Origin of the sequence: Streptomyces sp. NPDC102402 (assembly GCF_044765765.1) — a bacterium.
In the GTDB taxonomy this organism is placed as follows: Bacteria; Actinomycetota; Actinomycetes; order Streptomycetales; family Streptomycetaceae; genus Streptomyces.
This window is the reverse complement of sequence record NZ_JBIWKR010000002.1, coordinates 112206-165821: the sequence shown is the minus strand read 5'-3', so window position 1 is coordinate 165821 and position 53616 is coordinate 112206. Positions and strand designations below refer to the sequence as shown.

General features: G+C 72.1%; 57 protein-coding genes, 1 tRNA gene and 3 pseudogenes (2 of these 61 running past the window's edge). 25 read left to right on the top strand and 36 right to left on the bottom strand.

What is annotated here, in order from left to right; translation table 11 throughout:
* Window positions 1–275, top strand: the final stretch of a protein-coding gene (locus ACIRJR_RS05580; RefSeq protein ID WP_403774278.1) for a TetR/AcrR family transcriptional regulator. It extends 499 nt beyond the left edge of the window; the window shows 275 of its 774 coding nt (coding positions 500–774); its start codon lies off the left edge, out of view; the stop codon is at window positions 273–275.
* Between the two features lie 44 nt (window positions 276–319).
* Window positions 320–721 carry a PPOX class F420-dependent oxidoreductase gene (locus tag ACIRJR_RS05575; protein WP_403774275.1) on the top strand — a complete coding sequence of 134 codons (402 nt, stop codon included), beginning with the start codon at window positions 320–322 and terminating at the stop codon, window positions 719–721.
* Between the two features lie 194 nt (window positions 722–915).
* Here ACIRJR_RS05575 and ACIRJR_RS05570 read toward each other — a convergent pair whose 3' ends face one another.
* The 6 genes from ACIRJR_RS05570 to ACIRJR_RS05545 form a co-directional block, all read right to left on the bottom strand.
* The gene (locus tag ACIRJR_RS05570) at window positions 916–1707 is read right to left on the bottom strand and encodes an ABC transporter permease (RefSeq protein WP_403774272.1); all 792 of its coding nucleotides are present in this window, start codon (window positions 1705–1707) and stop codon (window positions 916–918) included.
* Window positions 1704–2711 carry an ATP-binding cassette domain-containing protein gene (locus ACIRJR_RS05565; protein WP_403774269.1) on the bottom strand — a complete coding sequence of 336 codons (1008 nt, stop codon included), beginning with the start codon at window positions 2709–2711 and terminating at the stop codon, window positions 1704–1706. The genes ACIRJR_RS05570 and ACIRJR_RS05565 overlap by 4 nt, the downstream gene beginning before the upstream one ends.
* A gap of 211 nt (window positions 2712–2922) precedes the next feature.
* Complete coding sequence (locus tag ACIRJR_RS05560; protein WP_403774267.1) at window positions 2923–3768, bottom strand: DUF4097 family beta strand repeat-containing protein; 846 nt, start codon at window positions 3766–3768, stop codon at window positions 2923–2925.
* A gap of 83 nt (window positions 3769–3851) precedes the next feature.
* Window positions 3852–4382 (bottom strand): toxin-antitoxin system HicB family antitoxin, encoded by a 531-nt coding sequence (locus ACIRJR_RS05555; protein ID WP_403774264.1) that lies wholly within the window; start codon window positions 4380–4382, stop codon window positions 3852–3854.
* Window positions 4383–4600: 218 nt separating this feature from the next.
* Window positions 4601–5326 carry a histidine phosphatase family protein gene (locus tag ACIRJR_RS05550; RefSeq protein ID WP_403774261.1) on the bottom strand — a complete coding sequence of 242 codons (726 nt, stop codon included), beginning with the start codon at window positions 5324–5326 and terminating at the stop codon, window positions 4601–4603.
* 154 nt (window positions 5327–5480) lie between these two features.
* On the bottom strand, window positions 5481–5903 hold the full coding sequence (locus ACIRJR_RS05545; protein ID WP_403774258.1) for a MarR family winged helix-turn-helix transcriptional regulator: 423 nt from the start codon (window positions 5901–5903) through the stop codon (window positions 5481–5483).
* A 176-nt stretch (window positions 5904–6079) separates the two neighbouring features.
* Here ACIRJR_RS05545 and eno point away from each other — a divergent pair, with 176 nt between their 5' ends.
* Complete coding sequence (gene eno / locus ACIRJR_RS05540) at window positions 6080–7381, top strand: phosphopyruvate hydratase (RefSeq protein WP_403774255.1); 1302 nt, start codon at window positions 6080–6082, stop codon at window positions 7379–7381.
* A 181-nt stretch (window positions 7382–7562) separates the two neighbouring features.
* Here the strand turns inward: eno and ACIRJR_RS05535 are convergent, their stop codons facing one another.
* Window positions 7563–8561 carry a WD40 repeat domain-containing protein gene (locus tag ACIRJR_RS05535; RefSeq protein WP_403774252.1) on the bottom strand — a complete coding sequence of 333 codons (999 nt, stop codon included), beginning with the start codon at window positions 8559–8561 and terminating at the stop codon, window positions 7563–7565.
* A 58-nt stretch (window positions 8562–8619) separates the two neighbouring features.
* On the opposite strand from ACIRJR_RS05535, the gene ACIRJR_RS05530 reads away from it, so the two are divergent.
* Window positions 8620–9318 (top strand): GDSL-type esterase/lipase family protein, encoded by a 699-nt coding sequence (locus ACIRJR_RS05530; RefSeq protein ID WP_403776358.1) that lies wholly within the window; start codon window positions 8620–8622, stop codon window positions 9316–9318.
* A 17-nt stretch (window positions 9319–9335) separates the two neighbouring features.
* Here ACIRJR_RS05530 and ACIRJR_RS05525 read toward each other — a convergent pair whose 3' ends face one another.
* Entirely contained in the window at window positions 9336–10550 is a 1215-nt protein-coding gene (locus ACIRJR_RS05525; RefSeq protein ID WP_403774249.1) for an SUKH-4 family immunity protein, read from the bottom strand.
* A 181-nt stretch (window positions 10551–10731) separates the two neighbouring features.
* On the opposite strand from ACIRJR_RS05525, the gene ACIRJR_RS05520 reads away from it, so the two are divergent.
* Window positions 10732–11688, top strand: coding sequence for an endonuclease/exonuclease/phosphatase family protein (locus ACIRJR_RS05520; protein WP_403774247.1), 957 nt, complete (start codon window positions 10732–10734; stop codon window positions 11686–11688).
* 152 nt (window positions 11689–11840) lie between these two features.
* Complete coding sequence (locus tag ACIRJR_RS05515; protein ID WP_403774245.1) at window positions 11841–12404, top strand: dihydrofolate reductase family protein; 564 nt, start codon at window positions 11841–11843, stop codon at window positions 12402–12404.
* Window positions 12405–12479: 75 nt separating this feature from the next.
* On the opposite strand, the gene ACIRJR_RS05510 is transcribed toward ACIRJR_RS05515, so the two are convergent.
* The 3 genes and pseudogenes from ACIRJR_RS05510 to ACIRJR_RS05500 all read right to left on the bottom strand — a co-directional run.
* Entirely contained in the window at window positions 12480–13124 is a 645-nt protein-coding gene (locus ACIRJR_RS05510) for a TetR/AcrR family transcriptional regulator (RefSeq protein WP_403774242.1), read from the bottom strand.
* 375 nt (window positions 13125–13499) lie between these two features.
* Window positions 13500–13874, bottom strand: a pseudogene (locus tag ACIRJR_RS05505) (NAD(P)-dependent oxidoreductase); the annotation flags it as partial.
* Between the two features lie 153 nt (window positions 13875–14027).
* Window positions 14028–14381 (bottom strand): annotated as a pseudogene (locus ACIRJR_RS05500) (NAD(P)-binding domain-containing protein); the annotation flags it as partial.
* Between the two features lie 97 nt (window positions 14382–14478).
* Between ACIRJR_RS05500 and ACIRJR_RS05495 the strand changes: the two are divergent.
* Complete coding sequence (locus tag ACIRJR_RS05495) at window positions 14479–14913, top strand: winged helix-turn-helix transcriptional regulator (protein WP_403774239.1); 435 nt, start codon at window positions 14479–14481, stop codon at window positions 14911–14913.
* Window positions 14914–14969: 56 nt separating this feature from the next.
* Here ACIRJR_RS05495 and ACIRJR_RS05490 read toward each other — a convergent pair whose 3' ends face one another.
* Window positions 14970–15875, bottom strand: coding sequence for a DUF4429 domain-containing protein (locus ACIRJR_RS05490; protein WP_403774236.1), 906 nt, complete (start codon window positions 15873–15875; stop codon window positions 14970–14972).
* Window positions 15876–15953: 78 nt separating this feature from the next.
* Window positions 15954–16982 carry an aldo/keto reductase gene (locus ACIRJR_RS05485; protein WP_403774234.1) on the bottom strand — a complete coding sequence of 343 codons (1029 nt, stop codon included), beginning with the start codon at window positions 16980–16982 and terminating at the stop codon, window positions 15954–15956.
* A gap of 109 nt (window positions 16983–17091) precedes the next feature.
* Between ACIRJR_RS05485 and ACIRJR_RS05480 the strand changes: the two genes are divergently transcribed.
* Entirely contained in the window at window positions 17092–17700 is a 609-nt protein-coding gene (locus ACIRJR_RS05480; RefSeq protein ID WP_403774231.1) for a TetR/AcrR family transcriptional regulator, read from the top strand.
* Here the strand turns inward: ACIRJR_RS05480 and ACIRJR_RS05475 are convergent.
* The 7 genes and pseudogenes from ACIRJR_RS05475 to ACIRJR_RS05445 form a co-directional block, all read right to left on the bottom strand.
* Complete coding sequence (locus ACIRJR_RS05475; RefSeq protein WP_403774228.1) at window positions 17688–18704, bottom strand: hypothetical protein; 1017 nt, start codon at window positions 18702–18704, stop codon at window positions 17688–17690. The genes ACIRJR_RS05480 and ACIRJR_RS05475 overlap by 13 nt on opposite strands.
* Before the next feature lie 159 nt (window positions 18705–18863).
* Window positions 18864–19292, bottom strand: a complete 429-nt coding sequence (locus ACIRJR_RS05470; protein WP_403774225.1) for a hypothetical protein — start codon at window positions 19290–19292, stop codon at window positions 18864–18866.
* A gap of 243 nt (window positions 19293–19535) precedes the next feature.
* The gene (locus ACIRJR_RS05465) at window positions 19536–20084 is read right to left on the bottom strand and encodes a YciI family protein (RefSeq protein WP_403774222.1); all 549 of its coding nucleotides are present in this window, start codon (window positions 20082–20084) and stop codon (window positions 19536–19538) included.
* Between the two features lie 95 nt (window positions 20085–20179).
* Window positions 20180–20842 (bottom strand): maleylpyruvate isomerase family mycothiol-dependent enzyme, encoded by a 663-nt coding sequence (locus ACIRJR_RS05460; RefSeq protein WP_403774219.1) that lies wholly within the window; start codon window positions 20840–20842, stop codon window positions 20180–20182.
* 16 nt (window positions 20843–20858) lie between these two features.
* Window positions 20859–21047: pseudogene (locus ACIRJR_RS05455) on the bottom strand (LysR family transcriptional regulator); the annotation flags it as partial.
* On the bottom strand, window positions 21048–21161 hold the full coding sequence (locus ACIRJR_RS05450; RefSeq protein WP_403774216.1) for a LysR family transcriptional regulator: 114 nt from the start codon (window positions 21159–21161) through the stop codon (window positions 21048–21050).
* A 46-nt stretch (window positions 21162–21207) separates the two neighbouring features.
* On the bottom strand, window positions 21208–21540 hold the full coding sequence (locus ACIRJR_RS05445; RefSeq protein ID WP_403774213.1) for a lysine transporter LysE: 333 nt from the start codon (window positions 21538–21540) through the stop codon (window positions 21208–21210).
* A gap of 200 nt (window positions 21541–21740) precedes the next feature.
* Here ACIRJR_RS05445 and ACIRJR_RS05440 point away from each other — a divergent pair, with 200 nt between their 5' ends.
* Window positions 21741–22124: a hypothetical protein gene (locus ACIRJR_RS05440; protein WP_403774210.1), complete on the top strand. Its 384-nt coding sequence runs from the start codon at window positions 21741–21743 to the stop codon at window positions 22122–22124.
* Between the two features lie 116 nt (window positions 22125–22240).
* Here the strand turns inward: ACIRJR_RS05440 and ACIRJR_RS05435 are convergent, their stop codons facing one another.
* From ACIRJR_RS05435 to ACIRJR_RS05425, 3 genes are all read right to left on the bottom strand, one after another.
* Entirely contained in the window at window positions 22241–22921 is a 681-nt protein-coding gene (locus ACIRJR_RS05435) for an SMI1/KNR4 family protein (RefSeq protein WP_403774207.1), read from the bottom strand.
* A gap of 620 nt (window positions 22922–23541) precedes the next feature.
* Window positions 23542–24879: an FtsX-like permease family protein gene (locus ACIRJR_RS05430; RefSeq protein WP_403774204.1), complete on the bottom strand. Its 1338-nt coding sequence runs from the start codon at window positions 24877–24879 to the stop codon at window positions 23542–23544.
* A 4-nt stretch (window positions 24880–24883) separates the two neighbouring features.
* Window positions 24884–25672, bottom strand: coding sequence for an ABC transporter ATP-binding protein (locus ACIRJR_RS05425; RefSeq protein ID WP_403774201.1), 789 nt, complete (start codon window positions 25670–25672; stop codon window positions 24884–24886).
* Window positions 25673–25875: 203 nt separating this feature from the next.
* Between ACIRJR_RS05425 and ACIRJR_RS05420 the strand changes: the two genes are divergently transcribed.
* The 3 genes from ACIRJR_RS05420 (at window position 25876) to ACIRJR_RS05410 (ending at window position 26980) form a co-directional block, all read left to right on the top strand.
* Window positions 25876–26154, top strand: a complete 279-nt coding sequence (locus tag ACIRJR_RS05420; RefSeq protein ID WP_403774198.1) for a metal-sensitive transcriptional regulator — start codon at window positions 25876–25878, stop codon at window positions 26152–26154.
* A gap of 143 nt (window positions 26155–26297) precedes the next feature.
* A complete protein-coding gene (locus tag ACIRJR_RS05415) occupies window positions 26298–26591 on the top strand; it encodes an ArsR/SmtB family transcription factor (RefSeq protein ID WP_403774195.1) in 294 nt (97 codons plus the stop codon).
* Window positions 26588–26980 (top strand): VOC family protein, encoded by a 393-nt coding sequence (locus ACIRJR_RS05410; protein ID WP_403774192.1) that lies wholly within the window; start codon window positions 26588–26590, stop codon window positions 26978–26980. The genes ACIRJR_RS05415 and ACIRJR_RS05410 overlap by 4 nt, the downstream gene beginning before the upstream one ends.
* 92 nt (window positions 26981–27072) lie before the next feature.
* On the opposite strand, the gene ACIRJR_RS05405 is transcribed toward ACIRJR_RS05410, so the two are convergent.
* Both ACIRJR_RS05405 and ACIRJR_RS05400 read right to left on the bottom strand, forming a co-directional pair.
* Window positions 27073–28500, bottom strand: coding sequence for a serine hydrolase domain-containing protein (locus ACIRJR_RS05405; RefSeq protein WP_403774189.1), 1428 nt, complete (start codon window positions 28498–28500; stop codon window positions 27073–27075).
* A 168-nt stretch (window positions 28501–28668) separates the two neighbouring features.
* Complete coding sequence (locus ACIRJR_RS05400) at window positions 28669–29184, bottom strand: hypothetical protein (RefSeq protein ID WP_403774186.1); 516 nt, start codon at window positions 29182–29184, stop codon at window positions 28669–28671.
* A gap of 195 nt (window positions 29185–29379) precedes the next feature.
* On the opposite strand from ACIRJR_RS05400, the gene ACIRJR_RS05395 reads away from it, so the two are divergent.
* Together ACIRJR_RS05395 and nadE are read left to right on the top strand one after the other, a co-directional pair.
* Complete coding sequence (locus ACIRJR_RS05395) at window positions 29380–29967, top strand: hypothetical protein (protein ID WP_403774183.1); 588 nt, start codon at window positions 29380–29382, stop codon at window positions 29965–29967.
* A gap of 80 nt (window positions 29968–30047) precedes the next feature.
* The gene (nadE, locus tag ACIRJR_RS05390) at window positions 30048–30878 is read left to right on the top strand and encodes an ammonia-dependent NAD(+) synthetase (protein WP_403774180.1); all 831 of its coding nucleotides are present in this window, start codon (window positions 30048–30050) and stop codon (window positions 30876–30878) included.
* Window positions 30879–30911: 33 nt separating this feature from the next.
* Here nadE and ACIRJR_RS05385 read toward each other — a convergent pair.
* A tRNA-Trp gene (locus ACIRJR_RS05385) sits at window positions 30912–30985 on the bottom strand.
* A gap of 92 nt (window positions 30986–31077) precedes the next feature.
* Between ACIRJR_RS05385 and pip the strand changes: the two genes are divergently transcribed.
* Both pip and ACIRJR_RS05375 read left to right on the top strand, forming a co-directional pair.
* Window positions 31078–32052, top strand: coding sequence for a prolyl aminopeptidase (gene pip / locus ACIRJR_RS05380; protein WP_403774177.1), 975 nt, complete (start codon window positions 31078–31080; stop codon window positions 32050–32052).
* Window positions 32053–32098: 46 nt separating this feature from the next.
* The gene (locus tag ACIRJR_RS05375) at window positions 32099–33094 is read left to right on the top strand and encodes an aldo/keto reductase (protein ID WP_403774174.1); all 996 of its coding nucleotides are present in this window, start codon (window positions 32099–32101) and stop codon (window positions 33092–33094) included.
* A 147-nt stretch (window positions 33095–33241) separates the two neighbouring features.
* Here the strand turns inward: ACIRJR_RS05375 and thpR are convergent, their stop codons facing one another.
* From thpR to ACIRJR_RS05360, 3 genes are all read right to left on the bottom strand, one after another.
* Complete coding sequence (thpR, locus tag ACIRJR_RS05370) at window positions 33242–33814, bottom strand: RNA 2',3'-cyclic phosphodiesterase (RefSeq protein ID WP_403774171.1); 573 nt, start codon at window positions 33812–33814, stop codon at window positions 33242–33244.
* 106 nt (window positions 33815–33920) lie between these two features.
* The gene (locus ACIRJR_RS05365) at window positions 33921–35255 is read right to left on the bottom strand and encodes an MFS transporter (protein WP_403774168.1); all 1335 of its coding nucleotides are present in this window, start codon (window positions 35253–35255) and stop codon (window positions 33921–33923) included.
* Between the two features lie 92 nt (window positions 35256–35347).
* Complete coding sequence (locus tag ACIRJR_RS05360) at window positions 35348–35788, bottom strand: MarR family winged helix-turn-helix transcriptional regulator (RefSeq protein ID WP_403774165.1); 441 nt, start codon at window positions 35786–35788, stop codon at window positions 35348–35350.
* 134 nt (window positions 35789–35922) lie between these two features.
* Here ACIRJR_RS05360 and ACIRJR_RS05355 point away from each other — a divergent pair, with 134 nt between their 5' ends.
* Entirely contained in the window at window positions 35923–36138 is a 216-nt protein-coding gene (locus tag ACIRJR_RS05355; RefSeq protein WP_403774162.1) for a hypothetical protein, read from the top strand.
* Window positions 36139–36196: 58 nt separating this feature from the next.
* On the opposite strand, the gene ACIRJR_RS05350 is transcribed toward ACIRJR_RS05355, so the two are convergent.
* Entirely contained in the window at window positions 36197–37648 is a 1452-nt protein-coding gene (locus ACIRJR_RS05350; protein WP_403774159.1) for an NCS2 family permease, read from the bottom strand.
* 186 nt (window positions 37649–37834) lie between these two features.
* Here ACIRJR_RS05350 and ACIRJR_RS05345 point away from each other — a divergent pair, with 186 nt between their 5' ends.
* Together ACIRJR_RS05345 and ACIRJR_RS05340 are read left to right on the top strand one after the other, a co-directional pair.
* Window positions 37835–38122, top strand: a complete 288-nt coding sequence (locus ACIRJR_RS05345; protein WP_403774156.1) for a DUF2530 domain-containing protein — start codon at window positions 37835–37837, stop codon at window positions 38120–38122.
* 143 nt (window positions 38123–38265) lie between these two features.
* Window positions 38266–40668 carry an HAD-IC family P-type ATPase gene (locus tag ACIRJR_RS05340; RefSeq protein WP_403774153.1) on the top strand — a complete coding sequence of 801 codons (2403 nt, stop codon included), beginning with the start codon at window positions 38266–38268 and terminating at the stop codon, window positions 40666–40668.
* 4 nt (window positions 40669–40672) lie between these two features.
* On the opposite strand, the gene ACIRJR_RS05335 is transcribed toward ACIRJR_RS05340, so the two are convergent.
* Window positions 40673–41542, bottom strand: coding sequence for a calcium-binding protein (locus ACIRJR_RS05335; RefSeq protein ID WP_403774150.1), 870 nt, complete (start codon window positions 41540–41542; stop codon window positions 40673–40675).
* A gap of 259 nt (window positions 41543–41801) precedes the next feature.
* Here ACIRJR_RS05335 and ACIRJR_RS05330 point away from each other — a divergent pair, with 259 nt between their 5' ends.
* On the top strand, window positions 41802–42068 hold the full coding sequence (locus ACIRJR_RS05330) for a hypothetical protein (RefSeq protein WP_403774147.1): 267 nt from the start codon (window positions 41802–41804) through the stop codon (window positions 42066–42068).
* A gap of 18 nt (window positions 42069–42086) precedes the next feature.
* Here ACIRJR_RS05330 and ACIRJR_RS05325 read toward each other — a convergent pair whose 3' ends face one another.
* Both ACIRJR_RS05325 and ACIRJR_RS05320 read right to left on the bottom strand, forming a co-directional pair.
* Window positions 42087–45272 carry a sacsin N-terminal ATP-binding-like domain-containing protein gene (locus tag ACIRJR_RS05325; protein WP_403774144.1) on the bottom strand — a complete coding sequence of 1062 codons (3186 nt, stop codon included), beginning with the start codon at window positions 45270–45272 and terminating at the stop codon, window positions 42087–42089.
* Window positions 45273–45554: 282 nt separating this feature from the next.
* The gene (locus ACIRJR_RS05320) at window positions 45555–46487 is read right to left on the bottom strand and encodes a DUF3027 domain-containing protein (protein ID WP_403774141.1); all 933 of its coding nucleotides are present in this window, start codon (window positions 46485–46487) and stop codon (window positions 45555–45557) included.
* A gap of 451 nt (window positions 46488–46938) precedes the next feature.
* On the opposite strand from ACIRJR_RS05320, the gene ACIRJR_RS05315 reads away from it, so the two are divergent.
* The 4 genes from ACIRJR_RS05315 to ACIRJR_RS05300 are packed head-to-tail and all read left to right on the top strand — an operon-like array spanning window position 46939 to window position 50509.
* Window positions 46939–48369 carry an MFS transporter gene (locus ACIRJR_RS05315; protein ID WP_403774138.1) on the top strand — a complete coding sequence of 477 codons (1431 nt, stop codon included), beginning with the start codon at window positions 46939–46941 and terminating at the stop codon, window positions 48367–48369.
* Between the two features lie 27 nt (window positions 48370–48396).
* Window positions 48397–48879: a DUF2771 domain-containing protein gene (locus ACIRJR_RS05310; RefSeq protein ID WP_403774135.1), complete on the top strand. Its 483-nt coding sequence runs from the start codon at window positions 48397–48399 to the stop codon at window positions 48877–48879.
* A gap of 26 nt (window positions 48880–48905) precedes the next feature.
* Window positions 48906–49595, top strand: coding sequence for a futalosine hydrolase (locus tag ACIRJR_RS05305; protein WP_403774132.1), 690 nt, complete (start codon window positions 48906–48908; stop codon window positions 49593–49595).
* Complete coding sequence (locus ACIRJR_RS05300; RefSeq protein WP_403774129.1) at window positions 49592–50509, top strand: 1,4-dihydroxy-6-naphthoate synthase; 918 nt, start codon at window positions 49592–49594, stop codon at window positions 50507–50509. The genes ACIRJR_RS05305 and ACIRJR_RS05300 overlap by 4 nt, the downstream gene beginning before the upstream one ends.
* On the opposite strand, the gene ACIRJR_RS05295 is transcribed toward ACIRJR_RS05300, so the two are convergent.
* From ACIRJR_RS05295 to ACIRJR_RS05285, 3 genes are all read right to left on the bottom strand, one after another.
* Window positions 50416–52380 (bottom strand): BTAD domain-containing putative transcriptional regulator, encoded by a 1965-nt coding sequence (locus ACIRJR_RS05295; protein ID WP_403776356.1) that lies wholly within the window; start codon window positions 52378–52380, stop codon window positions 50416–50418. The genes ACIRJR_RS05300 and ACIRJR_RS05295 overlap by 94 nt on opposite strands.
* An 88-nt stretch (window positions 52381–52468) precedes the next feature.
* Complete coding sequence (locus ACIRJR_RS05290) at window positions 52469–52651, bottom strand: hypothetical protein (protein WP_403774126.1); 183 nt, start codon at window positions 52649–52651, stop codon at window positions 52469–52471.
* Window positions 52652–52752: 101 nt separating this feature from the next.
* Window positions 52753–53115, bottom strand: a complete 363-nt coding sequence (locus ACIRJR_RS05285; RefSeq protein WP_403774123.1) for a hypothetical protein — start codon at window positions 53113–53115, stop codon at window positions 52753–52755.
* Window positions 53116–53302: 187 nt separating this feature from the next.
* Between ACIRJR_RS05285 and ACIRJR_RS05280 the strand changes: the two genes are divergently transcribed.
* Window positions 53303–53616: the 5' portion of a LuxR C-terminal-related transcriptional regulator gene (locus ACIRJR_RS05280; RefSeq protein ID WP_403774120.1), read on the top strand. Its footprint extends 688 nt past the window's final position; the window shows 314 of its 1002 coding nt (coding positions 1–314); the start codon lies at window positions 53303–53305; its stop codon lies off the right edge, out of view.

Here is a 53616-nt window from a genome sequence, read left to right as displayed (position 1 = left end):
TCAGCGTGATCATCACCGTGAACAGCTTCGTGGAGGGCCTCGCCCGCACCGAGACCCACGCCGCGGAAGCGGCCGGGGAGACGGGCCTGAGCGACGCCGCCTTCTGGGAGAGCCAGCGCCCCTACCTGGCGCGGGCCATGCTGAGCGGCGGCTACCCGCGCATGGCCGCCCTCTCGGAGGACGCCTTCGGGAGCGACTTCGACCACTTCACCTTCGGCCTCGGCCGCATCGTCGACGGCCTCGAGGCCCTCGTGCGGCGACGGGCCGCGGAATAGGGCGAAAAACCCGCTTCGCACGGGATTCATGCACCATGGAATACATGGAGACGATCCGTGAGCTAGAGCCTTTCGTGAAGCAGTACACCGTCCTGCTCAGCAGCCGCAGGCCGGACGGATCAGCTGCCCGTACTCCCGTCAGCATCGCCGTCGAAGGCGATCACGCCTACATCCGTACGTTCTCCTCCGCCTGGAAGGTCGACCGGATGCGCAACCACCCGGTGGTGGAGATCGCCCCGTGCACCGTGCGGGGCGCGCCGACAGGGCCGCCCGTGAAGGCCTGGGCACGGCTCCTTCCGCAGGACTCGAAGGAGAACACCCACGCCTCCAGGACCCTTTCCCGGAAGTACCCGGCGCTCCAGGGCGTGGCCGTCCCGCTCACCCACCGGCTGAAGCGCGACCACACGCTGCACTACGAACTGCGGCCGGTCACCGACGACATCTGAGCGGGGCCGGCGGACGGACACCCCAGAGCGCGGACCGGACCCCGCGAGGCCCAGAAGGGCCCCACTGGTGCTCACCTGTCCGGACTGGGCCAGGGACGCCCCCCGCCCGACCACTGCGGGGGAGCTCTCCTCGCACGCGAACGGGCGGCGTACGCCGGCGGGTCGCCGGGTACGCCGCCCGCGGGAGCAGTGCCCTACTTCGGGTCGCGGCTGAAGAGCGAGGTGGACCAGCGGTAGCCGAGGGCGGCCAGGCCGATGGACCAGGCCAGGGCGAGCCATCCGTTGTGGCCGATCTCGGTGCCCAGGAGAAGGCCTCGGAGGGTCTCGATGGCCGGGGTGAAGGGCTGGTATTCGGCGATGGGCTGGAACCAGCCTGGCATGGCGGCGATCGGGGTGAACGCGCTGGAGATCAGCGGCAGGAGGATCAGGGGCATCGCGCTGTTGCTTGCCGCTTCGGCGTTCGGGCTGGCCATGCCCATCCCGACCGCGATCCAGGTGAGGGCCAGGGCGAAGAGGGCGAGCAGTCCGAAGGCCGCCAGCCATTCCAGGACCGTGGCGTCCACGGAGCGGAAGCCGATGGCCACGCCGACCGCACCGACGAGGGCGACGCTGGCGACCGACTGCAGAACGCTGCCGATGACGTGCCCGATCAGCACGGAGCCGCGATGGATGGCCATGGTGCGGAAGCGGGCGATGATGCCTTCGGACATGTCCGTGGCTACGGAGACCGCGGCGCCGATGACGGTGCTGCCGATGGTCATCAGCAGGATGCCCGGGAGGATGTAGGCGATGTAGTCGGAGCGGTCCGCGTCGGCGCCGCCGATCCCGGCGCTCATGACGTCGCCGAAGACGTAGACGAAGAGCAGCAGCAGCATGACCGGGGTGAGCAGCAGGTTCAGCGTCAGGGACGGGTAGCGGCGGGCGTGCAGGAGGTTGCGGCGCAGCATCGTGGACGAGTCGCGCACGGCAAGGGACACAGGACTCATCGGACGGTCTCCTTCGGCTGGTTCGGCTGGTTCGGCCGGTCGGTGGTGCTGGTCAGGGCGAAGAAGACGTCGTCCAGGTCGGGTGTGTGCACGGTCAGTTCGTCGGCGTCGACACCCGCGGCGTCCAGCCGGTCGAGGACGGAGCGCAGGTCGCGCTGACTGCCGTCACTCGGGATCTGCAGGGCCAGGGCCTCGTCGTCCCTGGTGACCTCGCCCAGGGCTCCGACGGCGGTGCGGTAGGCGTCCGGGTCGGCGAAGCGGAGCCGGACGTGCCCACCGGGGACGAGCCGCTTCAGCTCGTCCGCGCTGCCCTCGGCGGCGATCCTGCCGTCGTGGAGCACAGCGATACGGTCGGCGAGCTCGTCCGCCTCCTCCAGGTACTGGGTGGTCAGGAAGACCGTCACCCCGTCCGTGACGAGCTCCCGGATGATGCCCCACATGGTGTGACGCGACCGCGGGTCCAGGCCCGTGGTCGGCTCGTCGAGGAAGATGATCCGCGGACCGCCCACCAGCGTCATCGCGATGTCCAGGCGCCGCCTCATACCGCCGGAGTAGCTCGCGGCCGGCTTCTTCGCCGCCTCCACCAGATCGAACCGCTCCAGCAGCTCGGCGGTCACCCGCCGGCCCTCGCTCCTGGACAGGTGGTGCAGGTCCGCCATGAGGAGCATGTTCTCCTCACCCGTGATCAGCCCGTCCACGGCGGAGAACTGCCCCGTCACGCCGATCGCGGCCCGCACGCCGTCAGGTGACGCGGCGACGTCGTGGCCCCCGACCTGCGCCTGCCCGCCGTCCGCGGAGACGAGAGTGGAAAGGATCTTCACGACCGTGGTCTTGCCGGCACCGTTCGGCCCGAGCAACGCGAACACCGAACCCGCCGGAATCCGCAGGTCGACACCGCCCAGGACCGTCTTGTCGCCGTACGACTTGCGCAGACCGACGGCGGAGACGGCCGCGGGCGAGCGACCCTCACTCCTGTTGGACATGTGCATGACAGAAAAAGACATGGAGTCCTCCGGTTGAAGGATGAAGGGAGGTGAAGACTGAAGGGGGTGAAGGCTGAAGGGGCGGGACGCCGCCGGTCTCGAACGTGACGATCAGGCGGCTCAGGTGGGGCGGGGCGACTCAGGCGGCTCGGGCAGGTCGGGCGGCTCAGGCCGGCTCAGCCGGCCGGGCGAGCAGCGCTGCGCTGCGCTTGAGGCGCGCACGGCCCCCGGTTCAGGACTTGGCGCGGCGGATCTCGATGTTGCCGAATCGCGTACGGGCCCGGACCTCGACGGCGTCCGCGGATTCGTCCGGCCCCTCGGACGCGGTGAGCGCGTTGTGCACCTGTCCGGAGCCCGAGCTGGCGTCGATCCAGGCGGCGGTGCCCTCCCGGATGCCGATCTCGATGGCACCGTAGGAGTTCTCCAACTTGACGGTGCCGCGGGCGACATCGCCGATGCGCAGGGTGCCGTGGGCCGTGGTGGCGGAGACCGAGGCCTCGGCGCGCTCGATGAGGATGTCGCCGTTGGCGCCGCTCACGCGCAGATCACCGAGGGCCTCGCCGACGACCGTGGTGCCGTGCGAGTTCTTCAGGACGGCGGACCCTTCGACGCTGCCGACGCGCATACTGCCGGAGCTCGTCGTGATCTCGGCGGAACCGGCGACGCGGTCCACGGTGACGTTGCCGTGGGACGCCGTCAGATGCAGCGGACCGGTGGCGTCGAGGCGGACGTCGCCCGAGGAGGTCTTCACCCGGACCTCACCGAGCCGGCCCTCGCCGTGCACCTGGGTCCAGGCACCGGTCACGTCCACCTGAGACCCCGTGGGCAGTTCGACCGTCACGTCGACGGTGCCGGTGCGCCCGATGAGGTACCGCTGCTTGGGCGTCCGGACGGCCAGCAGGCCGCTCACGCAGTCCACTTCGGTCTGCTCGGCCGCCCGGACGTCCTGGTCCTTCTTCGGGTCGCGGGGCCGCACGTCGACCGAGGTCTCCAGACGGTCGGAGGCGATGAAGCGGATGGATCCGGCTGACACGTGGGCGGTGACCGAGATCGCTGCGGGGGTGTCGAAAGAAGGCATGGCTGTCCCGTCCTGTTGGGTCTTCGCGGCGTCCTCGCTGGTAGGACGTGGTGGGGATGAAGCGATTCGGGGCCGGGGCGCGGTCAGCGCACCCAGCCGGTGAAGCTCTGCCCGACGGCGCGGGCGGCACGGGTCTTCTCCGCCGCACGCGACGGGGCGCCCCCGTCGACAGCGGCAGACACGGCACGCACCAGCCACGCGTTGACCGAGAGGCCCTCGCGGTTCGCGGCCTCCTCGGCGCGCGCCTTGAGGTGGGCGGGCAGGCGCAGATTGACGCGGGCGGTGCCGCTGTCGTCGCTGTCGGCCGGCACCGGGGCCGGCGCCTTGAGCGGCTCGGCCGGGCGGCCGTAACCCTCGTACGCCTGGTCATCGGCCGGCCTCGTCACCACGAAGTCGGGGTCGAGCCCGCGCAGCCGCACGTCGACCGAGCCCGGGGCGAGCTCACGGGTGATCTCGTCCATCGCGGCGGAGAGCACGTTGAGCATCGTCAGGCGGGTCGCCGACTCCAGGGGAGCGGTGAGCCGCTCGGCCAGCTCGCGGGCTTCTTCGCCACCGGCCTCGGCGGCTACCGCGAGTTCGCGGCGGAGGTTGTCGACATACGGCGTGAGGTCCATGACGCCATCATGGCACCATCATGGCGCCACATGCAAGCCCTCATGAGTGTCACTCGGAGGGAACTCCGCACAACACGCCCCTGAGCTGCAAAAACGTGACGCCATCAAGGTGCGTCAAACCGATGCCACAGGGACGCCGGCCCTGCGTGGCGCCCCCGATGGCACCTCATGGCACCACTGGAGGTGCACCCGACAGACACGCAGGAAGCACCGGCGCCCTAACCCTCGACGCCGCCATTGACACCTCCGCCACCCTGGATGCCCTGGATGCCCTGGATGCCCTGGATGCCATCGACAGCCTCTCCCGCAGGCCCGCTCGCCTCGATCCCGCTGTCGTCGGGGCCGACCGCCCGGCCTTCCCAGTGGAGGACCCGCCAGCCTTCCCCGGGAGCGCCGGAGAGGATGACGACTCCGGTGTTCCGCAGTTCACGTGCGGGCGCGTAATGGACGTCGATGTTCTCGGCGCGCACCCCCGACCACATGCGGATGGCGGCACCGTGGCTGACCATGGCCACGGTCTCGGCCCCGGTGGCCGCGGCCTCTTCGACGACGGCGTCGAAGCGCCGCAGTGCCTCCGCCCCGTCCTCCCCGCCCGGCATCCGGAGCGCGGTGTCCCCCGACACCCAGGCGAAGACCGTGGTCATGTAGGTCTCGACGGCCTCGTCGTCCCCGCGCAGCTCCAGATCGCCGGCGGACAGCTCCCGGATTCCGTCCCGCACATGGACCTCCAGCCCGGTCCGAGCCGCCAGCGGCGCGATCGTGAGCTGGGTGCGGAGCAGCGTGGAGGCGTAGAGGGCGTCGATCTTCTCCGCGGCCAGCGCGTCCGGGAGAGCGTCCGCCTGGTCCTGCCCCAAGGGGGTCAGGGCGGCGCCGGGCTCGGCGGTGTCCAGGAGGCGCTTGACGTTGGAGGGTGTCTGACCATGGCGTATGAGCAGCAGCCGCATGAGGGGATCGGTCTCCGGGTGAGCAGGTGGAAGGGCTTCCCACTGTGCCACCGCGGGCCGCCCGCACCGCACCGCGGCGGGTGAGAGCCCGATCGGCGGCTCCACCGCGGCCCCATGGCAGCCCTACCGCGACCAGGGAGCGGAGCAGCGCCGGTCAGCGCGCGGAGAGCCGCTCCATCAGGGCGGCGCTGCGCGCCAGCACCTCGCGCTCCTCACCGGTGAGCTCGAGCTCGATGGCCTGGGCGAGCCAGCCCGCCCTGCGCCCGCGCTCGGCCTCGAGCGCGGCCCGCCCCGCGGGGGAGAGCTCCACCAGGGCTTTGCGGCCGTCGGTGGGATGCGCACGGCGGACGACGAGCCCCTGCTCCATGAGCAGGCCGACCGCACGGGCCATGGACTGGGGCCGTACGCGCTGATCCGCCGCCAGGTCGCTGGTGGTCATGGCCCCGTCGCGGTCGAGGGTGCCGAGCACCGAGACCTGCCCGAGCGGAATCCGGTCCTCGTGCTTCACCCGCCGCGTGAGTCTGCCCATCGCGGTACGCAGTTCGGTGGCGACGGCGGCGGGTTCCGGGGTGGGCATACGGCACTTTAACCGGTACCGCACAGCGAGGCCCCGGCCCTCATCCGCATCTCAGAACTACACAGCAGAACTGAACAGCACAACTGAACAGCATTGCTGTAGAGTCACTGTCGTCGCGGCACGCGCCAGCGTTGTCGCAGCAGGGCCGCGGCACGCTTCAACGCGAAGGAACTCTCATGCTTTCCAGAGCAGTTGAGTCAACCGCCATCCGGTCCGTCATCGCCCGCAGGGTCCTCGACAGCCGGGGCAATCCCACCGTCGAGGCCGATGTCCTCCTCTCCGACGGACCCCTCGGCCGCGCGGCAGTCCCCTCCGGCGCCTCCACCGGCGCACGGGAGGCCGTGGAGCTGCGGGACGGCGACCCCGGACGCTGGCACGGCAAGGGAGTCGACCGGGCGGTCGCCCACGTCAACGGCGAGATCGCGTCAGCGGTCCTCGGGCGTGACGCCGGCGACCAGGCGGGGCTCGACGGGGCGCTCGTCGCGCTCGACGGCACGGCCGACAAGTCCCGGCTCGGCGCCAACGCGCTCCTCGGCGTCTCCCTCGCCGCGGCGAAGGCCGCCGCCGCCGCGCACCGCCAGCCGCTCTACCGCTACCTAGGCGGCGCCGACGCCCGTCTCCTCCCGCTGCCGATGATGAACATCGTCAACGGCGGTGCCCACGCCGACAACCCGCTGGACTTCCAGGAGTTCATGATCGCCCCGGTCGGTGCGGAGACCTTCGCGGAGGCCGTCCGCATGGGCTCAGAGATCTTCCATACGCTCCGTCGCGATCTGCTGTCCGCCGGGCACTCCACGGGCGTCGGCGACGAGGGAGGCTTCGCGCCCGCACTCCGCACCGCCGAGGAGGCACTCGACTTCGTCATGAAGGCCGTCGAGCGCACCGGCTACCGGCCGGGCACGGACATCGGTCTGGTCATGGACCCCGCCTCGTCGGAGTTCTTCCACGACGGTGCGTACGTGTACGCCGGTGAGGGTGTGCGCCGTACGCCCGCCGAACAGGCCGACTACCTGGCCGGGCTGATCGACGCGTACCCGATCGTCTCCATCGAGGACCCGATGGCCGAGGACGACTGGGAGGGCTGGCGGGAGTTGACCGCACGCGTCGGCGACCGCTGCCAGCTGACCGGCGACGACGTGTTCTGCACCGACGAGGCCCTCCTGCGCGAAGGCATCCGCACCGGTGCCGGCAACTCGGTCCTGGTCAAGGTCAACCAGATCGGCACCCTCACCGAAGCTCTCTCCACGGTCGCCACGGCGCACCGGGCGGGCTGGACCGCCGTCATGTCGCACCGCTCCGGCGAGACGGAGGACACCACGATCGCGGACCTGGCGGTGGCGACGGGCTGCGGTCAGATCAAGACCGGCTCACTGTCCCGGTCCGACCGCACGGCGAAGTACAACCAGCTCATCAGGATCGAGGAGGAACTGGGCGCGTCCGCCCGGTACGCGGGCGGAGCGGTACTGCACCGTTCCTGACGCCGCTCGCACGGGCCGGTTGCAGACGGGAGCAGACGGGAGCAGGCGGGAAGAGTCCGGGCCGGTCCCGATCAGCGCCCGGACCGCCGGGCCCGACGTGAACCGGCGCCCGGACCGCCGGGCCCGAACCGGCGCCGGGCCCGACGTGAACCCGCGGCCGGACCGGACCGGACGCGAGCCCCTAGCCGCGGCGGCGCCTGGCCGCGATGAGAGCCAGCACGATGACGACGACGGCCACCGCGCCCCCGGTCGCGGTGCCCTTCGTCGAGTCACCGCCGCCCTCCTCGTCCCCGGGTGAGGTCCCGCCGCCCCCGCCGTTCGGGGAGGGGGTCCTGCCGCCCTCCCGGTCGCCGCCGCCCTCGGCCTCCACGCGCACCACTTCGCTCCGTTCACCCTCGGAGCCGAACATCATCGCCGAGCCGTCCGCCGTGTACGTCACCGACTCGGACTGCCCCTGGAGAGGCACGCCCACCGCACGGTCGGCACCGAGCCTGCCGTCCTCGAAGGCGTAGGCCCGGGCGCTGAAATACGAGCGGAACACCACCTCCCTGCCGTCCGGGGAGAACGCCCCGTCCGTCACCCACGGCACCTCGCCCACCCGCCGGAACACGTTGTTCCCGCCGGTCGTCAGCTTCCGGGGGCCTTCGTAGAGCCCGCCGCCGTCCTCGTTCTTCGAGGCGATGTACACCCGCCCCGTCCTGGGGTGGACCATCATCGCCTCGGCGTTGCGGGCCCCGTCCGCGTACGTCACGTCGAACTGCGTCGCCCGCACCGTGGAGTCCGCGAGGCGCTTCGGCTCGGGGAAGCGGTAGATCCAGACGTGGTCCCAGGAGCCGTCGAGGTTGTCGCCGATGTCACCGACGTACAGATTCCCGTCGGGGCCGAGCGAGATCGCCTCCACGTCGCGGGGCTCCCCCACGCCCTCCATGGTGACCGTCGCCACGGTCTTCCCGGTGCGGGAGTCGACGGCGTAGACGTACGGGCCGTCCTCGCTGTCGTTGTGCGTCCAGTAGATCCCCGGGTGGATGCGGCTGGCGGCGAGGCCGCTGGACTCGGTGATCCGGGAGTCCTCGATCGTGAAGGTCCGGTCCGCCTGGTCTCCGTCGTCCGCGGTGGCGGGCGACGCCCCCGTCACGAGCAGGAGGGCAGCGGCGGCGGAGACGGTCAGCAGCGATCTCATCCCACAAGTGTCCACTGTCACGTCGCAGGCCGGAGCCGTGATCCGCCATGATGTCGCCATGCGTTTTCTCTTCGTCGGCGACTCCATGACCATCGGGCGTTCCGGCGACTTCACCTGGCGCTACCGCATGTGGCAGCACCTCGACGCGACCCTCGGCGACGGCGGCTACACGATCACGGGTCCGCGCAGCGAGTTGTACGACACCGAGGCCGGCGCCCCGCTCTCCCACGCCTACGGCGACCCGGACTTCCCCGCCCCCGCACGCCGTCACCTGGCGGGCTGGGGCGAGGGCTGGCTGCACATGGCACCCGTCATCGCGGACACGGTCACGGCCACCCGGGCCGACGTCCTGCTGGTCTCCCTAGGCCTGATAGACCTCGGCTTCTACACCGACAGCACGCAGACGGCCGCGAACGTGCGGGCGTTCATCACAGCGGCCCGCGCAGCGAACCCGCGCGTCAGGCTGGTGCTCCTCCCCGTCATACCGAACGTCCGGGCCGAGTCCGACGCCCCCTTCTCCGCCGAGTGCGACCTCTTCAACACCCTGCTGGCGAAGGCGGTGGCCGACCTGGACACCCCCGCCGCCCCGGTCCTGCTGGCCTCGCACCCCGTGGGCTACGACATCCACGCGGACACCTACGACGGCACCCACCCCGGCCCCACCGGCGAGCACAAGCTGGCCGGAGCGTTCGCCGACGCGATGCACCAGGCCTGGGGCGTGGGCGGTCCGTACGCCGGCGCGCTGGCGACCGCCTGACCGCCCGCGGGACGCGGTCAGAGCACGGCGCCCGCCTCGTCGTGGAACACCTCCGGCCAGTACCGGTAGTCGTCCGGTCCCGTCGCGGGGAGACAGGCGACCGGGTCGACCGAGCCGAGCACGGCGACCATCGTCTCCGCGACCTCGTGGTAGAACTCCCCCGAGCTGCCCATGAAGCCGTGTTCCTCCTCCAGCTTCTGCTGCCGGCTGTGCATCCAGACCGTGAACGCCAGGGTCGACACGTCGGCGTTGACCGGGGTCACCGTCTCGTCGTCGATGAGCGCGTAGTGGACCAGGCCCGTACGGCCGTCCACGACGACGTCGAAATCGTGCATCAGACCGCCGATGACCAGCAGGTGTTCCGATCCGTCCGGCAGCGCACCCGTGAGGTGCAGGTGTGCCAGATCGGGGTTCGCCCGAGCCTCCGCGCGGGCGGCGGACACGGTCTTCAGGATGTCCTGCGGCTCGTCCAGCCAGAACATCAGCCCGTGTCTGGGCAGCCCGACCTCGGCCAGGAAGCGCCGGGTGGGCTCGTGCTCCAGCGCGTCGGGGAGGTCCGCCGGGGCGACCCGGACGACCTCATGCGGACCGAACTCGCCCTCGATGAAGTCCGGTGGCAGGTCGAGGCGCAGTCCCCGGCCCGGTGCCGCGATCAGGGACATGGGACGGAACAGGGCGGCGATCCGCCAGACCGACGGCAGGCCGCCGTCCCATTCCACGTCCCCCCATCCGCCCTCGTCCCACTCCTCGTCCATGAAGACGGAGAGCAGCAGCGCCGACGCCTCCTCGACCACCGCGGCGCCCGTCCGGCCCTTCAGGTGCGCGAACCGGCCGCTGAGCGAGCGGAGTTCCCCGAGGGCCGCGAGGCACCGGGCGAGGGCGCCCAGCGACGGGGCCAGCGGATGGAGTTCGGCATATTCGGGAGCCGCCATCTCCAGGCTGAAGACCCGGCCCGATCCGCCGTCCAGGACGACCGCCTGGGTCTCGTAGTCCTCCATCATGAGGTGCCCGACGACCACGGTGCCCGCTATCCGCGGATCCAGTTCGCCCGGATCGTCCGTCTCCTCGACCAGGTGCACCGCGGTGACCATGCGGGACTCGGCGAGGTAGGGAAACGCCATGGTCTCGTGGGCGGCCGGCAGCACCCCGGCGGCCAGCGACCGCCGCGTCGGTCCGTGCGTGATGTCCGGATGGATGGACTCCTCCGGTACCGCGATGAACGTCCCCGTCATGACACAACCTCAATGCGCTTCGTGGACCGTGGTCTTGCCGTCCACCCCACCGTAAGGACGGGCACTGACATCCGGGCCTCCCCGGCCCGGCGGCCCGCGCTCCGGAACCGGCCCGAGGAGGCCCCGCGTCCTCCTGACGTGCGGGACTCCGCGGGAGACGTCGGGACGGGAGCATGAGCGAGTGACGAGGAAGCCGGACACACAGCCGCCGAGCCGGGGCCGGAAGCGGGGCCTGGTCACCACCGGACTCTGCCTCCTCACCGCCGCCCTGCTCGTGTTCCCCGGCCTGGTCCCCAACACCCCCGGCCGCGTGGGCAGTCTGCTGGAGACGTTCCTCCCGTGGCTCGGCCTGGCCGTCCCCGCCCTGCTGGCCGCGGCGGTCCTGCGCCGCTCACGCCTGGCGGCGGCCGCGCTGCTGCTGCCCTCCGTCGCGTGGTTGGCCCTCTTCGGAGGAACGCTCTTCACGGGTGCGCCGGCGGAGGGCGCGTTCACCGCGGTCCAGCACAACATCAGCGACGTGAACCCGGACCCGGGCGCCACCGCACGGGCACTGGCCCGGACCGACGCCGACCTCATCGCCCTGGAGGAGCTGACGGCCCCGGCCCTGCCCGCCGTCGAAGCGGCCCTGGCATCCGGCTACCCCCACCGCGCGACGCGGGGCACGGTGGGCCTGTGGTCCAAGCACCCACTCGCCGGCGTCAGGCTGGTGGACATCAGGCCTCGGGGCATCGGGGAGGGATGGGACCGGGGGCTGCGGGCCACGGCCCGCACGCCGGAGGGGGACGTCGCCGTGTACGTCGCCCACCTGCCCTCGGTGCGGATCGGCCCGACGACGGGGCTCGCCTCCGGACGCCGGGACGAGAGCGCCGGCCTCCTGGCCGAGGCCCTCACCGACGAGCCGCTGGACCGGGTGATCCTCCTCGGGGATCTCAACGGCACCCTGGACGACCGCGGCCTGGCCTCCGTCACCTCGCTGATGACACGGCCGGACACCGGCTTCGCCTTCAGCTGGCCGGCGCGTCTGCCCCTGGCCCGGATCGACCAGATCCTGACGCGCTCCTCGCAGGTCACCGCCCTGTGGACGCTCCCCGCCACGACGAGCGACCACCTGCCGGTGGCGGCCCGCATCCGGCTCTGAGGGCCGGTTCGCTCCGCGCCGTGGAGGCGGTCTCATGGTTCTCTCGACGAGACGACCGTGTTGCGGTGACGCGGCTCGTCCCGACCGGCCGCGACGAGTTCCGCACCGTCCGGCGGTCGTACGGCCGGACCCGTGACCGAGGAGGACTTCCGATGCGCAGGGTGATCTGTTCGATGGGCATCTCGCTCGACGGCTACACCGTCGGCCCCGACGGCGGCTTCGACTGGTCGGTGCCCGACGAGGAGGTCTTCCGCCTCGTCACCGACGAGATCCGCGAGGTCGGCGTACACCTGCTGGGGCGGCGGCTGTACGAGACGATGCTGTACTGGGAGACCGCCGACCAGGCCCCCTCGCTCGACGACTCCATGCTCGAGTGGGCAGCGATCTGGAAGCGGCTGCCCAAGGTGGTGTTCTCCACCACGCTGTCCGCGGTACAGGGCAACGCCCGCCTGGCGTCAGGCGGTCTGGCGGAGGAGATCGAGCGGTTGCGGGCCGAGCCGGGTGAGGGCGTCATCGCGATCGGCGGCGCGGCTCTCGCCGCCGAGGCGGCGGCGTCGGGTCTCATCGACGAGTACCGGGCCAGGGTCTACCCGGTACTCGTCGGCGGCGGCACCCCGTTCTTCCCCCGGGCCGAGCGCCGGGTGGATCTCGAACTGGTGGAGAACCGCACCTTCAGCTCACGGGTCGTCTACCTCCGCCACCGCGTCGTGCGTTAGCACCGTGACGCACGACGTCACCGGTCCGACGGCCGGGTGGTGCGGGCCGGGCCGCCCGGCCCGCCCGCATGCCCGCTATTCCGTCTTCGGTGCCGCGCCCAGCATCTCCAGCCCCAGCCGCGTCAGCTCCTCCGAGACCTCGTTCGGCCGGGCCCTGCGCGGGCGGCGGGCGTGGTGGGCCATGAGCTCGTGGACCGTGCCGACCATCACCATCACCACCACCCGGTGGTCCCGCTCCTCCGCCTCGCCGCGCACGGTCGCGCGCTCGGCCTCACCGGTCAGGAAGTCGGTCCACAGGTCCCGCCACCGCTTGCAGTGCGCGTCGACCGCGGGACTCACACCCAGCACCTCGACGAAGGTCACCCGGGCCTCACGCAGGTCCTGGGTCACCGCCGACACATAGGCGTCGAAGAGCCGCCGGAAGCGCTGCTCCATCGGGCAGTCGTCCATCCCCTCGGAGAGCAGGGCGACCTCTGCCGCCCGCAGTCCGGCGGTGGTGATCTGGTTGTGCAGCGCCGTCAACAGGCCCTCCCGGGAGCCGAACTCCTCCCAGAGCACCTCCTCCGGCACTCCGGCCATGTCGCACAGGGCCTGCTCCGACGTCTGCGCGTAGCCGTACACCCCGAACAGCTCCAGGCCGGCTTCGAGGAGCTGCCCACGGGCCCGCGCACGCGCACCGTCGACCACACCGGTCAGTTGGTCCACCGGGACATCCACCACGGGTCCTCCTTGGTCTGCCCCATATCCGGTGTGCGCTCACGCCGTTGGGCAGGTCGTAAGGGCCGGAGGGGCTCGGGCGCCTCTGGATGGCGCGTGCGCCATTGTCCCGTTACGACCGCCCTTGCGTACCTCGCCGCGCCGTCGGACGGCCACAGACCGTCAGGACCGGTGACCGATCGTACGCATGTGCAGGAGCCGTCCGGCGGCGCGGAGGTGTCACGACAGCCGGGTGCACTCTCCGGTGCGCGGCCCCTCGGACGCAGGGTGGACCCGGACCGCCTGCCGGGGTCGGCGGCACGCGGCGCCGCCCGTCCGCGCGGGCCACAAGCGGCCCGCCGGACCCGCCCGGCGGCCCTGCGGTCGGCGAGCCGCAGGTCAGCGCACCAGGAGGTCGATCACACCCGTCAGGTCCTCCTTCCCGCCGCCCTCGTCCAGGCGGCGGCGCATCAGGTCGAAGTAGGGGCTGAGCAGTTCGGTGCTGACCCCCTGCTGTTCGGCGGTGCTCAGGAACGCCGGCGTACCGGCCAACTGCATGGCGAGGTTGGAGACGACCCCCTTGGTGTAGTCGCCGCTCCGCAGCTGATCGGCGGTCTGGTGCACCGACGGGGCCATCGCGACGATCCAGTCGGCGAGCAGCGGCGCCAGGGACGCGGGGTCGACGTCCTCCTTGCGGATCAGGGCGAAGGCGTGCGCCGCGCCCGCGAACATCCCGTACATGGCGCTCAACAGGGCCACGTCGTGCAGGGCGGCCAATCCCGCGTCCTCGCCGACGTACTGCGTACCGAGCGGGACGGCCAGGGCCTCCCGGTGCGCGTCGAGCAGCTCGCTCGAACCGCTGTAGAAGACATAGCCGCCGGCCTCCGGAACGCCGACCATGGGAGGGACGGCCATGATCCCGCCGTCCAGGTAGCGTGCGCCCCGCACCCGCGCCCACTCCGCGCGGGTGCGGGCCTGGGCGGGAGTGCTGGTGGTGAGGTTGACCAGGTCCGTGCCGGTCAGGTCGATGCCGTCCAGCGTCTCGCCGACCGAGGCGTCGTCCAGCAGGCAGGCGACGACGAGGCGGTTCGCCGCGACGGCCTCGGCGGCGCCGCCCGCGACGGTCGCCCCCTCCGTGGCGAGCTGTGCGGCGCGGGCGGGGGTCCGGTTCCAGACGGTGAGCGGGTGGCCGGCGGCGAGCCAGGTACGGGCCAGTGCCGTGCCCATGGCGCCCAGGCCCAACAGCGTGACGGGGGTCTTCTCAACAGCGTTCTGTGTCATGGGGATCAGGCTGGCCCCGGGTACGGAGTCGATCAAGTACGCACTTCGGAGTGGGTGGTTACTCTGAGGTGAGCGAGCACGTCGGAGGGGTGGGGGAATGACGACGCTGAACCGGCCCGGCACGCCGGGTGGACACGCCTGCGGGATCGACGCCGCGATGGAGGTGATCGGCGGCAAGTGGAAGGTACTGATCCTCTGGGCGCTCACCGAGCACCCCTGTCGCCGCTTCGGCGAGTTACGGCGGCTGGTCCCCGGGATCACCGAGAAGGTGCTGGCCTCCCACCTGCGCGAGATGGAGGCGGACGGGATCGTGGACCGCGTCGCCTACGACGAGGTGCCGCCCCGTGTCGAGTACTGCCTGACCGACGACGGCGCGCGCCTCAACGAGGCACTGGAGCCACTGGCCGCCTGGGGGCGCGAACGGCCCGGCCCGGGGGGCCGAACGCTCCGTCCGCCCCACGGTGATCCGGCCACCGGCCCCGAACCGGCAGCCGCGCCCTCACCGGCCGCACAGCGGACCGCCGGCATCTGACCGCGCGTCGAGGCCCTGCCCCGTCGATGTCCCGCCCGCGTCGAGGTCAGGCCCGTTCACAGCCGCTTCAGCACCGCCTGCTTCGCCGTGGCGAACTCCTCGTCGGTGAGGATGCCGGCCTGGAACAGCTCCCCCAGCTCACGGAGCCGCCGGAGCAGGACGTCGTGGTCGTCGGACGCCGGAGCGGCGGCCGGAGCGGCGGCCGGGGCGGGCCCCGGGTCGAGCGCCGGCGCGGCCTCCGCGGGGGCGGTGATCGCGGCGCCCCCGGCGGAGGCCGGTATCCGTACGAGGACGGCGGCGGCGACCAGGACCGCCGTGTACTCCCGCTTCGACAGCCCCCACAACTCCAGTGAGTACGGGTCGAATTTGGCGGGCGATACCGACACGGCGCCTCCCCGGTCGAAGCGCAGAGAGCCGTTCTCCAGCCCGATGGAAGGAATCCAGCGCACGCCGGTCACCTCCGACAGCGGGATGGTGACCGCACCGGCCGCCTCCTTCGACTCCTCCGCCTTCCAGTTCCAGGTGAGGCGGACGGCCTCCCCGTCGAAGGACGCCGTGCCGTCACCGCCACCGCCCGACACCGGCACCGACGGCCCGGGCAGGAGGAAGCGGTCCACGGGCCCGTCGGGCACCTGCTCGATGAGCAGGGCGTTGCGGATCTCGTCGACGAGGTACTCGGCCACGCCTGTCCGGTCCTTCTCGACCACGAGCTGATAGGGGTCGGAGGCGTCCTTCAGCCGTCCGTCCGCCGCCCGGAGGACCGGGCACGCACCGGTGCGCAACCGCAGGCGCAGTCTGCCGCCCTTGCGGTCCGGCTCGAACGAGACTCCCGCCACGGCCTGGAGCGGCACGGCGAACTCACCGAGGGCCGTCCGCACCGGGTGTGCCTTGCCGCCGGGGACGATCCGCACCACGTCCCCGTCGAAGCTCCACGTGCCGTCGCGCGAGATGATGTCCGCCATACGGGGGATTCTGCCAGGCACGCCGCCCGCCTGACCGGTCGATCCGCCCCGCGTGCCGCCACGGCGCGGGCCCCGCCGTCAGGCCGCCGGGCGATCGTCGGGCAGGCGGCGGCGCAGGCGGGCCTGCTGGACGGCGGGCGGGGCGTAGGCCGTGTCGAGCCTCCCGACGTCGGTGCCCGGCGGCACGATGGCGTCGATCCGGTCGAGGACCTCGTCGTCCAGCGTCGTGCCGACGCCCGCGAGGAGGTCGTCGAGGTGCTCCATGGTGCGCGGACCGATGATCGCGGAGGTGACGCCGGGGTGGGCGATCGCGAAGGCCGTCGCCATGTGCGTCAGGGACATCTTGGCGTCCTGAGCGACGGTGATGAGCTCCTCGACGGCGTCGAGCCGGCGCTCGTCGCTCATGTGTGTGAAGCCGTACGTCGCCCGGTGGGTGTCGGCCGTGCGGCCCTTGCGGTACCGGCCGGTCAGCATGCCGCCCGCGAGGGGACTCCAGACCAGGGCGCCCATGCCGTACCGCTCGCAGACCGGCAGCACCTCGCGCTCGACGCCCCGGTCGAGGATCGAGTACGGCGGCTGCTCGGTGCGGAAGCGCTCCAGACCCCGCCGCTCGGAGACCCACTGGGCCTCGACGATGTCCGAGGCGGGGAAGGTGGAGGCCCCGATGTACCGGACCTTGCCCGCCCGCACGAGGTCGGTGAGCGCGGAGAGCGTCTCCTCGACGTCGGTGTCCGGGTCGGGCCTGTGGACCTGGAACAGGTCCACGTGGTCGGTGCCCAGACGGCGCAGGGAGTCCTCCAGCGCGCGGACGAGCCAACGCCGTGAGTTGCCCCGCATGTTGGGATCGTCACCCATGGGAAGGTGCGCCTTGGTGGCCAGGACGACCTGGTCCCGGCGGCCCTTGAGGGCCTTCCCGACGATCTCCTCCGACTCACCCTGCGAGTAGGCGTCGGCGGTGTCCACGAAGTTGACGCCCGCGTCGAGCGCCTTGTGGATGATCCGGACGGACTCGTCGTGATCGGGGTTCCCGATGGCGCCGAACATCATCGCGCCCAGGCAGTACGGGCTGACCTTGACTCCGGTCCGGCCCAGCGTGCGGTATTCCATGAAGCTCCTCGCGCTATGGCCCGCGCCCGGTGCGGGCGCTAGGCTGCAAAACGGAACAACGTTCAGCATCGACAATACGGAACACCGTTCCGTATTGCAAGGGAGCATCGTGCGCGAGGACAGGACCGGGCAGGCCGAGGGCGGGGCGGCGGCGACGCAGCCTCCCAAGCGCGTGCGCGCCGACGTGCGCCGCAACACCGACGCGCTGCTCACGGCAGCTGCGGAGGTGTTCCTCGTCGACGGGGTGGACGCGCCCGTACGCCGGATCACCGCGAAGGCGGGCGTGGGAGCGGGCACCCTCTACCGCCACTTCCCGCAGCGCTCCGACCTCATCGCCGCCGTCTTCCGCCACGAGGTCGACGCCTGCGCGGACGCCGCCCCCTCCCTCACCGCGCGGCACGCGCCTGCCGACGCGCTCGCCGAGTGGCTCCAGCGCTTCGCGCTCTTCCTCGCGACGAAGCGCGGGCTCAGCGCCGCCCTGCACTCGGGCGACACGGCCTACGACAGCCTGCCGTCCTACTTCGACCAGCGCCTGATGCCGGTGCTCACCACGCTCATCGGCACCGCCGTGGAGGCCGGGGAGATCCGCTCCGACGTCAGCCCCGACGACCTGCTGACCGCCACCCGCAACCTGACCCTCTCCGCCCAGGAGGACGAGACCGGTCACACCCGGCGGATGATCGCCCTGCTCGTCGACGGGCTGCGCTACGGGGCCTGAGCCGCCCCCTCCCCTTCGGCCGCCACGCCCAGCTTCGCGAAGCGCTCCCGCCACGACAGGCTGTCCGCCTCGGCGTCCGCGAGGGCCCGATGCCGCTCCCAGTAGGCCCACGCGGCCTGTTGGCGGCAGTCGCGGCACTCGGTCTCCTCGGCGACCGGCCGGAAGACGTGCTCGTCACCCTCCTCGGCGGCCGCACAGCTCACCAGCTCCGGCACCCGGACGGCCGGAGCCGCCTGCGGGGCCGCCGCCGCGGGCAGCTCCGGCGGCATCTTGTTCAGCAGCCGGAACCGGAGGAAGCCCACCGCCGAGCGCACCCCGTCGCGCGGCAGTTCGCTGGTGAGCACGCGCCGCAGCTCCCCCGCCGACACCCCGCGCAGCAGCCAGCGGGCCGCGAGCTCCGCCAGCCCCCTGGCCTCCCTCACCCCGAGGTACAGCTCCCGCCGCGCATGACGCAGCGACAGCAGGACACGCTCCCCCTCCGCCGCTTCCGCGCTGAGCGCCGCCTCGGGCTCGCCCCCCGGCTCCGACTCCGGCTCCGGAACCGGCGGCCCGGCTTCGGAGGGTGGGTGGGGATAGTTCTTCTCCCGTTCTTCGTCTACCGGTAGTTGACGGCCGACCACCCGACCGGCTGGTTCACCGACCGTCGGATTCTGAGCAGCCGGAGGCCCCTCGGCCCGCACCCCGCGCAGTGCGGCAGCCTCCTCGGGGGTGAGGGGCACATTGGACAGCAGCTGCTCCGTCACCCACCGCCCGCGCTCCCCCTGCTCGCGCCACTCGTGGACGTAACCGTGCGCGACCAGCAGTTCCTTGGACCTCTGATACGCCCGCCCCGTGATGCCCAGCTTCCGCGCGTGCTCGCTGAGCGGCCGGCCTGCCTGATCGTCGGGGAGCCCCTGGACGGCCAGGAGCAGGATCTTCGCGTCGCTGGTCAGTCGCGCATGGCGTACGACGTCGTGCGAAGCCTTCGTGAAGCGCCGGGAGGGCGCGATAGCATGCCGAAGCATCTCGGTGGACCTCTGTATCCACTCGTGGGTGAAGGCCCTCGGCCGGGTGTTGGTAGCACCCCCGGGGGCCGCCCGCACACAGTGCGCACGGAACGTGATGACGCGATTACGGTACCGCACGACGCGGGGTGCGTTTCCGCATATGCCCGGACACCTCGATCACGGCTCAACTGCTCCCGCCAGGACGGCCACCGCCACCTCGTACAGCAGTTTCGCCTCCACGAACGGCGACTCCCCGGCCGGCCGCGAGCGCCAGCCCAGCGGCCATGTCCTCCCCTCCAGTGCGGGAATCCCCACGAACGCGTCGCACCGGAGGTCCTGCCGCCCTATCAGCCGCGCCCCGGCCGGCCACCGGTGCGCGGCGGCACTCTGCGGCGGCAGCAGGAAGTACGTACTCCGGTCGCCGACCGCGGACCGCACGATCGGGCCCGCCTGGAAGCCGGTGAACTGCATCAGTTCGTACGCCACCTGGTCGCCCGCGAGTCCGGCCACACGTACGGCGTCGAAGTGGACGCCGACGCGTCGGAGCGCATGCCCGCTCGCGGGAACCCAGCAGGGCACCGGGTCCAGTGAACTTCTCTGATCCATGAGCCCAGCGTGACGGCGAACACGCAACGTGACCAGCGTCACAGGCCGACTGCGCACTGTTGTGTACTTAGAGGGTGGAGTTGTGCACTCCGGTGAACCTGGAAGTGGTAACGCGGAGTTGTCCGGCGCACTGCCGCGGTTCCACCGCCCTCGCCGCCTGGACCGCCTTCCCCTCGTACGACTGGCAGCACCGACCGCCCGCCGCACGAGGGCGGCCCGTGCGCCGTCAGCGCTCGGCGGTCATCACGACCGTCCGCCGAACTGCCAGTTGTGCACCTCGACGTCGGCGTAGCGGTCCGGGTCCAGAACGGCGCGTGCCGTGTCCGGGTCCGGTGCGCGGAGCAGCACCGCCGTGCCCAGCCAGGTGGCGCCGTCGTCGGACAGGAGCGGCCCGTAGGCGATCAGCTCGTCCCGGTCGGGCGGCACCTCCAGGTCCACGGCCCGCCCCGCACCGAGGCCGAGCACCAGGTACCGGTTGCCGTCGGTGTCGCCTCCGGGGAAGTCCCACATGGTGCGACCCAGCGCGTTGCGCCAGCGCCGCAGCAGCACGTCCCGGTAGACGCCGCCCTGGTAGTTGGGCTCGTCGAAGGCGAACGCGCGGGCTGCGGCAGGACCGGGCAGGTCGAGGATGTGCACGCTGCCGGTGGCCGTCTCACCGTCGTCGGTGAGGGTCGGGCCCCGGGCGATCATCTCCTTCGCGTACCCGTCCATGTAGGACCAGTGGTCTTCCAGCAGCTCGTCGCGCAGCGCTGCGGAGCCGGGGCGGTCGCGGTGGTAGCAGAGGAACTCCATGCCCCCAGCATGTCTTCACGTGGCCCACCGGGTCGAGCGATTCCGAGGGTCTGGTCCGTGGGACGCCCCGGGGCATCCCACGGCCTCCCCCGGCCTCACGGGGCGTCGCGCACAGGCTGTGCACAACGTTCGCGGAGGAGCCCCACCCCGTCGCCCTCCAGGTCGTCGCAGTGCGACGCCCGACCCGTCATGGCCATCACCAGGGCCAGGGTGGGGCCGGTCACGAGCGGGCCGGAGCCGGTCGCGAACGGGCCGTCGTCCGCCACCAGGGCCAGGCCGCCGATCCGTCCCCGGGCGACGACCACCATGTCCGTGCCCTGGTAGTACTCGGCCACCTGCGTGAGCACCTCGGCCGGGGACGCGTGGCGGATGCCGAGCGGGCGCCGGATGTCCTCCGCGTGCACGATCGTCTCGCCCAGCATGGCAAGCACGGGCAGCGGGGGCTTGGTCGTGCTCGGGACGGCCAGCCGGAAGCGTTCGAGCGTGTCGGCCGGGGTCGTGCCCAGCTGTTCGGCGAGCCGCATGGCCACCTGCTTGTCGAAGTCGAACCGGCAGCGGATCACGCCCGCCATCCAGCGCACCCCGTTCAGCCGCGCCCCCGCCGTGAGGTGGGCCAGCACCTCACGCACCGTCAGTCCGGCGCAGAGGGAGGCGGTCGCCCACTGGTCGTCGCTCAGTTCCGCGAGGTCGGCCGCCAGTGCCGCTCGCTCGGCGTGGATCAAGGACCACACCTTCGCCGTGGCTTCCCGATCGGTCATGTGGGCCGTTCTCCTGTCACGCGTCGTGCCGGGTGCTGGGGGAGGGAGCAGACGTTCGCCGGTAGAGGTCGGTGGCCAGGGCGATGGCGGTGTGGGTGGCCGGATGGGCGTCGTGAGTGAGCCAGATGAGATGGACGGGGACGGGACCGGCGTCACGCAGGGGCCGGTAGGTGATGCCGTCGCGGCGGTACTGGGCGGCGGTGGCCTAGATGCCGAGCTCATGGGCGGCGTCCGTGAAGCTCCCGGTGTCGATGATGGCGACCAGGCAGCGCAGGTGCTTCAGCTCCACCGCACCGGCCGCCTTCCCCATGCCGTCCATACGCTCAGCGTAGAGGTGACGTCCGCCTCCTGACCTCGCTCCGGGCTCACAGGCAGTCGCAGCCCGTGGCGTACAGCAGCAGGAAGAGGGCAGTCACCGCGGTCAGCGTGAAGCCGGCGGCGGCCAGGGCGGCGAGGCCCCGGCGGCGGCCCTTCGCAGGGGTGCGCACCTGCCGGGCGCCGTGAGCCAGGAAGAGGCAGAGCAGCCCCGTCCCCGCGACGGTCAGGCTCGGGCTGAAGGACCAGCTGAGGTGGGCGAGCAGAACCAGGCAGCCGAGCAGGACGCAGGCGAGCAGGACGAGGACCGCCTCGAGGACGAACTCCCCCACCATCTCGACCAGGAAGTCACCGACACCCTTCGCTGCCCTGCGTACCCCCACGCCACCCCTCCGCCCACGCGCCCCGTGCCCCCGGACGGGGCCTTCGGCAGTGAAGGACCCGCGCCGGGCCGCGATGGTTGCCCGGCGCACACCGTGCTCCGCCCGTACCGAGCACGGCCCTTCGTCCGGAGGCCGCTTCCGCCGAGCCCTGAGCCGGCCGACCGGCAGCCGCCGCACGGACCACCGGATACCGTGAGCACATGCCCTCGGTTCCCCCTGATGTGGCGGACTTCGTCGCCGCGTCGTCCCAGCTGCCCGAGCGGACGCTGGACGCGATCCGGCAGACCACCGCGGCGGCGGTGGCCTCGGGTGCGTACGACCTGTCCGCTGTTCCAGCGCTCTCCGCCTCACAGTTCAGCACGCTGAACAAGTGGGTCCGGGACGCCTTCGCCCCGCGTGGCGATGAGCTGAGTGCCGGACGCCGGGGCGGGCTCCGGTCGGCCATTTCCTGTACGACGCTGACCGCACAGGCGATCTGGAAGCGCGACCGGCTGACAGCCGACCAGTACGTGTCCCTCACGGGGGCGTTCACCGCCCACGGACTCCTGCCACCGGACCACGCCCCCGGCACCGCCGGTCATTGATCAGCGGTGAGCCGAAGGATGAGACCAGGGGCGGATCGCGCCTGGGCTTCCGGGAGTTGACGGCCGGGCTCGACCCGCCGGGAATTCGGACGCTCCGCAGCCTCAGGACGCCCCGCTCACGCCTCCGGAAGCGCCGTTCGCTCGGCCTTCTCCAGCCACCCGGTGTACCAGCGGGCGAACGTCATCGGCGTTCCGTCCTCGTCGAGGAGCGGCACGAGGTCGACGTCGTCCGCCCGGCGGTCGGACCAGACCGTGCCGAGGTGGGTGCCGCTGACGATCAGCCACTCCCTCTGCGCGCAGCCCAGGTGGGAGATCACCAGGGCTCCGACAGTGCGCTCCGGGGCGAACATGACGGCCTCCCACCGCTCGTCCCACGCCTCGAAGGCCGCGTCGAAGTCCTCGATGTCGTCGAAGTCCTCCTCCTCGGGGCGCCGGGCATGGATCTCGGCGAGCAGCGCCGGGTCCGGACCCCCCTCCGGAAACGGCTCGGCGAGCCTCGCCAGGTCGGCCAGGTCCGCGCCGTCGCCCTCCCACCGCCAGCGGCCCTCCGCGCGCCGCACGGGGAACAGGCCGTACGCGGGACCGGCTCCGCCCGCGCCCACGTGGAGCAGGAACGCCCGGTACTCCTGCGGGAGTCGCACGCCGATCTGCGCTTCGAGCCCGGCGAGCTCGCCCCGGGTGAGCGGGTCCTCCAGGACCCACGTGTGCCCGAGCGCCCCGAACACGTCGCCGCCCCCCGGTCCCGCACCCGCCGCCTCGACCCGTTCGCGTACGCCCGCCCACCACTGATCAGCCATGAGCAGACCGTATGCGCAGCCGCCGACACCCCGGTCCGCGGTGGCTGCCGGTGCGGGAGGAGGCCGGAGGCGGCCGGTGCCCACGGACGCCTGGCGGCACGCGGAGGTGCCCCGGACGCCGGTGGTGAACCGGCGCCCGGAACCCCGTGCCCCCCACGCGGCGTCCTGACCACTGTCCGCGCCGTCGAGGAACGCGGACCCGAACCCACCTCGCAGAGGGGACGCGTACGGATGCGGGAAGACCGCTCACAGGATCAGGACTGCCGGGAGTGCGGCCACCCGCGTACCCGGCACGCGAACGCCTCCGGCCGCTGCGACTGGGAGTCCGGGGCGGGCTGCGCGTGTGCCGTGTTCCGGCCCGAGCGGGTGGCCGACCTGGCGGCGGGCCCGTGCGCCCTGTGCCCTCACCCCCGCCACCTCCACCGTGACGCCCCCTGCGGAGACCCGGCGTGCCGCTGCGGCTACCGCGGGGACGACTTCCCGCCCTGGGAACGCCCGGACCCCTGGGTCTGACCGGTTCACCCGGAGCCCCACTCCCGCCCTCCTCCCCGAAACCAGCTGGGAGTGACCGGGAGGCACCCCGCAGGCCGCCGCCCGGCCCGGCAGGCAGGCGGAACGCCTCACGCCGCCACGCCGACGGCGTCGATGGCGGGCGTACGGAGCGTCCGGCGCGCGGTGCCGAGGCTGGTGCCGAGGGTGACGGCGGCGGCGACGGCCATGACGGCCAGCCAGGTGCCGGGCCCCTGGCCGGGCATGACCTGGTCGGTGCGGACCATCGTGAAGGGGATGATCCCCGCGATTCCCGCGGCGGTCCCCAGGACGAGACCGGTCAGTGTGAGGATGACCGCCTCCCAGCCGACCACTCCCAGGACCTGGCCGGGGGTGGCGCCCGCGAGGCGCTGCTGCCCGAACTCGCGGCTGCGGTACGAGGTCGCCGCGTAGAGGCTGTTGACGAGCATGATGCAGGAGAAGACGACGATGATGCCGACGACGACCAGGTTGAGCGTCTCCAGATTCTTGTCCTCGACCGTCTTGTCCAGGCCGGACGCCGTGACCCAGGCGCTCTCCACTCCCTGCATGTAGAGGGTGGCGGTGGCCATGCCGGTGAAGATGATCATCGGCATGAGCACTCCGGCCGACTCCGCGCCGCGACGGCGCAGATTACGGGCGCTCAGGTAGCCGCTTGCCCCGCCCACCGCGGCCAGAGGGCCCCGCAGCAGCTCCAGCACCCGGCCCAGGATGGACGGGGCGAGGACCGCGAAGCCGACGGAGAGCAGGATCGCCCCGTAGGCGGGGAACGCCATCAGCATCTCCTCGGTGCTGTCGACGGCGTACGTGGTCAGGACTCCCCCGGCACCGGCCACCAGTGCGGCGCACCCGGCCAGGGTGCGGCCCCTGCGGAAGGTGCCGCGGACCGCGGCGCCCGCCCGGGTGGCACGGCGTACGGCGAGGAAGGCGGCGCCGACCGAGGCGAGGAACGCGATGCCGAAGCCGGAGCCGAGCGCCATCGCGCCGAAGGCCGGATCGACTCCCGGGGCGACCTGGCCGCTGTCCTTGAACAGGTCGAGGAGGAGACGTCCGCCGAGCAGCGCGGGCCCGATGGCGAGCACCGCTCCGACGAGTGCCACCACGGCGGACTCACCGACGACCATGCGCGTGATCTGGGCGGGTGTGGCTCCGGTGCAGCGCAGCAGGTGGATCTCCTCGGACCGCTGGCGGACGCCGACGGTGAGGGTGGAGGCGATGGCGAAGAAGACGAGGAGCGAGCCGTATCCGCCGACCACGCTCGCTGAGATGGTCATGGACTCCGAGCTGACCTTGTCGACCCCGGGCGCCGCGGCCGTGTCGTGCAGGGAGCTGAACGTCATAATGATCACGGCGCCGAGGAACGCCGAGAGCAGGGTGGCGAGGAAGCGGCCCGGGCGCTTGCGGACCGAGCGGACGGCCAGGAACAGCATCGGCTCACACCTCCGTCGTGTGCTGCTCGGCCGCACGGTCACCCAGGTGGGTCATGCGTGCGGCGACGGCGTCGGCGGTGGGTGCGGAGAGGTGCCCCGCCAGCCGCCCGTCCGCGAGGAAGAGCACGGAGTCGGCGTAGGAGGCGGCGACCGGGTCGTGCGTGACGAGCACGACGGTGGTGCCGTGCAGGCGGACGGTCTCCCTCAGCAGGCTCAGCACGTCGCGGGCGCTGCGCGTGTCGAGGGCGCCGGTGGGCTCGTCGGCGAAGATCACTCCGGGCCGGGTGACCAGGGCACGCGCGATCGCGACGCGCTGGCGCTGCCCTCCGGAGAGCTCTTCGGGGAGATGGCCGAGGCGCTCGCCCAGTCCCACCTGCGTGAGGATCGCGCGGACACGCGCCGGGTCGGCCTTCCGGCCGGCGAGCCGCAGGGGCAGCGAGGCGTTCTCCTCGACGGTCAGGGTGGGCAGCAGGTTGTACTGCTGGAAGACGAAGCCGATCCGGTCCCGCCGGAACTTCGTCAGCGCCGCCTCGCTGCCGCCGCTCATCTCCTCACCGTCCACGAGTATCCGCCCCCGGTCGGGCCGGTCCAGGCCCGCCGCGCACTGGAGCAGCGTGGACTTGCCCGAGCCGGAGGGCCCCATGACGGCGGTGAAGCTCCCCGCCGACAGGCTCAGGTCCACGCCGTCCAGGGCGGTCACCGCGCCGTCCCCGGACCCGTACACCTTGCTCACCGACACCAGCCGCAGAGCCTCCGCGGTCCGGCTCCTGGGCTGCCGCTCGCGAGCGAACATGGTCTCCCCCTCTGCCCGTCGGACGCGCTCTGCGCCACATCGACGACGCTACGGACGGAAACGGGCCGGCACACGGGGCGTGCCACCCGGATCGCCGAGGGGTGCTGGGTGCACCCCACCCGGGGGAGAACCCCTGCTCGTATACATACCCCCGGGGGTATGCTGGACCTCCACGACAGGCAGGCGTCACGCAGGAGGATCCCGTGCGACTCGACATGGCGGCCGACGAGCTGAAGTCCGCCCTCAACCGGTTGCGCCGGGCCCAGGGCCAGATCGCCGGGGTCATCAGGATGATCGAGGAGGGCCGGGACTGCGAGGACGTGATCACCCAGCTCGCCGCCGCTTCACGGGCCCTGGACCGGGCGGGGTTCTCCATCATCGCGACGGGGCTCGACCAGTGCCTGACCGACGAGGGGCAGACGCCCGCCGACAAGGACCGGATGCGCGCCCGCCTGGAGAAGCTGTTCCTCTCCCTGGCATGAGCGGTGCGCCTTGAGCGGTGCGCCTTGAGCGGTGCGCCTTGAGCGGTGCGCCCGCCCGACTCCCACACCCCGCACGGGGCGGCTCCCGCATGCCCGCACGCACGGCTTGATAGGCAAGTCGATGCTTGCCTATGGTGGGGTTCATGACGCAGGATGTCTTCAAGGCACTGGCCGACCCCACCCGCCGGCGCATCCTCGACGAGCTGGTGGACCGCGACGGACAGACCCTGTTCGAGATATGTGCCCGGCTGGTGACCAAGCACGGCCTGGGGCTGTCCCGCCAGGCGATCAGCCAGCACCTGGCCGTCCTCGAATCCGCGGGTCTGGTCATGTCACGGCGCGAGGGCCGCTACAAGTTCCACGACCTGAACCCCGAACCCCTTGAGCACATCGCGAACCGGTGGCTCAGGCCCGACACCCCGGAGAGCACCCCATGAGGATCCACCGGACCAGCGTCTTCGTCGACGACCAGGAGAAGGCCCTGCGCTTCTACACCGAGGTGCTCGGCTTCGTGAAGAAGCACGACGTCCCGCTGGGGGACGACCGCTGGCTGACCGTCGTCTCACCGGAGGCTCCCGACGGGACCGAACTGCTGCTGGAGCCCTCCGGCCATCCCGTGGTGCAGGCGTACCGGGACGGGCTGGCCAAGGACGGCATCCCGCTCGCCGCCTTCGCCGTGGACGACGTACGGACGGAGTTCGACCGGCTGCGCGGGCTCGGTGTGCGCTTCACCCAGGAACCGCTGGAGATGGGACCGGTCACCACCGCGGTCCTGGACGACACCTGCGGCAACCTGATCCAGATCCTCCACAGCGCCCAGCAGTGAGTGATCGCTGAATCGGCTGTCCGGTCAGGTCCTTGTGCCAGATCGCCGCTGTGAGTGCGACGATCTGACAACACCCTTGCGTGCAGTGTTACTTACTGCACGTCAGGTCGTGTCATCAGTGGCGAACGTACATGCAGTTCCAGGCTGGGACCGGTCAGGGGCACGGTGCTCCAGGTCGCCGTCGCGGTCCTCGCCCCGGCATCGACGACCAGTCGAACGCGGTGCGGGGTGGTGACCACGTAGAGATCGGCCACGAATGTGCTGCCCTGCCAGGCACCGGCCGCGACGACAGGCCGGCCGAGCGGGGAGCTTTCCCGCCAGTCGCCGTGGCCGACCTCGACGTCGAGGAGCGACTCGAACCGTACGAGCCATCCGCCGTCGACGGGATCGATGATCACCGTCGTTCCGTCAGGCAGGGCCGAGCCCTCGCCGGAGGCGTCGAGCGTCGCGCCGGCCGAACGCCTCGGTTCGGCGGAACCCGGCACCGGCGGCAACGACAGCTGCCGCAGCCGATCGGCGAGGATCTCGTCGTCCTGGGCGCTTCCCGCATGGTCCACGCCGGGCAGCAAGCACTCCCATATGGCGTCGAACACCTCCTGGGACGTCCCCTGGGCGGTCACGGCGACCACGAGATCGTGCGAGGGCACCACCACACACTGCTGCCCGTAGGAGCCGTGACCGTGGTAGCCGTGACGCGACATCCAGAACTGATAGCCGTAGCCGTACGAGAAGTCCGCCTGGTCCGACCCGTCGAGGATCCACTCGCTGTCGATGTGCCGGCTGGTCGCGAGCTCCACCCATTCACGCGGGACGAGTTGCCGGCCGCCGAAGCGGCCCCCGCGCAGCAGTAGTTCACCGAAGGCGGCAATGGCCTCGGTCGTGAGGTGCAGTCCGTGGAAACCGAAGGCGGCACCGCTCTTCACCCGGTCCCATTCGGCGTGGTCGATGCCCATCGGCTTGAAGAGGCGCTCGTCGAGGAACTCCGGGAGACCGCGCCCCGTGACCCGTTCCACCATCCGGGCCAGGATGAAGGTGGTTGCGTTGTCGTAGGTGTGCCGCGTTCCCTCGGCCGTGGCAAACGGCAGGGCCAGGAAGCCCTTCACCAGGTCGTCGGGTTCCAGCTGCCAGGCTTCGGCGAGGCTGTCCGTGGGGTGCCCGGCCGTCATGGACAGCAGATGGTGGACGGTGATGCGGCTTCCCTGCTCCGAGATGCCGGCCGGGACGTGGTCGGGCAACACCCGCACCACCCGATCGTCCGGCGAGAGGAGTCCGTCGGCGACCGCGAGCCCCACGGCGATCGACGTGAACGATTTGGTCAGCGAGTAGAGGAGATGCGGGCGTTCGGCCGAGTACGGCGCCCACCAGCCTTCGGCGACGACGTGGCCGTGGTGCACGACCATGAGGGAGTGGCACTCGACCGATCGTGCTTCGAGCCGGTCCATCAGCGCGGCGATCGAACGGGACGAGATTCCCGAGGCAGCTGGTGCCGAACGTGGAAGCAGGACGCGATGAGCAGACACTCTGACTCCCTGACAGACGCACGCGGATCTGGTTCGGCCTTGAACTGGAGGCGGATCGATGACAGCGATGTGCATGGAGCGGGGGCTGCCGGCCTGGGTAGGTTACGGCCAGGTCGAGTCACGGTTCCATGAGGTTTTCCACCCGGTCAGCGCGCCGGCGGACCGCGGCTACCGCTCCGGGAAAGGCTCCCCGCACGCACTGCAGAAGGCCGGCGCCCGGTCCGCCGACAGCCGCCCGCACTCCGGGCACACCAGGTCCAGCATGCAGGGCGCCTCCCCGCCCTCGTACGCGGGAGTCCCGCCCTCGTACGCGGGAGTCCGCACGGGCGGCTTGATCATGAGCCCGGGGCGCCGCCGGTGCACCGTGAGGTAGACCAGCCCGCCGGGCCCCGCCTCCAGGGCACGCCGTGAGGTGCGGGGCAGCCAGGTGACCGTCGTGGGAGCGAGGTCCAGCACGTCCCCGCCGCCCGCACGCAGGACGCCGCCGCCCTCGATGACGACCAGGAGCACGTCCAGCACGTCCTCCTGATGCTCACTCACCCCCGCACCCGGCGGCAGGCGTACGAGGTTGGCGTCCAGCTCCCGCCCCTGCTCGGCCAGATGCCACAGCGCACCGCGCTCGTCGGGGGCGGCGGAAGCGAGGATCTCGTCCAGCACCGCCAGCACCTGCGGGGTCGCGTTCACGCCGGGCCTCCTCTTCGTACCGGTCACGGGCCTGCACCCAGCCTTTCACGACGGCGTCGGGGGGCGCCCCGGGCCGCGTCGGCACCGGCCGGGAACCGGCGGGCCGGGGCGGACGTGGAACTTCCACAAGTGGAGGCATTCGCCGCCCTCCCCGAAACCGCCGACCGGTCCCTGTGATCGCGCTAGCCTCGCCCGATGATTCAGCCGACGCCCACGACACCCGCGGACGCAGCCGCAGACGCCGAGTGCGCCGCGCTCACCCGGTCCCTGCGCCGCCGGGGCACCGTCGTCCTGTCGGTGTTCGCGCTCGTCTGGGCCTTCGCCGGGTCGTCCGGGCTCGCGTCGGGAGGCGCGGCCCTGGCAGTCGAGATCATCGCCGTGCCCGTCACCGCGGTGGCCGTGCTCCTCGCCTACCGAAAGGGCGCCGCACCGTCGCCCCGCATGGTCGACCTGCCCCGGAACTGGGCGCGTTCGGTCGGCATCGTGAACGTCGTCGAGCTCGTGGCGGTCTTCGCGGTGATCGCCGCGTCCAACGCCTCGGGGCGGCCCGGACTCATCCCGCCGGCCATCGCGCTGGTCGTGGGCCTGCACTTCGTCCCGCTCGCGCGCCTGTACGACCAGTGGCAGTACAAGGGAACGGCGGCGCTGATGAGCACCGTCGCGGCCGTCGGCTTCGCACTCGTCGCCGGCGGCCTGTCGGACGAGGGTGTGCGCGCCGTGGTGGGCCTGGCCTCCGCGCTGACGCTGTGGGCCTCCGCCTACCACGTGGCCGTCAGGGGCTGAGAGCACACCGGGCCTGCCGGGATCCGCCCCTGGGTAGGGTGGGCGCGACAGACCGTCGTGAACCGGAACGAGGAGCAGACGTGAGCGAGCCGGCGTCCATCGCCCTGCAGCAGGAGATCGCCCGGGAGCTGGAGGTCGCGGAGACCTTCGACGCCGAGAAGGAGATCGAGCGCCGGGTCGCCTTCCTCACCGAACGGCTGACCTCCACGGGCCTGCGCTCCCTGGTGCTCGGCATCAGCGGCGGCGTCGACTCCACCACCGCCGGCCGGCTGTGCCAGCTCGCCGTCGAACGTGCCCGGGCCGCCGGCCACGAGGCGCGGTTCTACGCGATGCGGCTCCCCTACGGGGTCCAGGCCGACGAGCACGACGCCCAGCTCGCGCTCTCCTTCATCCGCGCCGACCAGGTGCTGACCGTGGACATCAAGCCCGCGACCGACGCCACGCAGGCCTCCCTGCTCGACGGCGACGTGGCCTTCCGCGACCCGCACCACCAGGACTTCGTGGTCGGCAACGTGAAGGCCCGGCAGCGCATGATCGCCCAGTACGCGGTGGCCGGAGCGCACAACGGCCTCGTCGTCGGCACGGACCACGCGGCCGAGGCGGTCTCCGGCTTCTTCACCAAGTTCGGTGACGGCGCCGCCGACCTGGTCCCGCTGACCGGACTCACCAAGCGCCGGGTGCGCGCCGTCGCACAGAAGCTGGGTGCCCCCGCCGAGCTGGTCGGGAAGGTGCCGACGGCCGACCTGGAGACGCTCGACCCGGGCAAGGCCGACGAGCACGCGCTCGGCGTCACCTACGACACCATCGACGACTTCCTGGAGGGCAAGCCGGTCGACGAGCAGGCCTTCGAGACGATCGTCGCCCGTTACCGCCTGACCGACCACAAGCGCCGTCTGCCGATCGCCCCGTAGCGCACGGGCGGGCCACCGGGACGCGGAAGAGGGCGGAACCGGCCGGAATCGAACCGGCGTCCTCACGGTTTTGGAGACCGGCGCGACGACCTCTGCGCTACGGCTCCGCCCGGACCGACACGCTACCGGTGCCCGTTCCTCGCGCGCCACGGTGTACGTCGGGCACCGGCAGCACCAGCGACCGAGGGGGACCGCCACCGTGGACAGGCAGCCCGACGAGAAGTACCCGCCGATCGAGCCGTACGACCAGGGGATGCTGGACGTCGGCGACGGCAATCTCGTCCACTGGGAGGCCTGCGGCAACCCGTCGGGCAAGCCCGCCCTGGTCGTCCACGGTGGCCCGGGCTCGGGCTGCCGCCCCGGGGCCCGGCAGTACTTCGACCCGGACCTCTACCGCGTCGTGCTCTTCGACCAGCGCAACTGCGGCCGCTCCACCCCCCACGCGAGCGACCCGGCCGCCGACATGCGGCACAACACGACGGCGCACCTGATCGCCGACATGGAGCTCCTGCGCGCCCACCTCGGCATCGAGAAGTGGCTGCTGCACGGGTGGTCCTGGGGCTCCACCCTGCTCCTGGCGTACGCCGAGCAGCACCCGGAGCGGGTCTCGGAGATCGTGATCCCCGCTGTGACGACGACCCGGCGCAGCGAGATCGACTGGCTGTACCGGGGCGCCGGACAGATCTTCCCCGAGGCCTGGGACAGGTTCCGGGCAGGCGCCCCGGAGGCCGAGGGCCCCGATGACCTCCTCGCCGCGTACGTCCGGCGGACGGAGAGCCCGGACCCGGAGGTCCGGGCGAAGGCGACGGCCGACTGGTGCGCCTGGGAGGACGCGGTGCTGTCGATGGAGACGCACAGCGGCCCGCCTCCGTACACGGGGCGGCCGGACCGTGACCGGCTGGCGTTCGTCCGGATCTGCGCGCACTACTTCTCGCACGCCGCCTGGCTGGAGGAGGGGCAGCTGATCCGGGACGCCGGCCGCCTCGCGGGCATCCCCGGCGTCCTCGTCCACGGCAGGTTCGACCTGGGCTCCCCGCTGACCACCGCCTGGGAGCTTGCCAGGGCCTGGCCCGACGCCGAACTGACGGTGATCGACGACGCGGGCCACACGGGCGGCCCTGCGACCTCCCGGGCGGTGCTGGCCGCGCTGGACGGGTTCGCGCGGCGCACCTGAGACACCGCTTGCTTCGAGCGCGCTCGAAGGAGTTGGCTTGGGGCCCATGAAGTACACGCAGCTCGGACGCACCGGACTCAAGGTCAGCCGCCTCGTCCTGGGGACGATGAACTTCGGACCCCAGACCAACGAGAGCGACAGCCACGCACTCATGGACGCCGCCCTGGAGGCGGGCGTCAACTTCTTCGACACCGCGAACGTCTACGGCTGGGGCGAGAACAAGGGCCGCACCGAGGAGATCCTCGGCACCTGGTTCGCGCAGGGCGGCGACCGCCGCGACAAGGTCGTCCTCGCCACCAAGGTCTACGGCAACATGGGCGCGGACGGCGAGGCGTGGCCCAACCACGACAAGCTGTCCGCCCTCAACATCCGCCGCGCCGTCGACGCCAGCCTGAAGCGCCTTCAGACGGACCACATCGACCTGTACCAGTTCCACCACGTCGACCGGGACACCCCGATCGACGAGATCTGGCAGGCCATCGACGTACTGGTCCAGCAGGGCAAGATCCTCTACGCGGGCTCGTCCAACTTCTCGGGCTACAAGATCGCCCAGGCCAACGAGCGCGCCCGGCAGCGGGGCAGCTACGGCCTCGTCAGCGAGCAGTGCATCTACAACCTGATGGAGCGCGGGGCCGAGATGGAGGTCATCCCGGCCGCCCAGGAGTACGGCCTCGGTGTCATCCCGTGGTCGCCCCTGCACGGCGGGCTGCTCGGCGGCGCGATCCGCAAGGAGCGCGACGGCAGCGGCGCCCGGTCCACCTCGGGCCGGTCCGGCGACGCACTGGCCGACCCGAAGGTCCGGGCGCAGATCCAGGCGTACGAGGACCTGCTGGAGAAGCACGGTCTGGAGCCCGGCGAGGCCGGCCTGGCCTGGCTGCTGACGCGGCCCGGGGTGACGGGCCCGATCTCCGGCCCGCGCACCCAGGAGCAGCTCGACTCGGCGTTGCGCGCCGTGGAGCTGGAGCTGTCCGACGAGGTGCTGTCGGCCCTGGACGAGATCTTCCCGGGCCCGGGCCCGTCGCCGGAGAACTTCGCCTGGTAGGAACGCGGTCCGCGCGTGCGGCCTTCGCCCCGGGGTCAGCCCCCGAGGGCGGAGGCCGCCGCCACGACGACGAACATCAGCACGAGCACGGCCGCCATGATGCGGTTTCTGGTCTTGGGATCCACCCGACGAGCGTAACCGCCCGGGTCACCGGCCCAGCGGCCAGGCCCGCACCACCTCGTATCTCGGCTGCTCCCCCGGCACACCGTCGACGGGGAGGTTGCTGCGTACGAGACTGAGCTCCCCGGCCTCCCAGTGCATCCCCTCGAAGCCCTCCAGCGCCGCCGTGTACGGCGTCAGGTCGGCCGGGACCCGGCTGCGGGCGAGGGTGAGGTGCGGGGTGTAGCGGCGGTGCTCCTCCATCGCCACCCCTGCCCTGCGGGCGGCGGCGTGGGTGCGTTCCGCGAGAAGCCTGAGCGTGTCGAGGTCTCCCGCCGCCCCCGCCCACAGCGCCCGTCCGTCGAACCGTCCGCCGCCGTGGATGCGGAGCCGGAGGGGGTGCGTCCGGTGCGCGGCCCGCTCCAGCCTCGTGTACAGGTCCGGCAGCAGCTCCTCGTCGACGTTCCCGAGGAAGGCCAGCGTGTAGTGCCAGCCCGCCCGAGCGGTCCAGCGGAGGTTCACGGCCCCCGGCAGACCGTGCAGCGGGGCGACGGCCCCGGCCAGCTCGTCCCCGGCGGGGCCGGGCGGCAGGACGGCGGCGAAGAGTCTCTGACTGCTCATGCGGCGAGTGTCCCAGCGTGTCCGGGGGCACCGGCGCCCTCCCCATGGGTGGGAACGACGATGCCGCCCTCCCCGGCGAGGGGCAGGGCGGCATGCGCGGGACGGTTCAGGCCGCCGTCGCCAGCTGCTCGCGCGGGACGAACCGCACGTGCGGGCGGCCCGGGCGCAGGTCGACCTTGAGGCGCAGGCCGCCGACACGGGTCAGCGCGAAGCCGACGCCGAGCGCGGCCAGCATCGAGATGGCTCCGCCGACCGCCATGCCGGTCCGGGCGCCGTAGACGTCGCTGATCCAGCCGACGATCGGGGCGCCCACGGGCGTACCCCCGGCGAAGACCATCATGTAGAGGCTCATCACCCGGCCCCGCATCTCCGGGTCCGCAGCCATCTGGACGCTCGTGTTGGCGCTGATGTTCGTCGTCAGGCCGATCATGCCGATCGGGACGAGCAGCAGCGAGAAGAGCCAGACGGACGGCGACAGCGACGCGGCGATCTCCAGGACACCGAACAGGGTGCCCGCGGCCACCAGCATCCGCAGCCGCGAGGAGCGTCGGCGGGCGGCCAGCAGCGCTCCGGCCAGGGAGCCGGCCGCCATGAGGATGTTGAAGAACGAGTACATCCCGGCACCGCCGTGGAAGATCTCGTCCGCGAAGGCGGTCAGCCAGATCGGGAAGTTGAATCCGAAGGTGCCGACGAATCCGACCAGGACGATCGGCCAGATCAGCTCGGGCCGGCCCGACACGTAACGCAGCCCTTCGCGCAGCTGGCCCTTGGCGCGCTTCACGGTCACGGACGCGTGGAGCTCGCTCGTACGCATCATGAGCAGGCCGACGAGCGGGGCGATGAACGACAGCCCGTTGAGCATGAAGGCCCAGCCGCTGCCGACCGTCGTGATCAGCACGCCCGCGACGGCGGGGCCGATGAGCCGGGCGGACTGGAAGTTCGCCGAGTTCAGGCTGACCGCGTTGCGCAGCTGCGCGGGGCCGACCATCTCGGAGACGAACGACTGCCGCGCCGGGTTGTCGACGACGGTCACCATGCCGAGCAGGAAGGCGATCAGGTAGACGTGCCAGACCTCGACGACGCCGGAGAGGGTCAGGACGGCGAGTGCGATGCCGCACAGACCGAGCGCTGCCTGGCTGATGAGGAGCAGGCGCCGCTTCGGGAGGCGGTCGGCGATGACGCCGCCGTACAGCCCGAAGAGCAGCATCGGGAGGAACTGGAGGGCCGTGGTGATGCCGACGGCGGCGGCGGACCCGGTGAGGCTCAGGACGAGCCAGTCCTGCGTGATGCGGGACATCCAGGTACCTGTGTTGGAGATCACGGCGCCCGTGGCGAACAGGCGGTAGTTGCGGATCTTCAGCGACGAGAAGGTCCCGCCGGTCTTGCTCTCGTGGGTGGAAGTCGGTGCGGGGGCGGAGTCTGCTCCGGATCCCGTACTCAAAAGAGTTCGCCTCCTCGGGCGTATACGACGTTCGGACTGACGGGACGTGACCGGTGTGCGCTGCGGGCCCGCGGGCCCGCGCGCCCCCGGGGTCACAGGTGGGCGAGCTTCTCCAGCACGGGCGCGGCGGCCCGCAGCTTCTCCCATTCGTCCTCGTCCAGGCCCTCGGCGAGGCCGGCCAGCCAGGCGTTCCGCTTGGAGCGGGACTCGACGAGCATGGCTTCCGCCTGCTCGGTCCGGCTGACCATCTTCTGCCGACGGTCATCGGGGTGCGGTTCCAGTCTGACCAGGCCCTTGGCTTCCAGCAGCGCGACGATGCGGGTCATCGACGGCGGCTGCACGTGCTCCTTGCGGGCCAGCTCACCGGGAGTGGCCGAACCGCAACGGGCGAGTGTGCCGAGCACCGACATCTCGGTGGGGCTCAGCGACTCGTCGACACGCTGGTGCTTCAGGCGTCGGCCCAGCAGCATCACGGCGGAGCGAAGGGAGCTCACGGCGGCGGCACTCTCACCGTCGTGGATCAGGTCAGGCATGTTCCTTAGCGTAACTCATTAGCAATGCTAAATACCAGCCGGTGGTACACGCGCGAGAAACTGATCACCCGAACGAGTGAGTATGGGGCGGAAAGAGCCGCGAAGGAGCCATGTGTGCCGCGACCCTGCTTGGCATGGGATCGACAGTGCTCAGCCTGCGCATAGACGGTGAGCTGCTCGACCGGCTCCGCCAGCACGCCGCCAGACGCGGCATGAGCGTCCAGGACTACGTGGTCCGGACGCTCGTCCGCGACGATTTCGACGAGCGTTTCAACGCCGCCGTCGACGAGACGGAGAAGTTCTACGGGGCGGAGCCCCGTCACGCGGACCCGGCAGACCGGGTCACATGACGGAGATCCGCCCCGCAGGGGTGGGACCGTCCGGACGTGCGGACGTCTCCTGACGCGCTTACGTGAGGCCGAGGGCCGGCATCGCGTAGTAGAAGACGAAGACCGCGGACACCACGTACATGGCCGCCGGGACCTCCCGGCCACGGCCGGCCGCCAGGCGCATCACGCTGAAGGCGATGCAGCCGATGCCGATGCCGTTGGTGATCGAGTACGTGAGCGGCATCATCAGCATGGCCATGAAGGCCGGGATGGCGAGCGTGTAGTCGCTCCAGTCCACGTCCCGGACATTGCCCGCGAGGATCAGGAAGCCGACCGCGATCAGCGCCGGGGTGGCCGCCTGCGAGGGGACCATCGTCGCCAGCGGCGTGAGGAACAGCGCCACCGTGAAGAACAGCCCGGTCACCACGCTCGCGAGCCCCGTACGGGCACCCTCACCGACGCCGGCCGTGGACTCGACGAAGCAGGTGGAGGCGGAGGAAGAGCTCGCACCACCCGCGGCGACGGCGACACCGTCGACGAGGAGGACCTTGTTGATGCCCGGGAAGTGGCCGTCCTTGTCCATCAGCTTCGCCTCGTCGCCGACGCCGAGGATGGTGCCCATCGCGTCGAAGAAGCAGGACAGCAGCACGGTGAAGACGAAGAGGATGCCGGTCAGGAGACCGACCTTCCCGAAGCCGCCGAACAGGCTGACCTGACCCAGCAGCCCGAAGTCCGGGGACGCCACGGGATTGCCGGGCCACTCGGGGACGGTCAGGCCCCAGGCACCGGCCGGGAGGTCCGCCACGGCGTCGATGACGACCGCGACGACCGTCATGACGACGATGGAGAGCAGGATCGCGCCCGGCACCTTGCGGACGATCAGCGCGAGGGTCAGCAGCGTGCCGAGGACGAAGACCAGGACCGGCCAGCCGTTGAGGTGGCCGTCGCTGCCGAGCTGGAGCGGGACCGTGGTGTGCGCGGCGTCCGGGATGCGGGAGACGAAGCCGGAGTCGACCAGGCCGACCAGCAGCACGAAGAGGCCGATGCCCATCGCGATGCCCTTGCGGAGCGACTTCGGCACGGCGTTCATCACGCGCTCGCGCAGCCCGGTCGCGACCAGGAGCATCACGACGATGCCGGCGAGGACGACCATGCCCATCGCGTCCGGCCAGCTCATCCGGGGGGCGAGCTGGAGGGCGACGACGGTGTTGACGCCGAGGCCCGCGGCGAGCGCGATCGGCACGTTGCCGATGACGCCCATCAGGAGCGTGGAGAACGCGGCCGTCAGCACCGTGGCCGTGACGAGCTGGCCGCCGTCGAGCTGGTGCCCGTACATGTCCTTCGCGCTGCCGAGGATGATCGGGTTGAGCACGATGATGTACGCCATGGCGAAGAACGTGGCGAGACCGCCACGGACCTCGCGTGCGACCGTCGACCCCCGCTCGGAGATCTTGAAGTAACGATCGAGGACGCCGTGCGGCTGCTGCGGCATCGGCGGCTGATCGACCGGAGCGGTGGCCGAGGAGGACATGTATGACCTTCAGTCGTGCATCGAGGGATGAAAACCAGTCGCGCTTGGATGTTCGTACGAATAAATCGAGTCACCCGTAAGCAGATTCAGTATGAATACATAAGCGAAAGATCGCTATCTCCGCGCGTAGATCCTTGGGCCGACTGGCCTGCGACGGCCCGTCCGACGCGGCACTAAGCTGATCCCATGGAGAAGTGGACACCCAAGCACGAGGCACCCGAGCCCCTGGAGGGCCCTGTCGTCGCCACCGTCACCGGCGGCACGATCCTCTGGTTCGTCCTCTTCGTCGTGCAGGTCCCCTTCTACGGCTGGTTCGACGACCGTGGTCACGCCTGGTGGATCTGGGTCTGCCTGGCCGGCGGCGGACTGGGCCTCATCGGCACCTGGTACGTCCGGGGCCGGGACGCCGCGATCAAGCGGGCGGCGGCACGGACCGCCGCGGAGGAATCCGCGCCCGGCGGCGCACGCCCCTGACGTCCACCGCTGACGTCCACCGCTGACGTCCACTGCTGACGTCCACCCCGGCGTACGACCCCGGTACCGTCCAGGTCCTCCCCCGGTCGGATCTTCGGACGCCCGACGGGTGAATCACCTCGTCCGCCCGTACGGTCGGTCTCATGACCCAGCGGGCACTCGACTCCTCCGGTGAGCAGCCGGACCCCACGAAGACCTCTCCCGCGCCTCCGGACGGGCTGACCACCGCCGAGGTCGCCGAGCGCGTCGCACGGGGCGAGGTCAACGACGTACCGGTCCGCTCGTCCCGTTCGGTCGCCGAGATCGCCCGCGCGAACGTCCTGACCCGCTTCAACCTGATCATCGGCGTGCTCTGGGTGATCATGCTGTTCGTCGCACCGATCCAGGACAGCCTCTTCGGCTTCGTGATCATCGCCAACACCGGGATCGGCATCGTCCAGGAGTGGCGGGCCAAGAAGACCCTGGACGGCCTCGCGGTGATCGGCGAGGCGAAACCGACCGTGCGCCGCGACGGGGTCTCCGCCGAGGTCTCCGTCTCCGAGATCGTGCTCGGCGATCTGGTCGAGCTGGGTCCCGGGGACAAGGCCGTCGTCGACGGCACGGTCATCGAGGCCGACAGCCTGGAGATCGACGAGTCGCTCCTGACCGGCGAGGCCGACCCGGTGATCAAGCGGCCCGGCGACCCCGTGATGTCGGGCAGCTTCGTCGTCGCGGGGGGCGGGGCCTTCACCGCCACCAAGGTCGGCCGCGAGGCCTACGCCGCGCAGCTCGCCGAGGAGGCGTCCCGCTTCACCCTCGTCCAGTCGGAGCTGCGCAGCGGCATCAGCACGATCCTCAAGTACGTGACGTGGATGATGGTGCCGACGGCGATCGGGCTCATCATCAGCCAGCTGGTCGTCAAGGACAACAACTTCAAGGACTCGGTCGCCCGCACGGTCGGCGGCATCGTCCCGATGATCCCCGAGGGCCTGGTCCTGCTCACCTCGGTCGCCTTCGCGATCGGCGTCATCCGGCTCGGCCGCAAACAGTGCCTCGTCCAGGAGCTCCCCGCCATCGAGGGCCTGGCCAGGGTCGACATCGTCTGCCTGGACAAGACCGGCACCCTCACCGAGGGCGGAATGGACGTCACCGAGGTCCGCCCGCTGAACGGCTCGGACGAGGAGTACGTCCGCCGCGTCCTGGGAGCCCTGGGGGCCTCCGACCCGCGGCCCAACGCCAGCCTCCAGGCCATCATCGACGCCCACCCGGACGACGGGGGCTGGAGCGTCACCCAGGCCATGCCCTTCTCCTCGGCCCGCAAGTACAGCGGCGCCGCCTTCACCGAGGCCGACGGGGAGGCGTCCGCCTGGCTGCTCGGCGCCCCCGACGTGCTGCTGTCCGCCGACGACCCGGCCCTCGCCGAGACAGGCCACCTCAACGAGCAGGGTCTGCGGGTGCTGCTCCTCGCCAGGGTGCGGGGCGGGCTGGACTCCCCCGACGCCGCCTCCGGCGCCCTGCCCGCCGCCCTGGTCGTCCTGGAGCAGCGGCTGCGGCCCGACGCCGGGGAGACCCTGGCCTACTTCGACGACCAGAACGTCGCCGCGAAGGTCATCTCGGGCGACAATGCCGTCTCGGTGGGCGCGGTGGCGCAGAAGCTGGGGATGCCGGGTGCCGAGCACGCCGTGGACGCCCGCCGGCTGCCCGGGGACCGGGACGACATGGCGTCGGAGATCGAGCGGAACGCGGTGTTCGGCCGGGTCACCCCGCAGCAGAAGCGGGACATGGTCGCCGCCCTTCAGTCACGCGGGCACACCGTCGCGATGACCGGCGACGGGGTCAACGACGTGCTCGCGCTGAAGGACGCCGACATCGGGGTCTCGATGGGCTCGGGCTCCGAGGCGACCCGCGCGGTGGCCCAGATCGTGCTGCTGAACAACAGCTTCGCGACGCTGCCGTCGGTCGTGGCCGAGGGGCGCCGGGTCATCGGCAACATCACCCGGGTCGCCACCCTCTTCCTGACGAAGACGGTCTACTCGGTGCTGCTGGCGATCCTGGTGGTCTGCTTCCAGGTGGAGTACCCGTTCCTGCCGCGCCACCTCACGCTGCTGTCCACCCTGACGATCGGTGTCCCCGCGTTCTTCCTGGCGCTGGCTCCCAACAAGGAGCGGGCCCGGCCCCACTTCGTGCGCCGGGTGATGCGGTACGCGATCCCGTCCGGGACCATCGCGGCGGCGGCCACCTTCGCCACGTACCTGCTGGCCCGTCACCACTACGCCGGAACGGGTGCGCTGGAGGCGGAGACGAGCGCCGCGACGCTCACCCTGTTCCTGGTGTCGATGTGGGTCCTGGCGATCATCGCCCGCCCCTACACCTGGTGGCGGATCGCCCTGGTGGCCACGATGGGCCTGTGCTTCCTCGTCGTGCTCGCCGTGCCGTGGCTTCAGGACTTCTTCGCGCTGAGGCTGGTGGGGACGACGATGCCGTGGGCGGCGGTGGCGATCGCGGTGGTCGCGGCGGCCGTCCTGGAGATGGCCTGGAGGCTGGTCGGCCGCCGCTTCCGTTCCTAGCTGTTTACTTCACGTCGACGAAGTCACCCGCGGTCGTGACGGCCGGGGTGGTGGAGGTGCCGGCGAAGCTGTAACGCCAGTAGCCGTCCTCCACGGCCTTGACCGTGGTCTTCAGCGCACCGGTGCTGTTCGTGTTGATGGTCTTGACGGTGGTGTAGGTGCTGCTGGCCTTCTTGCGGAACTGCAGCTTGACGGGCTGCACGGTGTAGCCCATGTAGGTGCCGTTCTCCCAGTTGGCGCGCGACAGCTTGCCGGTGGCCGTGATGGTCGCGCCCTTCTTGACGGGCTCGGGCGCGGCGTTGACGGTCAGCTTGGAGAGGCGCTGGACGCGGGCCGTGGCCTGGTAGTCGTTCCACGCGACCGAGGTCAGGTCGCCCGCGAGCGCGCCCGCGGTGACCTTCCAGGTGCCGGCCAGCAGGTTCTTGTACAGGTCGTAGCCGGGGTACGCGGTGATCGTCATGGAGCAGGTGGCGGTGGTGGCGCTGGAGTTCTTGCAGGACGCCGCCTCCTCGTTCGGGAGCAGCACCCCGTCGAGGCCGTCTTCGACGTCCGTCCCGTGCCACAGGTCGATGTAGCCGTCGACTATGCCGGTTGGGTGCGAGGCGGTGACGGAGACGGTGAACGTCTTGGCGTTCGTGGTACCGACGACGACGTCCTTGCCGCCGTTGACGACGACCTTCGAGATGACCGGCTCCGCCACCGCGGCGCGCGCGACCGAGCGACCGGCCTTGGCAGCACCGGTGCCGAAGACGTCGGCGGCGGAGGGCTTGTCCAGGCTCGGAACAGCCTGGTCGCCCGCCTGCGCCGCCGGAACGGCGAGAGCGGACAGGGCCAGGGCGCCGGAGAGAGCGGCGACAGTGGCACGAATACGCATGTGTTCCCCAAGTGGAGAAGGGGGCCCGTGGCAAGTCCCGCGTCCGACGGGCCCCATGTGGTCTGTGAGTCTGATGACTCCACAGACCCAGACGGTTCACATGCGTGAAAGGTTGTGCCCATCCGGAAACTTTTCTGTGAAGATCACACCGTCCGATCGGCTCCCTGGCTGTGCTGACCGGGCAGGGCCTGCCACGCACGGGCCACACCTTCCACACGGCCGCCTCCGGCAGGAGCGCGACCCCGCAGAGGAGACACCGATGACCGACCCGCTCACCGGAGTCATCGCCGTCGTCGGAATCGCCGGAGCGGCGTCGGCATTCGCCGGCGACCGCGTCCTCCGCAACAGGAAGCGTGCGTTCCAGGACCGCTACGGAAGCTACGAGGGATTCCGTGGCCAGGTCGACGAGGACGAGGTCCGCGCCGTACGCGGCGCGCGGGGAGACGTCGCGGCGGTCAAGGCCGTCCGTGACCGCCACCCGCTGGCCTCGCTGTCCCACGCGAACCGGTACGTCAAGGAGTTGTGAGACCCGGCACGGGCCCGCTCAGTCGAACCAGCGGTCCCGGGCCAGCTCCTCCGTGCGCGACGGGTCCTCCAGCAGCGCGGCCACCTCGAAGCGGCGCGGCCACTGGCCGGCCGCCCAGGCGAGACCCGCGGCCACGCCCTCGACCGTGGACGCGTGGACCACACCGTCCGGCGTGCGCCGCCAGTCCAGCTCGACGCCGCCCGCGCGCAGTTCGCCGTGCTCGACGTAGGTGCCGGGGGTCCCGGCGCCGAGCAGGATCCGTACGGAGTCCGGCACCTGGTGCTCCTCGCCCTCCGTCGTCACGACGGCCTCGACGCTCTCGCCGAGCCGCCGCACCTGGAGCAGGTCCGCCAGCTCGGCCGCCCGGGCCGGGGCGACCGGCAGCAGCGGCAGACCACCGGTCAGCGGCAGGAGATCGGGGGCGTCGGCGATCACGACGTCCGCCGCGTCGGCGACCCGCACCTCGTCGTCCACGACCGCCCGCAACTCGTCCGGCAGCGTGACCTGTTCGGGGTCGAGCTCGGCGAGCGCCGTGTAGAGCGAATGCAGCTGTACGGGGCCGACGGGACGCTCCTCGTCCGCGAGCCGGCCCAGCAGCTCGGCCGCCCCGCCCGGCTCGTCCAGGAGGGCGGCCACCGAGGTCCGCACACCGAGGGCGCGCAGCACCTCCGCGTCGTCGAAGCCCGTCGCGTCCGCGGAGTCGTACAGTCCGGCCAGCCGCGGGTCTCCGCCCGCCGCACGCAGTCCGGCCGGGCGCCGGCCGTCCAGCACCGGGTGATCGCGCAGCCACCACGCGGTGTAGGGGCGGACCGACCGCGTCGTGCCGTCCGGGAGCAGCACCCGCACCGGCTGGGTCAAGGCGTCGCGCAGCGGCGGGCGGGCGAGCATCGCGAGCGCCTGCGGCCAGGCGTCGTCGTCGACGAGGTCCAGGTCGCGTACGGCGACGAGCTCGGTGGCCACCGGCGGCACCGGGGTGTCCGGGAGCTGGTCCAGCACGTCCTCGCACCAGACGTCGACCGCATCGAGCAGGCCGGCGTCGTCGGGTTCGGCGAAGTCGCCTTCCCGGGGCTCCAGTTCGTCCGGATCCAGGACGACGTCCGCGGCCCGCACGAGGGCGAAGGTGGCCAGCACCCCGCAGGCGGTCAGGGGCTGTTCGCCCCAGTGTCCGGCCAGCTCCGCGTCGCACAGCGCGAGTTCACCCTCGCGCATGACCTGGGCGAACGGGCTGCCCGGCAGGACGAGCTCACCGGCGGGCGCCGTCTCACCGTCCTCGTCGGGCAGGGCGAGCGCGCCCAGCCAGGGCTCGTCGCCGGGCGAGAGGTCCGCGTCCCGCACGAGCGTGAGGACGGTGTCGGCGAGCTCGTCGCCGTCCAGGGCCTCCTCGTCCCAGATCTCCCCCGCGTCCAGCGAGCCGGCGACGGCCGCCCGGACCTGGGGGGTGGTCAGGACGGCCCGGGGGGTGGCGGGCAGCGCGCCGAGCTTCTCCAGCAGGGGGTGCGCGGCGTCCGGGTGGGCCACCTTCAGCCCGAGGCGGGCCAGCCGGTCGAGCACGGGCGAGGTCAGCGCGTCCGGCAGCGGCAGCAGGACCTGGCGGGGGCCGATGGCCGTGCGGGGCACGTCCCCGGAGCCCGCGAGGGGCACGGGCAGGCCGGAGAGCCGGTCCGGGTCGACGCCGGCCAGGCTGTCGTACAGCCTCCGCCACCATTCCGGGTCACGCTCAAGGCCGGCCAGCCGGTCGACGGCCTCGGTCAGGGGGACCCGGGCGACACCGAGGGTGCGCAGCTCGGCGCGGCGCTCGAGCCCGGCGGGCAGCAGGCAGGGGAGAACCTCGGCGAGGACCCGTACGGTCTCGGCGCCCACGCCCTCGACCACCTCGGCCTCGACCGGCCGCAGCGCCGCCGTCTCCCGGCGCGGGGTCCCCGCGCCGTCCCAGTCGTCCCACTGGCCCGTCTGCTCGGCCTGGTCGCGGGGGACCGCGGGCTCCAGGAACGCGACCCGGGGCAGGCGCTCCAGGATCGCGGCCCGCAGGGCACCGTCGAGCCGCCCCTTGCCGAGCACCCCCGGCACCAGGGCGATCGTCGCCACGGACACCGGCTCCCACCCGGCGAGCAGCTCCGCGTAGGCGTCGGCCGCGCGCTGCACCAGGAAGTCGGTCAGCGGGCCCGGCGCGGGGTGCCTGCGGGTGGTGTCCAGTGGCAGCGAGGCGATGAGCAGTGCGGGGACGCCGAGTGGCTCGTCGGTCGGGGTCGGCGCGTGCACGACGGGCGCCGTGCGGGGGTGCTGGGGAGCCCCGTCCTCGTCCACCGGTACGGCCCACGTCACGGACCAGTGGGGCCGGAGCCGCTCCTCGACGGGCCGGTCGGCCAGCAGCGCCGGCTCCAGGGGGCCATGGCCCGCGACCGTGCGCCAGCGGTGGAGGCCGCGCGCGGAGTCGTCGATGTGGGTGTACGGACCCTGCTGGGAACGGCTCAACGTCCGTACGCCATCGGGGGTTTCGATCACGAGCTCGTCAAGGCCGGGCAGCGTGAGGAGCAGCGCGTCGTCGACGCCGTCGAGCAGCCTGCCCACGAGGTCCTCGGCGACACCGTCACGCAGCGGCAGGACGACGACGGTGTCGTAGCCGTCGGGCGCGGTCCCCTCGGCGGGCAGCGGGAGCCGGAGCAGCGGCACGTGTCCGTCGCGGCGGCGCAGCTCGTCGCCGAGCCCCGGGCTGCCGACGGACGCCTGGCGCGCGAGGTCGCGGGCCTCCGCGAGGGACCAGCGGACGCCGCCGTGGCGCCCGATCACGGCGGGCTCGTCACTGACGGCCAGCACCGCGGCGAAGCCGACGCCGAAGCGGCCGACGGCCGACTCGTGGCCTTCGCGCTTCGCGGAGGCACGCAGGGTGCTCAGCGACTCGACGCCGGTCGCGTCGAGAGGGGCGCCCGTGTTGGCGGCCGCCAGGACCGCGGGGCCGTCACCGCCCTTGCCGTCCGCGGCGTGCAGGGTGAGGCGGAGGCGTCCGGGCACACCGGCGCGAGCGGCGGCGTCGGCGGCGTTCTGGGCGAGCTCGACGACCAGGCGGTCGCGGTAGCCGCCCAGGGCGAGGTCCTCCTCGGCGTTGGCGTCCTCACGGAAACGCGCGGGGCCCGCGCCCCAGGCGTCGAGCACGCCGCGCCGCAGTCGCGCCGTCCCGAACGGATCGGCCCCCTCGGTCGCATTCATGCCCACGCTCGTACTCCGCTCTTCCGGTGACCCGTGACGCCCAGTGTGCGCCCGAAGGTACCGCGACGGGGAACGCCGCCCGTGCCCCGGCCGCACCCCCGCCTGGGGCGCGGTCCGCAATCCACCGGAAGGGACGGAATCAGCCGCCGGAGCCGCCGGAGCCCCGGAAGGGCGAGCCGGAGCACGCCCGGGGTCGCTCAGCACGCCCGGGGTCGCTCAGCACGCCCGGGGCCGCTCAGCAAGCCCGGGGCCGCTCAGGCACCCCGGCGGCGGTGAGGAGCGTCAGGAGTGGCCCAGGTCCTCCGTCGAGCCGTCCGGCTGGGACGGGACCGAGCCGGAGTCGTCCGAAGGGCGCAGCTGGTAGTCGTCCACCCGCATCGTGTCCAGCGCGTGCGGCGCCGGCTTGGGCGGCTTCGGCATGACCGCAGCCTCGGAGTGCCCCCCGCAGCCGTACGACAGCGAGACCACCCGGCCGTCCGCCGGGGCGAACTCATTCGCGCAGACACCGAAGGCCTGCTTCAGGGAGCCCGCCATCGGTACCAGGAAGGCGCAGCTGACGCAGGACGCCGGCGCCGCCTGCGCCATGGGTGTCCGCGCGCCGAACTCCTCGTCCCACCGGTCCGCCGCCAGCCCCAGCCCGTAGCGGGACAGCACCCGGGCACGCCGCGTGCCGAGCTCGTCCGCGACCGAGGCGATCGAGCCGCGGCTCGTCGTGGGGAGCGCGGTGAGCTCCGCGTCCTCGACGTCGGCGAGGGCGGCCAGCTCCTGCGACACCTCGGAGACGGCGGAGTTCGGCAGGGGCTCGTCCTCGCCCGTCCAGCCGGGCTCCAGGCGCGGGTCCTCCGCCTCGGTGGGCAGGAGGTCCCCGGGCCCCATGTCGCCGGGCCGCAGGCGTTCGCTCCAGGGCACCCACTCGGGCGCCAGGAGCGCGTCGGAGCCGGGCAGCAGCACCGTTTCGTCAAGGGTGACGTTCTTGGCGCGGGAGGCCCTGGCGACCGTCACAGCCCAGCGCCAGCCCCGGTAGCCGGGCTCCTTGGACTCGAAGTAGTGGGTGACGACCCGGTCCCCCTCGGAGACCAGAGCCACATGCTCACCCACCACTCCGGGCGCGGCGGCCTCCTCGGCCGCCGCGCGTGCGAGGTCTACCGCCTCGGCGCACAGACGGTCGGGGGCGGGGGTACGGGCCGTACGGCTTCGCGTCGTCGCAGCACTCACAGGTCTCGCTTCTCTCCATACGCCGTCTCACGAGCGCGCCAGCAGCTCCATCGATGTCCGATTTCGGCCATGACAGTTGTGAGCGGAGCGGACCTGGGGGCCGCGTCGACGTCCACACCCGTTGTGCCTGCCTCGGGCGCGCCTTCTGCCACCCATTCTGCGGGATCGCGGAGAGGCGCGCGGCCAAGAACAACCGCCGGTGGCGCGTGAGTGCACGCTACCCTCTCCGCCGCCCCACGCCCACCTGCCCGTCCCAAAGTGGACCGGAACCCTTCCGGAACAGTGGCGCGGCCCCTCTCCGGGCGGAGACGGAACGGCCCGCGGTCCACCCGCGCCGATGGCGCATCCCGGCCGGTTCCCGGCCCGGCCGACTCACCCGACGGAGCGCCCCGCGCCACGCCCCGGCCCGATCATGGGTTCGTGACGGCGGGGGGTGGGGCACTATGACCACGTGGCTGCCGCCAGGTCGTCCGACGGATCCGGTCCGCTCCGCAGGGCGGTCCGGGCGATGGGCCGTGCCCTGCGAGCGCCGTTCACCGGCACCGCGCGGGGGATCCGCAAGGCGACGCACGCCCACGGGGCCGGCGAGTCCGGTCTCGGCAAGCTGATCGAACTGCACGCGGTCAACGGCGCCGGTGACGTCATGATCACCGTCGCGCTCGCCTCCACCGTGTTCTTCTCCGTGCCGACCGACGAGGCACGCGGGCGCGTCGCCCTCTACCTCGCCGTCACGATGGCACCCTTCACCCTGCTCGCCCCGGTGGTCGGTCCGCTCCTGGACCGTCTGCCGCACGGGCGCCGCGCCGCGATGGCCGGCGCGATGTTCGCCCGGGCGGTGCTCGCGATCACGATGTCGGGTGCGGTCGCCACGGGCGGTCTGGAGCTCTATCCGGCGGCGCTCGGCGTCCTGGTCTGCTCGAAGGCGTACGGGGTGGTGCGCAGCGCCGTCGTCCCCCGGCTGCTCCCACCCCGGTTCTCCCTGGTGAAGGCGAATTCGCGGGTCACCCTGGCCGGCCTGCTGGCCACGGGTATCGCGGCGCCCATCGGGGCGGGGCTGCAGGCCATCGGATCCCCCTGGCCGCTCTACGGCGCCTGTGCGATCTTCCTCGGCGGCACCGTGCTCGCCTTCACGCTGCCCCACAAGGTCGACTCCGCGAAGGGCGAGCGCAGGGCCCGCCTCGCCGTCCCGCACGAGGATCCGCCCCGGGCCCCCCTCCCCCGCTCCTCCAAGGGCGGCCGGAGCGGCAGCACCCGCATCGGCAGGAGGAAGGGGCGGGAGAGACCGCCGGGGCTGCGGTCCGTCGGTCCGTCCGTCCTGCACGGCCTCCAGGCGAACGCCGCGCACCGGGCGCTCTCCGGCTTCCTCATCTTCTTCCTGGCGTTCCTGCTGCGCGAGCACCCCCTCGCCGGGCAGAGCGCCGCGGTCTCCCTCGGCATCGTCGGCGTCGCGGCGGGCGCGGGCAACGCCTGCGGCACCGCGGTGGGCTCATGGCTGAGGGCGCGCGGCCCCGAGGTGATCGTCGCCGCGGTACTGGGGCTGGCCCTGGGCGTCGCCGTCCTCGCCGCGGTCTTCTTCAGCACGGTCATGGTCGCCGCGCTGGCCGCGGTCGCCGGATTCACCCAGGCCCTGTCGAAGCTGTCGCTGGACGCGATGATCCAGCGCGACGTGCCGGAGGAGGTGCGTACCTCGGCCTTCGCCCGGTCGGAGACGCTGCTCCAGATGTCCTGGGTCGTCGGAGGGGCGATCGGCATCGCGCTCCCCCTCAACGGAGTACTGGGCATGTCCGTCGCCGCCGGGCTCCTCGCCCTCGGCGCGGCCGCCTCCGTACGGGGCCTCCTGGGCGCGGCGCGGCGCGGCTCACCGCACCCCCGCGTGGCGTGAGCGGCACCGACCGATAACCTTCGGCGCATGACCGTTGCGTTCTTCTCCGGTAAGGGCCGTCGAATCGGCGTCGCTCTTGGTGCCGTGTCCGCGGGACTCCTTGTCCTGTCCGCCTGCGACAAGCCGACGCCGCTCGCCACCGTGACGGTCGGCGACAACTCGGTGAGCACCGAGGCCTCCTGCTACAACGACGGCGACGCCCTCAAGGAGTCCGAGATCCAGGGCTGCCTGAACAAGAAGGCGGAGAAGTCCGTCGAGGTCGCGATGGACGACAAGGTCCACTTCGGAGTGGACCCCGAGGTGGCGGACCACGGCTGGACCCTGTTCATCAACGGCCAGCAGGCCGAGCAGGAGCCGTACAAGAAGACCTACCGGACCATCCCCGGCAGCGCCTTCTTCGCCAGCCAGACCGGCGAGACCACGGCGTCCAAGACGCAGGTCAGCATCGTCGAGACCAAGGGTCAGAAGCTCACGGGCGTCTGGCACTTCCAGCTCAAGAAGACCTCCTGACCCCTCCGGACCCGAGGACCACCGCTGTGCGGGTGCTTGTCGTGACCGCCGTCCCGGCCGAGAGGGACGCGGTCACGCGTGCGTTCGGGGGTGCGCCGCAGGTGCGCGAGGCGCCGGGCGCCGAGCTGCACCGGGCCGGTCCGTTCGACGTCCTCGCGGGCGGCGTGGGTCCGGCCGCGGCGGCGGCCGCCACCGCCTTCGCCCTCGCCTCCGCCCCGGAGCCGTACGCCCTGGTCGTCTCGGCCGGCATCGGCGGCGGCTTCGCGCCCGCCGCACCGGTCGGCTCCCTCGTGGTGGCCACCGGTATCGTCGCGGCGGACCTGGGCGCCGAGACCCCGGACGGCTTCGTGCCCGTCACCGGTCTCGGCTTCGGCAGGGACACCTTCCTGCCTCCCGCATCCCTCGTACGGGACGTCGTCGCGGCCACCGGCGCCGTGCCGGGGCCCGTCCTCACCGTCTCCACCGTGACCGGCAGCGCGGCCCGCACCGCCACGCTGCTGGCCGCACATCCCGGAGCCGTCGCCGAGGCCATGGAGGGCTTCGGCGTCGCGGAGGCCGCCGACCGGCTCGGCGTGCCGGCGCTGGAGCTCCGGGCCGTCTCGAACGCCGTGGGGCCGCGCGACCGCGGGGCCTGGCGCATCGGCGACGCCCTGGCGGCGCTCACCGAGGCGTTCGGGAAGACCGCACCCGTAGTGGAAGGTTGGACCCCCTCATGACCGACTCGGCCGACACCGTGACCGACACCGCGAACGACACCGCGAGCGGCACCGCCGGGGCACCGCTCCCCGCGCTGCGGATCGCCTTCTCGCCGTGCCCGAACGACACGTTCGTCTTCGACGCCTGGGCGCACGGAAGGGTCCCCGGCGCGCCCGCCCTCGACGTCACCTTCGCCGACATCGACCTCACCAACGGCATGGCCGAGCGCGGCGAGTTCGACGTGCTGAAGGTCTCGTACGCCGTCCTGCCGTGGGTCCTCGACGAGTACGCCCTGCTGCCGTGCGGCGGCGCCCTGGGGCGTGGCTGCGGGCCGCTCGTCCTCACGAAGGAGCCGGGCACGGACCTGACGGGGAAGACGGTCGCCGTGCCGAGCGAGCGGTCCACCGCCTATCTGCTGTTCCGGCTGTGGGCGGCCGAGGTCGTGCCGGGCGGTGTGGGCGAGATCGTCGTCATGCCGTTCGACGAGATCATGCCCGCCGTGCGCGACGGCCGGGTCGACGCCGGACTCGTGATCCACGAGGCCCGCTTCACCTATCAGAACTACGGGCTGCACAGCCTCGCCGACATGGGACAGCACTGGGAGTCGACCACCGGCCTGCCCATCCCCCTGGGCGCGATCATCGCCAAGCGCTCGCTGGGCCAGGAGACGCTGGAGCGGCTCGCGGAGTCGGTCCGTACGTCGGTGCGGATGGCCTGGGACGACCCGGAGCGCTCGCGCCCGTACGTCCTGGAACACGCCCAGGAGATGGACCCGGCCGTGGCCGACCAGCACATCGGTCTCTACGTGAACGAGTTCACCGCCGACCTCGGCGAGAGCGGCTACGCGGCGATCCGCGGCCTGCTGACCCGGGCCGCCGCCGAGGGCCTCGTGCCGGCGCTGGCCCCGGACGCGCTGTCCGTCACCGGCCGCTGACCCCGCGCCTCCTGCGGTTCCTCCAGCTCCACGGGCAGCTCACGGGCGCAGTCCCTGAGCAGTTCGTGGAAGGAGAATCGGTCGGGGGCGTCCTGCCGGATCAGGTTGTCGTCGAGCAGCACGTCCACGAGCTGCTCCACGTCGTCCGGTCCCAGTCCCGTGACGGCACCGGCCCGGCCGAGGTCGAAGCTCGCGGCGGGGTGCAGGCTCAGCAACCGGCTGAACCGCCGCTGGGCGGGGGTCAGCTGCCGGTACGACAGGCGCAGCAGATGCGTCAGGTCCCGGTCGGAGGTGCGCAGGCAGCGCTGCCGGCCGGACGGACGTGCCAGACGCTCGGCGAGGTCCGCGGCCCGCATCGCGGGCCGGTCCCTCAGGCGGGTCGCGGCGATCCGGACCGCCAGGGGCAGACGGCCGCAGAGCCCGACGGCCCGGGCGACCTCGCCGGGCTCCGCCGCCGCCCGCCCGGCCCCGGCGATCCTGCCGAAGAGTGCGACGGCGTCCTCGTGCGTCATCACGTCCAGCGGCAGCGGTACCGCCCCGTCGAGTGCGGTGAGTCTGCGCCGGCCGGTGACCAGTACCGTCACTCCGTCCGTGCCGGGCAGCAGCGGTCTGATCTGCCCGGTGTCCAGGGCGTCGTCCAGGATCAGCAGACAGCGCCGCCCCGCCAGCCGCGAACGCCACAGGGCGCTGCGGGCCGCCGCTCCGTCCGGGAGCGCGTCCGCGGCGACCCCGTCGGCCTGGAGGAGGACGCCGAGGGCCTCCTCGGGCGGCACGGGTCCTCGCAGCGGGCTGAACCCGTGCAGTTCCACGGCGTACTGTCCGTCGGGGTGGTCCGCGGCGAGCAGGTGCCCGGCGTGCACCACGAGGGACGTCTTGCCCACCCCCGCGGTGCCGTCGACGGCGACGACCCGGGGTGAACCGCCGCCACCCCGCCCCACGGCGTCCAGCAGACGGCGCACGTCGTCGGTGCGGCCGGTGAAGTCGGCCAGGTCGTGCGGCAGGAAGTTCCGGCCCGGGGCCCGGGACGGCGGTCCGGGCGGGGGTGCGGGGCTCGTGGCCTCGGGGCCGCCGCGCCGCCCGGTGGTCCCGGGCGGACCGGGAGGCGCGGGCCGCACGGTCTCCCTGCCGTGGAAGGCCGGGGAGTCCGCGAGGATCTCGGCGTGCAGGGCCCTCAGCCGGTGGCCGGGTTCGAGTCCGAGCTCGTCCACGAGGTAGCGCCTGCCCTCGTCGTAGACGGCGAGGGCGTCGGCCTGGCGGCCGCTGCGGCACAACGCGGTCATCAGGCTCCCCCGGAGGGCGTCGCGCAGCGGGTACTTCGCGATGAGGGCGTGCAGTTCGCCGACCAGTGCGTTGCACTCACCCGCCCTCAGGCGCAGGACCATGAGGTCCTCGATCGCGGTCAGCCGCTGCTCGTCGAGCTTCACGGCGGCGCCGAGGACGGCGGAGCACTTGATTCCGGCGAAGGCGTCGCCGCGCCAGAGATCGACCGCCGACTGCAGGAGCCGGACCGCTTCCGTGAGCCGGTTCTCCCGCTCCGCCTCCTTGGCCGCGCGGACCCTGCCGGTGAAGAGGTGTGCGTCGAGGGCGTCGTCGGGGACGGTGAGGCGGTATCCGATGTCCGCGGTCACCAGACTGCTCCCGCCGCCCACGGGCAGGATCCGCCGGAGGTCGTGGACCGCGTTGTGGACCTGCGTACGGGCCGACGACGGGGGTGACTCCCACAGCTCGTCCACGAGGACGTCCACCGGGACCACCCGGCCCACGCTCAGCAGGAGCAGCGCGAGCAGTTTCTGCTGCCGCATCCCGCGCACCGGCACGAGCTCGCCGGCCCGGCGCATCTCGAGGGAGCCCAGGACCAGGAACTGCGTCATGTCCGTCACCGCCGCTCATCGGTTCGGTCCGGCGCCCGGCCGGAAGGGTCCGGGCTCTGTCGTGGCGGCCGCCGCCGGCGGCAGGCGGTCAGTCCCAGCCGGTGGTGTCCTCGCCCATGTCCGCGGAGGTGAGGTCCCCCGCGACGACGGACGAGGGGGCGGCGGACGAGGTGTGGTGCGCCGAGAGGACCGTGACGCCGCAGAAGAGCAGACCGATCAGGGCGACGGCCTGTCTGGTCCGGCGGACGGCGCGGCGGGTGGACTGCGGCATGGGATCACTCCTGCGTGAAGGGGAAGTGGAGGTCTGCGGCGGGTCCTTTGCGGGGCGCCCGGTCCGACACCACAGAGTCTTGCCGTGCCGGGAGTGATCGCCTAGCCTTCCCCGGCTTCCGCATCCGTCCATCGCATATACCGTCCAGGGCTCTGCTCGGGCCGGGCCATCTCGTCGAAGACGGCCGGGACGAGGGCGCTGGAGCAGCTGGTGACGCGGGCACGGGTGAGAGCCGGCTCGGCCTCCAGCGTGCGCCGGGTGATCGCGTACGCGATCAGCTCGGAGCCGACGACACTCGCGCCGCCGACCCAGAACCCGATGGTCAACTCACCGTCTTCTCCCGGGTGGAGGCTGATGTGCTCCACGGCCTCGTCGGCCGTCGCGTGCCGGAGCAGCATCTGCCGCAGCCCCCCGAACTGCGTCGGCCCGTCGGGGAGCTGGAGGCGGACGTGCACCAGGTTCATGGATTCATACCTCGGTCCGGTCACGGGGAACACCGACGGCCTCCAGGAGGGGCGCTCCGGGGCCATGTGCCGCCCCGTGCGGCGGTGTTCGCGCTTTGGGGAACGTTTACGAATGCGCAAAGTCGGGACGGTCCCGATCATGCTTAGATTGAGGCCGAATGTCTTTGCGTGGGGGGAGAGGCAGTCGGTGCTGGAGATTCTCGGGCTGGACGAGGTCTGCGAGGCCGTCTACAGAGCTGTCCTGGCGTATCCGCAGGTCGAGCTCGCGGAGCTGGGGGACCGGCTGCGCATACCGGGCGTGAAAGTGCGTCAGGCTCTCGACAAGCTCAGCGCGTTGGCGCTGATCCGGCCGATCGCCGGCCAGCCCTCCCAGTTCCGTGCGGTCGATCCCGAGCTGGGCGTCCAGACCATCCTCGCCCAGCAGGAGGAACGTCTCGCCGCCGAACAACGGCGCATCGAGCAGATCCGGCTGGCCGCCGCGCAACTGGCCGCGGACTTCAC

Coding starts and splice junctions, on each gene's coding strand:
- ACIRJR_RS05555 (WP_403774264.1), bottom strand. CDS start 4,382: ATGGACCTCACGCCGTATGTCGACAACCTCCGCCGCGAACTCGCGGTA.
- ACIRJR_RS05470 (WP_403774225.1), bottom strand. CDS start 19,292: ATGGATCAGAGAAGTTCACTGGACCCGGTGCCCTGCTGGGTTCCCGCG.
- eno (WP_403774255.1), top strand. CDS start 6,080: ATGCTTTCCAGAGCAGTTGAGTCAACCGCCATCCGGTCCGTCATCGCC.
- ACIRJR_RS05435 (WP_403774207.1), bottom strand. CDS start 22,921: ATGGCTGATCAGTGGTGGGCGGGCGTACGCGAACGGGTCGAGGCGGCG.
- thpR (WP_403774171.1), bottom strand. CDS start 33,814: ATGAGCAGTCAGAGACTCTTCGCCGCCGTCCTGCCGCCCGGCCCCGCC.
- ACIRJR_RS05545 (WP_403774258.1), bottom strand. CDS start 5,903: ATGCCCACCCCGGAACCCGCCGCCGTCGCCACCGAACTGCGTACCGCG.
- ACIRJR_RS05450 (WP_403774216.1), bottom strand. CDS start 21,161: ATGGACGGCATGGGGAAGGCGGCCGGTGCGGTGGAGCTGAAGCACCTG.
- ACIRJR_RS05485 (WP_403774234.1), bottom strand. CDS start 16,982: ATGGAATACCGCACGCTGGGCCGGACCGGAGTCAAGGTCAGCCCGTAC.
- ACIRJR_RS05290 (WP_403774126.1), bottom strand. CDS start 52,651: ATGCCGCAGTCCACCCGCCGCGCCGTCCGCCGGACCAGACAGGCCGTC.
- ACIRJR_RS05490 (WP_403774236.1), bottom strand. CDS start 15,875: ATGGCGGACATCATCTCGCGCGACGGCACGTGGAGCTTCGACGGGGAC.
- ACIRJR_RS05560 (WP_403774267.1), bottom strand. CDS start 3,768: ATGCCTTCTTTCGACACCCCCGCAGCGATCTCGGTCACCGCCCACGTG.
- ACIRJR_RS05430 (WP_403774204.1), bottom strand. CDS start 24,879: ATGCTGTTCCTGGCCGTCCGCTCGGTCCGCAAGCGCCCGGGCCGCTTC.
- ACIRJR_RS05570 (WP_403774272.1), bottom strand. CDS start 1,707: ATGAGTCCTGTGTCCCTTGCCGTGCGCGACTCGTCCACGATGCTGCGC.
- ACIRJR_RS05350 (WP_403774159.1), bottom strand. CDS start 37,648: ATGTCCTCCTCGGCCACCGCTCCGGTCGATCAGCCGCCGATGCCGCAG.
- ACIRJR_RS05535 (WP_403774252.1), bottom strand. CDS start 8,561: ATGAGATCGCTGCTGACCGTCTCCGCCGCCGCTGCCCTCCTGCTCGTG.
- ACIRJR_RS05310 (WP_403774135.1), top strand. CDS start 48,397: ATGACCGTTGCGTTCTTCTCCGGTAAGGGCCGTCGAATCGGCGTCGCT.
- ACIRJR_RS05550 (WP_403774261.1), bottom strand. CDS start 5,326: ATGCGGCTGCTGCTCATACGCCATGGTCAGACACCCTCCAACGTCAAG.
- ACIRJR_RS05415 (WP_403774195.1), top strand. CDS start 26,298: ATGACGCAGGATGTCTTCAAGGCACTGGCCGACCCCACCCGCCGGCGC.
- ACIRJR_RS05355 (WP_403774162.1), top strand. CDS start 35,923: ATGGGATCGACAGTGCTCAGCCTGCGCATAGACGGTGAGCTGCTCGAC.
- ACIRJR_RS05515 (WP_403774245.1), top strand. CDS start 11,841: ATGCGCAGGGTGATCTGTTCGATGGGCATCTCGCTCGACGGCTACACC.
- ACIRJR_RS05475 (WP_403774228.1), bottom strand. CDS start 18,704: ATGCTTCGGCATGCTATCGCGCCCTCCCGGCGCTTCACGAAGGCTTCG.
- ACIRJR_RS05295 (WP_403776356.1), bottom strand. CDS start 52,380: ATGACGCAGTTCCTGGTCCTGGGCTCCCTCGAGATGCGCCGGGCCGGC.
- ACIRJR_RS05395 (WP_403774183.1), top strand. CDS start 29,380: ATGATTCAGCCGACGCCCACGACACCCGCGGACGCAGCCGCAGACGCC.
- ACIRJR_RS05440 (WP_403774210.1), top strand. CDS start 21,741: ATGCCCTCGGTTCCCCCTGATGTGGCGGACTTCGTCGCCGCGTCGTCC.
- ACIRJR_RS05460 (WP_403774219.1), bottom strand. CDS start 20,842: ATGACCGATCGGGAAGCCACGGCGAAGGTGTGGTCCTTGATCCACGCC.
- ACIRJR_RS05330 (WP_403774147.1), top strand. CDS start 41,802: ATGACCGACCCGCTCACCGGAGTCATCGCCGTCGTCGGAATCGCCGGA.
- ACIRJR_RS05345 (WP_403774156.1), top strand. CDS start 37,835: ATGGAGAAGTGGACACCCAAGCACGAGGCACCCGAGCCCCTGGAGGGC.
- ACIRJR_RS05425 (WP_403774201.1), bottom strand. CDS start 25,672: ATGTTCGCTCGCGAGCGGCAGCCCAGGAGCCGGACCGCGGAGGCTCTG.
- ACIRJR_RS05410 (WP_403774192.1), top strand. CDS start 26,588: ATGAGGATCCACCGGACCAGCGTCTTCGTCGACGACCAGGAGAAGGCC.
- ACIRJR_RS05565 (WP_403774269.1), bottom strand. CDS start 2,711: ATGTCTTTTTCTGTCATGCACATGTCCAACAGGAGTGAGGGTCGCTCG.
- ACIRJR_RS05375 (WP_403774174.1), top strand. CDS start 32,099: ATGAAGTACACGCAGCTCGGACGCACCGGACTCAAGGTCAGCCGCCTC.
- ACIRJR_RS05300 (WP_403774129.1), top strand. CDS start 49,592: ATGACCGACTCGGCCGACACCGTGACCGACACCGCGAACGACACCGCG.
- ACIRJR_RS05340 (WP_403774153.1), top strand. CDS start 38,266: ATGACCCAGCGGGCACTCGACTCCTCCGGTGAGCAGCCGGACCCCACG.
- ACIRJR_RS05285 (WP_403774123.1), bottom strand. CDS start 53,115: ATGAACCTGGTGCACGTCCGCCTCCAGCTCCCCGACGGGCCGACGCAG.
- ACIRJR_RS05530 (WP_403776358.1), top strand. CDS start 8,620: ATGCGTTTTCTCTTCGTCGGCGACTCCATGACCATCGGGCGTTCCGGC.
- ACIRJR_RS05360 (WP_403774165.1), bottom strand. CDS start 35,788: ATGCCTGACCTGATCCACGACGGTGAGAGTGCCGCCGCCGTGAGCTCC.
- ACIRJR_RS05325 (WP_403774144.1), bottom strand. CDS start 45,272: ATGAATGCGACCGAGGGGGCCGATCCGTTCGGGACGGCGCGACTGCGG.
- ACIRJR_RS05335 (WP_403774150.1), bottom strand. CDS start 41,542: ATGCGTATTCGTGCCACTGTCGCCGCTCTCTCCGGCGCCCTGGCCCTG.
- ACIRJR_RS05465 (WP_403774222.1), bottom strand. CDS start 20,084: ATGGAGTTCCTCTGCTACCACCGCGACCGCCCCGGCTCCGCAGCGCTG.
- ACIRJR_RS05575 (WP_403774275.1), top strand. CDS start 320: ATGGAGACGATCCGTGAGCTAGAGCCTTTCGTGAAGCAGTACACCGTC.
- ACIRJR_RS05525 (WP_403774249.1), bottom strand. CDS start 10,550: ATGACGGGGACGTTCATCGCGGTACCGGAGGAGTCCATCCATCCGGAC.
- ACIRJR_RS05495 (WP_403774239.1), top strand. CDS start 14,479: ATGACGACGCTGAACCGGCCCGGCACGCCGGGTGGACACGCCTGCGGG.